Below are 57,671 nucleotides of genomic sequence, written 5' to 3'. Positions count from 1 at the left end.
ACGCACTAGATCGAGCTAACGCTCGTGAAGCGTGGATCAGAAATAGAGCGACTGAAATACTAAAGCAAGACAGCAAAATGACTAGAGACGCTGCAAGAACTGCCGCCGCAAACGATATTAAGACGATGGACGTGATCCATACTCCGGATCTTTCTGCGGGCGGTACTGGGCGAATTTCACCAGACAATGGTGGTATGGGTCCGCGGTCAGCAAATCGCTCGATAGGCTCGCAATGGTCCAAAGCCGCAAAGGGTTCTGATAAAACCCGATTACAACAACTTAAGGACCACGCGAACAAGGCGAAAGAGAAAGGTCAAAAAACCAACGCAGATCTAAAAATATGTGAGGACGAAAAAACGCCCAGCTCAAATAATCAGTCTGGTGGTTCAAAGAGCGACGCCGGTAATGGGCAGGGTAGCCCCGACGGCGTACCGATGTCATAGTATTTCGGCAATTCTTATTATGTGGAGGTTCCGTGAAAGATTATCAGACCAGACTAGCCTCGATTGTGGCTGATTATGGCGCCCCGCAAGGCGGCGAAGCCATTAATGCCGAAGATTATCGCGGGAAAGTCCCAGACGCGATGTTGGAATTCTGGCAACACAACGGAGTAGGCGTCGTTCTAGATGGATATTTCCAGTTTTGTGATCCGAACCGATATCGCGGTGTTTTAAGACTGGTATTCGATAACGACCCTGACATTCGTGCCGACCAAACATATGCTCTTGGTTTTGGCTCTTTTGGGACAATCATTGCCTGGAATGAGACGTACCAAGACGTAATTATCGATCTCGTGAAAAGCCGGGTTTCGTGTCCAGCCCTTGTCAGTGGAAAATTCCATGATCCAGACCTTTCTGTAACTAGCCAACTGATGATGCTCGATGATCCGAGTTTTGACGAATATGATTCAGACGTGAAAAAATTGTTCAAACGAGCACGTTCAAAATTGGGCAAGCTAGGGGTAGACCAAATTTACGGCTTCAGGCCTGTTCTTGCACTAGGCGGCAACCGAGATCTGACTAGCCTTTCAATATATGACGCAGTTCCGCACATGGCGATTTTGGCACAAGCACATGAATTTCAGCTTATGGATGATGCAGCATATCCTCCCCAGCCGGTTCGTTCCATCGGAGGATGATGCTAACATCTTTCAAGTGTCTTTTCAGTGCTCTTAACCTCAGAGCGCGCTGTTGGATTAAGCATTAGGAGAGTTCGATATGGTTTCTCGCCCGGTCACGTTGAAGGGTCAGATGCATGTGTGTCCAATGGTTGATCCTGGACCAAAACCGCATATTGGAGGCCCGGTCACATCGACGCAGCAGAACTTCGTGACCGTCGAGGGCGTGCCGGTAGCTACCGTCGGAGATAGCTTACTCTGCACTGGCGTTCCCACCACCTCTGATAAAATAACAAGTGGGTCTTCCGTGGCCAGCATAGAGGGCAAAAAGGTTGCCCGAATGGGCGATTCCTGTGCGCATGGAGGAAAACTGGTGCAAGGAGTTTCTTGGCTTACCTTTGAGTAACTGTCCTTTAGCGGCAAGCGCGCTCGATCAGCCAGCTCCAGATGAGCGAACCATCGCCCGGCAGGTGATGTTTACACCGCTGAGAGGGGCGGGCGTGTAAAGCCATCGGCTTTTGCCGGATGACGATCCGTTACGAAACCAGGCCAAGGAATTATCATGACCTTCTTAAGCGAATGACGGCGCTGGCGCATGAGCGCCGCCGTTTTGGATATGGACGCCTTCTTGTGCTGCTTAGACGCGAGGGCCACCTTGTGAACCACAAGAAACACTTCGCCCTCTATCGGGAAGAAAAGCTGACGATATGAACCTCGCCGGGTTTGCCGGAGGCCATTTTGTTTAAGTATGCAGCCATGGCTGGTTCGTAGAGCATAGCGTAAAAGCGCTCTTCAGCTTCGGCTGGCGGTATGTTTCCTCTGGGCTCCAGAGACGCCGATGGTTGAACCAGTCGACCCATTCCAGTGTGGCAAATTCTACTGTCTCGAAAGTACTTCATGGTCCGTGCCGATGAATGACCTCAGCCTTGTAAAGCCCGTTGATCGTCTCGGCGACGGAATTGTCATAAATGTCGCCGGCGCTTCAGACAGACGGCTCGATGCCAGCTTCTGACAATCGCTTGGAATACCGAAACGACACGTATTGCACACCTCTGTCCGGGTGATACACGAGGCTGCCGTCATCAGCGCGACGTCGATCATGAAGTGCCTCGGCAAGGGCATCGAGGACGAAGCCTGCATGGGCAGTCCGACTCGCCCGCCAGCCGAAGATGCGACGAGCGAAGACGTCGATGACATCAGCGCAAATGCGCAGCATCTGTCGCGTGGTCACGTAGACGAAGCCCTGCCAGATGGCGACATAGGTGAAGTCCGAAACCCATAACCTGTTTGGTGCTGGGGCTTTGAACTGGTGGTTCACCGGGTAGTGCGGGCTCGGGTCGGACTTATCTTAGAACATCGTGCGGATCGGCTTTCCTCTAATGATACCCTGCTGGCTCATTGACCTCATAAGCCTGGCGACACTGCAGCGGGCGACGCCAAAGCCCTCCCGCTTCAATCGCCGCCAGACCTACGAACGCATAGACGTTGAAGTTCTATTCGAAGACACGCGTATCTCGATCTTCAGACTGATATCGCTGCGGGCGAGGATCGACAGGCGATCCGCGTCCAGTCGCTTGGAGACATTCTCGTCGTAGGTTGACGGGGCGATCGGCAGCAGTCTGCAGATCGGCCCGACCCCGAACACACCACGGTGTTCGTCGATGAACGAAATCATTATTTGAAGGGGGGCGAGCTCCACCATGGCGAAATAGGCTGAAGCTTTGTGCACAATCTCGTTGGCCTGGCGAAGTTCTCGATTCTCCCGCTCAAGAGCCCTCATCTTCTCGGCGACATCACTCGGCAGGCCTTGCTAGGCTTCATGATCCAGCACCATACGAATGCCACGTTGACGGACTTCAGGTGAAAATTTGTCGTCTTGCTCATGATGGCTCCACTTTCTCAGAACTTGGAGCTTCCGGCAAACCCGGTGCGGTTCACTCAGCCTCAGACCCTGATTTTCGAGTTTGATCGCATGAAGGCGGTCCTGCTCTTCCATGACCTAGTCGGTTAAGTCGGTCACCTGCATCGTCTTCATGAGATATTGCACCTCGGCCTGCAGCTTGGCGATGATGATATCTCCCTTGTTTTTGGGCCGTCGTTTTTTCCTCTGGTCCGAGGGTATGACCAAATGGCCGGGCGAGGCGGCTGGCTAGGAGCCGGCAGATTGTCGCAGCCTGTCGAGTGGAGACCCTACCAAGATTTAGACGGATTAAATGCCGAGGATTGAAACGAGGTTCTGGGAAATTCGCCGCTGAAATCTGAAGCCGTTGCCGTGACGTGTGTAATAAGTGGAAAGCCCGGGTACAAAGAAAGGTGCGGACCCAATCCGGAGTTTTTGAAAATTGCATGAAATCAATGGCGCAAATTTTTGGCGGAGAGGGTGGGATTCGAACCCACGATACCCTTGCAGGTATGCCGCATTTCGAGTGCGGTGCATTCGACCACTCTGCCACCTCTCCGCGGGCACGAACTGTGAGGTTCGTGCGGGCGTTCTCTTAACCAGCAATGTGCGGGTGCGCAAGGGGCTAAATGCTGTTTGCTGCTTCTGCACCGAAAGTTTTTAAGAGTTTTGTGACGGCGCGAAGTGGCGGGTTGTTGGTGCTTGCCCGATGTGTCCTCAAAAATGAATGCGGAACCAATTTTCTCGTCGTGTTGTTTGCCTTGGGATGAAAATGCGAGGGCAGGATGCGCGCGGACGCGGAGACTATTGGCAATTCCGGACTTCGGTTCTGGTCCACCAGATATGGAGATTCGCCGGTTATAGGAACGGCCATTCACGACGGGCATGACGTCAGGGGTGATGTAGCCGGTCTTATGGCGCTGTCAGATGGTGAGCGTTTGAGGGAAGAGGATCCATTTACCGCTGAGATGGTTTCCGGACTTTGCAATCAGATCATAGTCCACAGGTCGAGATTTGAAATCGATCTTAACCGCCAGAGCGACAAGGCAATCTACCTGGATCCCGACCAGGCATGGGGCCTTAATGTGTGGCGGGAGCAGCCTTCGGATACAGCTCTGGGCAAATCGCTGAATTTTCACCAAGACTACTATGCGATGCTCGAGCAGACTCTGCGGAACATGGAAAAGCGGCATGGCGCCTTCGTTGTGCTCGACGTCCATAGTTATAATCATCGAAGAGCAGGGCCAGACGGCCCGGCAACGCCACAGGATAAGGCTCCGGACGTTAATATCGGCACGTCTTCAATGGACCGAGAGAGGTGGGGCGATATCATCGATGTCGTCATCGAACATTTTCGAGAAGTTGAGGTAAACGGGCGTCCATTGGATGTGCGGGAGAACGTAGCCTTTCAGGGTAAGGGAGAACAAACGCGCTTCGTACACGAGCGTTTCCCGGAAAACGGATGTGCGGTGGCCATCGAGTTCAAGAAAATTTTCATGGATGAGTGGACAGGTGAACCTGACCAGCTGGTCATAGATCAAAGACGTGACGCCATCACCTCACTGGAACAGGTTCTGACAGATGTCCTGAGGAGGCGGCAATGAAGCTGTCGCCAGTCAGCAGACAAGACGCTGAACAAGACCTTCTGGACATGGTCAAGACTTGTCTCGAATCCGGAAAGGCTGTCCGGCAGGATGTAGGTGCCGATGGCCGGCTGCACATAGACAGGCCATTGCCATTTTTGTGCGTTCATCTGACAAAGGGCGAAAAGAATCTAGCAGCTCGTGACATCGCCGCAGCACACGCATCATACCTGATTGCGGCTGATATCGAAGAAGCGCTACCGATTATCGATGCAGTCGGGCAGGAGATGGTAAAACGCTTCGGTGATTTTATCGTTCTTGATGTGGATGAACTTGAACATGACATCCTTCTCGCGGACGATTCACCTTTCTTGCCGCATTACGAAGTGAAGGTTTCTTCCAGTTCGCACGGGCCCGCGCTCAATGCGAAAAGCGTGTTTATTAAAGCTGTCTGCGATGCCGAGATACGGTTTAGGACCCCTAGGATCACCTCTCCCTCCAGCGAAGGGGAGGTGCTATGGGGAGCGCCGAAAAATGCGCTGTGTTTCCCATGGCTGAGTGTCCGCTTCGCTCCGATCTATCGCCAGCCGGAATCCGGTGCAGATTATCCGGGCTTGCGCGAAACGATGATTGCAGATCTGTTTGATGCCGGGCTCAGGGCTTTCTCTGCCTTTGCCAATGACGCGACATCAATCAAGGTTTCATCTCACCGGGCGCTGGGCCGTAAAGCCTTTGTCGATGCGGTGAAGCGCGCTGACCGCTCTATAGACGACATCGCCGCATCATTTGATTTCCTCCTGTCCGTTACGCCAATCAATGCGCGCCACGCCTTCAAGGAATTTCAGGAGAGTGATTTCCAGCGCGCACCGAATTTCCTTTATCGTCCTCTTGGGGTGGACGTTGAGGAGCAGAAACGCAAGCTTTACTCTGTCGCATTCGAGCATCTCGAAGACCCCGTGCTCTATCACCTCTACCGAGAAAAGCAGCAGGAGATCGATCTTCAACTCACGATGCTTGCCAATCTGCATAATCCAAAATTTCAGGATTTCAGCCGCGCACTTTATGGCGCTGTGGAACCGGAGTTGCTCTCACTTGCCGAGGACGTGCTGGCGAGGTGTCCGCCGCCCGTTCAAGAAGCGGTTGCTACCGCCGACTGTTACCATGTTGCCAACAGAGCGCGCGATATGGTCGCCGCCTACCATGAGCAGAGTGCGGAGTTCGATGCTCGAGTGGAAATCAGAGATGATTTGCCGCCGGGGCTGATGGTCAGCGGGAACAAGCTTTTCGTTTCACGTCACACGGTTATGGAAGAGCGTCGTGTAGACGCGCTTCTCCACCACGAGATAGGTGTTCATCTGCTGACTTACTTCAATGGTTCGGCGCAGGGGCTGCGCCTCTTCCGCTCGGGCCTTTCCGGTTACGAAGGCGTGCAGGAAGGGCTTGCCGTACTGGCCGAGCATCTCGTCGGCGGCATGACGCGTGAACGGTTGAGGCTGGTTGCGGGACGCGTCGTCGGTTGCGCCGCCATGCTTGATGGCGCAAGTTTCGTAGATACCTTCCGCATCATGACTGACAGGTTAGGGTTTGATAAGGCCGGTGCTTTTAACTCGGTACTGCGGATTTTCCGCGGTGGCGGTCTATCGAAAGATGCGATCTATCTGAGAGGACTGAACGAAATCATCCAACATCTGCGCAACGGTGGCGCGCTTGAGCCTTTCTGGATGGGAAAGATTTCTGCCGCGCATTTTCCGGTAATGCAGGAGCTTACCTTAAGGGGACTACTTCGTCCCCCGAGCATCAGCCCAGGTTTTTTGGCGCCAGCAAGCGCCCAGAAGCGGCTTGAAAAAATACGATCAGGATTACCCATAGCCGAAATGGCAACATTGTAAGGGAGGACACATGCGTCTCGCATTTTTCGTCAATTCAATTGAGGGCGAGCAGCCAACCTTTGCGACCGGACTGTTGGCGATGGCTGCGCTTAACCGCGGACATGAGGTGGTCTATTTGACACCGAGCGATTTCACCTTAAGGCCCGACGATAGCCTTGTGGTGCATGGCCTTGTCCTGCCACGTCAAAAATACAAAAAGATCGAAAATTTTCACGCTGTCCTGCAGGAAAAGAAACTCGATAGAGAGACAATCAATATCGAAGACATCGATGCTCTGATGTTGCGAAACGACCCGTCGCTCGACCAGACGGCACGGCCATGGGCGGTGAATTCCGGCATATTGTTCGGGCGGCTTGCAGAACAGCGCGGTGTCGTGGTCCTGAACGATCCCGAAGGCTTGGCCCTTGCACAGAACAAGCTCTATTTCCAAAGTTTTCCAGAAATCGTTCGGCCGACAACGCTCATCTCTCGCAATGTCGATGAAATCCGCGCTTTTGCTGATGCGCATCCCAAGGGCGTCATCGTCAAGCCGCTGCAGGGTTCGGGAGGCAAGAATGTCTTCAAGATCGGCTCAAGCAAGGAAACCAATCTCAACCAGATTTTCGAGGCTGTGAGCGTAGAGGGTTATCTGATTGCGCAGGCGTACCTGCCTGCGGCCAAGGATGGCGATATTCGGTTCTTCATGATGAACGGCGAGCCATTGATGCGCGATGGCAAATACGCCGCGCTTCGTCGTGTGCCAGCGAAAGGTGACTTGAGGTCGAATATTCACGCCAGTGGCACGGCGGAAGCCGTTGACGTAACCGACGATGTCATCGCGCTGGCAGAGATGATGCGGCCAAAACTTGTCGAGGACGGCATGTTCCTCGTCGGTCTGGACATCGTTGGTGACAAGATACTTGAAGTCAATGTATTCTCGCCGGGTGGCCTTTCGCATATCCGCGACCTGACGAAAGTGGACTTTACCGATACGGTCATTGAAGCAATCGAGAAAAAAGTCACCATGCAGGCGGCTTCTTCCGGCATGTTGAACAACCGTTTGTTGGCGACCCTATAAAGGTCGCCAACCATCAAACCTTCATGTGTTTCTGAGCCGCCCCTGCATCAAATCGGTCACTGCGCGGGCGGCTTCAAGCACATTGGTTCCGGGGCCGAAGACGGCGGCAACGCCGCTATCCAACAGGAACTGGTAGTCCTGACGGGGCACGACGCCGCCGACGATGACAATGATGTCGTCCGCTCCCTTATGTTTCAGCGCAGAAACGAGTTGAGGTGCGAGCGTCTTGTGGCCCGCGGCCAGCGATGACATGCCGACCACATGAACCTTGTTTTTGACGGCCAGTTCCGCCGCCTCCTCGGGGGTCTGGAACAGAGGTCCGGCAACGACATCGAAACCAATATCGCCAAATGCCGAAGCAATGATCTTGGCTCCACGGTCATGCCCATCCTGACCCAGCTTGGCGACCAGCATCTTGGGCTGGCCACCCAGGGCCGAAGAAAGCTCTCCCAGCCGTGTGCACAATGTCGCGTATTCCGGATCGTCCTCATAGGCTGCGCCGTAGACATCGTGTACGACCTCAGGCATGGCCTCATGGTCGCCGAAGACTTTCCGCAGCGCATCCGATATCTCTCCGACTGTCGCTCGCGCCCTTGCTGCTTCCACCGCTGTTGCCAGAAGGTTGCCAGTGCCGGATTGCGCGACCTGAGCCAGTTCGGCAAGTCTTTCCTCGACCTTGGCCGGGTCCCGTTGGCGCCGGACCGTTTCAAGCCGCCTGATCTGACCAGCTCGGACGGCACTATTGTCGATATCGAGGATATCGATGGGGTCTTCGTTTTCCAGGCGGAATTTGTTTACGCCCACGATGATTTCCTCGCCACGGTCAACAGCAGCCTGACGGCGGGTTGCAGCTTCCTCGATGAGCCTTTTGGGCAGCCCATCGGCAACAGCTTTTGTCATGCCACCCAGTTTATCGACCTCTTCGATCAACTCCCAGGCTTTCTCCGCCAGCTCGTTGGTAAGGCTTTCGACATAGTAGGAACCCGCCAGCGGGTCGACAACCTTGGTCACACCTGTCTCATGCTGAAGGATGAGCTGCGTGTTCCGCGCAATACGGGCGGAAAAATCGGTGGGTAGCGCCATGGCTTCGTCGAGCGCATTGGTGTGCAGGGACTGCGTGCCACCGAGCGCTGCGGACAATGCCTCGTAAGCGGTGCGAATGACGTTGTTGTAGGGGTCTTGTTCCTGCAGAGAAACGCCGGATGTCTGGCAATGCGTTCGCAACATGAGGGACGAGGCTTTTTTAGGCTCGAATTCTTCCATGATGCGAGACCACAGCAGCCGTGCCGCCCGCAGCTTGGCCGCTTCCATGAAGAAATTCATGCCGATCGCGAAGAAGAAAGACAGCCGCCCGGCAAAATCATCGACATTCAAGCCCTTCTTCAAGGCCGCACGAACGTATTCGCGACCATCGGCCAACGTGAAAGCGAGCTCCTGGACGAGCGTCGCACCGGCTTCCTGCATGTGGTAGCCGGAAATGGAAATCGAGTTGAAGCGAGGCATTTCCTTTGCGGTATATTCGATGATATCGGCAATGATACGCATCGACGGTTCCGGCGGATAGATATAGGTGTTCCGCACCATGAACTCTTTCAGGATGTCGTTCTGAATGGTGCCTGAGAGTTCTGCCTTCGTGCAGCCCTGCTCTTCGCCCGCAACAATGAAGCTCGCGAGAATGGGAATGACCGCCCCGTTCATTGTCATCGAAACGGACATGTCTTTGAGCGGTATGCCATCGAACAGAACCTTCATGTCCTCGACGCTGTCGATGGCCACTCCGGCCTTTCCGACATCGCCAACGACGCGTTCATGATCGCTGTCGTATCCGCGATGGGTGGCAAGGTCGAACGCCACGGACAGGCCCTTTTGACCCGCAGCGAGATTGCGTTTGTAAAAAGCATTGGATTCTTCTGCTGTCGAAAAGCCTGCATATTGGCGGATAGTCCACGGACGACCGGCATACATGGTGGCGCGGGGGCCGCGCACGAAGGGCTGGAAGCCGGGCAAGCTCTCGAGATGCGAAATGCCGTGGAGATCTTCGGCGGTATAAAGCGGTTTGACCGCGATCCCTTCCGGCGTTTGCCAGACCAGGCTATCAGGGGATCGTTTCAATTCTTTCTCAGCGAGCTCGCGCCAGTCATTCACCGTTTTCTTGCCTGACATCCAAGTCTCCTTTTGATCAGCATTGCCATGTTAACCACGGTAACGCTTTACCTCCTGATTTGGACGCATCTGGCTGCGACCGGAATTTGAAAGATACGGAGCATGTGTGCTCCGCACAACCTTTCGGGCAAACAAGTTTCTTGCCGCCTGGATCTTGCTGGAATGCGCGGCGTTGAATGCAGCAATGGCCTGCGGCGATGATATCGTCTTAATGTGTGTAGGTGACGACGAGGAGCAACGGAATGTCCGTTACGATCATTCTTCTGGCGGCAGGAACATCCAGCCGGACCGCGAGCCAGGGCTTTCATAAGCTCTTGGCGGAATTTGAAGGGCTGCCATTGCTTCGAAAGATGGCGCGGGTTGCAAAGTCGAGCAAGGCTTCGGCCGTTGTTGTCGTGCTGGGCCATCAGCATGAGGCGCTGGCAGCTGCGCTCAATGATCTCGATGTCACTGTGACGATCAATGAAAATTACGCGAGCGGCATGGCAAGTTCCATAGCCCAGGGCTTTGCCACGGATCAGGCAAAAAACGCGGATGGCGTTATGGTCATGTTGGCAGATATGCCGGAAATTTCCACCTCTCACTTGGACCGCATGATCGATGTGTTTCATGAAGCTGGAGGCAATTCTGTCGTTCGTGCCGTCTGCGGTGAAAAGCCAGGCAATCCGGTCATTATGCCAAGATCGCTATATGGAAGCGTCTTGCATCTGACAGGTGACAGCGGCGCACGCCGGTTGATTGAAACCTCGGGATTGCCGATCATCGGTGTCGAATTGGGCCTGGCTGCGCGGAATGATGTGGACACCCCCGAAGCTATTGCCGCAGCTGGAGGCATGCCCGCCAAATTCTAGCCGAGTTGATTGAGTCCGAGAGATCATCCTTAGCGCTGAGCCGTTCAACTTTTCGTTCTTGGAGGGCACTTTTGATCGTCAGCTTCGTTTAGCTTTACCTCAAAACAAGTGAAGCGGATCTGGACATGCAGGATAGCATCCAACTGGAACTTTCCCGAAGAAATTTACTTATCACCTCTGCCGCGACGATCGCGGCCACGGGTGTCGCCGGTCAAGCGGTGGCTCAGTCTCCGGGGAGCCAGATGAATTACAGCACAAAAATCCACTTTACGGTCAACGGCAAAAGCCATGATCTCGATGTCGACAACAGGACGACATTGCTCGACGCCTTACGTGAAAACCTTCACCTGACGGGCACGAAAAAAGGCTGTGACCATGGCCAGTGCGGTGCCTGCACGGTCATGGTAGACGGCAAACGCATTAATTCCTGTCTGACGCTGGCGGTCATGCATGATGGTGACGAAGTCACCACAATCGAGGGGCTGGGTCAGCCCGGTAATCTGCATCCGATGCAGGAAGCATTTGCAAAGCATGACGGCTTCCAGTGCGGGTACTGCACACCGGGCCAGATCTGTTCCTCCGTGGCGGTGCTGGAAGAAATCAAAGCAAATATTCCAAGCCACGTCACCGAAGATCTCAACAGTCCCGCTCCACTGACAGCCGATGAAGTTCGCGAACGTATGAGCGGGAACATCTGTCGATGCGGGGCGTACTCCAACATTCTTGATGCGATATCGGAAGTCGGAGGGATCACAGCATGAAGGCCTTTACATTCGAGCGTGCTTCCTCCGTGGAAGCAGCAGCCAAATCTGCGGCATCAAATCCCGGTGCTAAATTCATCGCTGGCGGCACCAACCTCCTCGACCTTATGAAACTGGAAATCGAAACCCCCACGCATCTGATCGACGTCAACGGTCTTCGCCTCGATAAGATCGAGACCACCGAGAACGGCGGGCTGCGGGTGGGGGCGATGGTCAGAAACACTGATCTCGCCTCAGATGCTACGGTTCGGCGTGATTATGGACTGCTCTCGCGTGCGCTTGTTGCAGGCGCATCCGGCCAGCTTCGCAACAAGGCGACCACTGCGGGCAATCTTCTGCAGCGCACACGCTGTCCGTATTTTTACGACACTAACCAACCCTGCAATAAGCGGCAGCCGGGTAGCGGCTGTTCCGCCATTGGCGGTTTCAGCCGCCAACACGCGGTTGTCGGTGTCAGTGACGCCTGCATTGCTACCCATCCAAGCGACATGGCTATCGCAATGCGTGCGCTGGACGCTTCGGTTGAAACTGTTAAGGCTGACGGCGCGAAACGCACCATCCCCATTGACGATTTTTACCGTCTGCCTGGCGATACGCCTCACATCGAAACTTCGCTTGAAAAAGGCGAGTTCATCACTGCCGTTACACTTCCGCCACCGGTTGGAGGCAAGCACATATACCGCAAGGTCAGAGATCGCGCGTCCTATGCTTTCGCGTTGATTTCGGTCGGCGCCGTCATTCAGCAGGATGGGACCGGGCGTGTCGCTGTCGGCGGTGTCGCTCACAAGCCTTGGCGTGTAGAAGCAGCGGAGGCGGAGCTGCCGAACGGCGCGAAAGCCACTGCGAGCCGCATTCTTGAGAATGCCAAGCCCACTGAAGAAAATCGTTTCAAGGTCGAGTTGGTCGAGCGCACGCTCGGTGCTGTCCTGTCTGAAGCAAGGGGTTAAGCCATGAAATTCGACACACCAGCAACGACAAATCCGATCGATCGCCTCAAAGTCGTCGGCAAGCCAATTCACCGTATCGATGGCGAACTGAAGACGACAGGCCGTGCGATGTATGCCTATGAGTGGCATGACCCGTCCATGAAATATGCCTACGGCTATCCGGTGGGCGCTGCCATTGCCAAGGGGCGGATAAATTCGATGGATGTGACAGAGGCGAAAAAAGCGCCCGGTGTCATCTCCGTTGTAACGACCCTTGATGTTGGCAAGCTTGAGAAAGGCGAATACAACACCGCCAATCTCTTCGGTGGCGACGAGGTCCAGCATTATCATCAGGCGATTGCTGTTGTCGTAGCCGAGACTTTCGAACAGGCGCGATCAGCCGCATCCCTAATCAAGGTCGACTATACCGAAGAGAAAGGCGCGTTCGATCTGAGTGCTGAAAAGGGCGCAGCCAAGAAGCCGGACGATTCACAGAAGCCAGATACGGCAGTAGGCGATTTCGACCAGGCATTTTCCGCTGCTCAGATCACGCTCGACCAGACCTACAAAACACCGGACCAGTCCCATGCGATGATGGAACCCCACGCATCCATCGCAGCATGGCACGATGGTGAGTTGACCATATGGACTTCGAGCCAGATGATCGATTGGTGGAGGTCTGACCTCGCGACGACCTTGGGCGTCGACAAGGAAAAGATTCACCTGATGTCGCCGTTCATCGGCGGCGGTTTCGGCGGCAAATTGTTCCTGCGAGCAGACGCGTTGCTGGCTGCACTTGGCGCCAAGGAAGCTGGTCGGCCAGTAAAGCTGGCACTGCCGCGACCTATGATCATGAACAACACGACGCACCGGCCTGCGACAATCCAGCGTATTCGCATCGGCGCTGGACCGGATGGCAAGATCACCGCAATTGGCCATGAAAGCTGGTCAGGCGATTTGCCTGGCGGCGTGCCGGAAACGGCCGTCAATCAGACGAGGCTCCTTTATGCTGGTGCCAACCGCCAGACGTCAATGCGCCTTGCCACTCTCAATCTTCCTGAGGGGAATGCCATGCGCGCGCCGGGCGAAGCGCCGGGCCTGATGGCGCTTGAAATAGCGATTGATGAAATGGCTGAGAAGGTCGGTATGGACCCTATCGCGTTCCGCATCGTCAATGACACGCAGGTTGATCCTGAAAACCCGGAACGTCCATTCTCCCACCGCGATCTCATCGGTTGTCTCAAGCTGGGTGCGGAAAAATTCGGCTGGAGCAACCGTCCAAAGGTTGCGTCGAAGAAGGAAAGGAACTGGCTGATCGGCATGGGCGTTGCTGCTGCCTTCCGTGACAATCTGGTGCTTCCTTCGGCAGCCCGCGTCAAACTGGGGAGAGACGGTATCATCACGGTTGAAACCGACATGACGGATATCGGGACGGGCAGCTATACGATCATCGCCCAGACAGCTGCTGAGATGATGGGCGTTACTGTCGATAAGGTGGCGGTGCAGCTTGGCGATTCCCGCTTCCCGATTTCAGCCGGATCCGGCGGTCAGTTTGGGGCAAACTCGTCGACGTCAGGCGTTTATGCTGCCTGCATCAAGCTGCGTGAGGCAATCGCGCAGAAGCTGGGCTTCAACTCCGAAGATGCCGTGTTCGAAGACGGTTCTGTAAAATCCGGCAACAGGACGGTTCCGCTTGCCGAAGCCGCTGGCGCAGAAGGGCTTGTCGGTGAAGACACGATGGAGTGGGGCGATCTGACCAAGACCCACCAGCAGTCTACTTTCGGCGCTCACTTCGTAGAGGTCGGCGTTGACGCCGCAACGGGCGAGACCCGGATTCGCCGAATGCTGGCTGTCTGTGCAGCAGGACGAATCCTGAACCCGATCACGGCGCGCAGCCAGGTCATTGGCGCCATGACGATGGGGGCAGGTGGCGCACTCTCGGAAGAGCTGGCTGTCGATACAAGCCGAGGCTTCTTCGTCAATCATGACCTTGCTGGATATGAAGTGCCCGTTCATGCCGACATCCCGCATCAGGATGTCATTTTCCTCGACGAAACGGATCCGATGTCATCGCCGATGAAGGCGAAGGGCGTTGGAGAGCTTGGTCTTTGCGGCGTCTCGGCCGCAATCGCAAATGCGATCTACAATGCGACCGGCGTTCGGGTACGGGATTATCCCATGACACTGGATAAGATCATCAGCGGTCTGCCAGAGGTCGCTTAGGCAGGATACCGTCAAATCGAACCCGCTGCCATCGTACGGCAGCGGGTTATTCGCGTACTAGAATGCCGCAAATTTCGTATAGCTTTTCGTAACCATCATAAAAGGTCCGATGGAACGATTAACATCTGATGGGCTTATTGTGTCGTAAAACGCTCCATCAAGAACTTGAAATAAGCTTGGGCATGATGCCCCGACACTGTCCGGCCTCCACATTTGCCTCCGAATGCCGCCCCCCGACATCGCCTCATCAAAAATGTACCGAACCACAACTTGAGGGCCCGCTCGTATGAACATACGAGGGCGTTGCCACGGATTTGAGCATGCAGGACGAAATCGCGCGACTGGCCAGTCTGAAAAACTTGCGTCTTCTCGACACTTTGCCAAGTGAGAATTTTGATCGAATTACACGGCTTGCGGCCAACATATTTGGCCTTCCAATCGCCGCCGTCTCGCTAACGGATATGAACCGCCAATGGTTCAAGTCGAAGGTCGGGGTCGAGCATAATGAAATTCCGCGCGAAAAAGCGCCTTGTGCCGAGGTGGCCGAAACCTGCCGCCCCTTTGTCATCCGTGATTTTCAGTCAGATTCCTGTTTTGCGGATAGTACCCTAGGCGCCGCGGGCATACGGTTTTACGCCGGGGCTCCGCTGGTAACGGTAGACGGCTTTGGTTTAGGTGCACTTTGCGTGCTCGGCACGGAGCCGAGAGATGTTACTGACGAAGAAATGGCGACGCTCTGTGACCTGGCGGCCATGGTCATGGATCAGGTGGAGTTGACCCATGCTCTGGGCAGAATCGAGCCCATCAGCGGACTACCAAACAGGTTTCAGCTTCTGAATGACCTCTCCGACATGGCCTTGAACCACCCGCGCGAGGAGTGGATCATCAGCCTGTTGAACCTTGCGCAGACGGAACAGTTCGAGCGCCTGTCACGCGTTCTGGGGCCATCCTATTTCGATACGGTGATACAAAAAGTCGCGAAGCTTCTTCGCGACCATGTGGGAGACGATAGAGTCCCATATCATATTGGTCCGACACAGTTCGCATTCTTTGCCCCCGCCGGTATCGCAGTGGATGCCTATGTCGATCTTCTGGCCGGCAAACTTCGCGAGATCGAGCTGGACGGCGACTTGCAGATGTCGATGACGCCGTCGATCGGCATCGTCGCGTTCCAGCCTGCGTCTCTATCGCCTGAAGATGTACTGCGCTCCTTGCAAAGTGCGGTGCAGGACGCCAGTGAGAGCTGCAACAAGATCGGCCTTTTCTCCCCGGCCATGGATCTTCGACACCGGCGCAATTTCAGAATACTACAGGACTTCAAAGGCGCGCTGACTGCAACAGACCAGCTTTCCCTGGTATTTCAGCCCCGTATGGACCTGCGGACTGGTGAGATTGGTAGTGCTGAGGCGTTGCTGAGATGGGACCATCCCGTGCTTGGGCCGATATCACCAGTGGAATTCATACCGGTAATCGAAGCGTCCTCCTTTGCCCGTCAACTGACGGACTGGGTGGTTGACGAGGCCTTGTCGAATTTGGCTTCCTGGGGTGCTCATGGTCTGCATTTCAAGCTGTCGATCAACCTTTCTGCGGCCAATCTGGATGAGCAGGATTTCTTCGAAAGAATCATGTCAAAGCTTTCCACCCACATGGTTCGCCCAGACCAGATTGAACTGGAATTGACTGAAACCGTGATGATGAAGGAAACTGAGGGCGCCTTCGGTTTGCTGGACAAGCTGAAATCTGCTGGATTCCAGTTGGCGATCGACGATTTCGGCACCGGCTACAGCAGCATAGCCTACCTTCAGAAACTACCGGCGGATGTTGTCAAGATTGACCGTTCATTCGTATCGGAAATGGAAAATGGCAATCGCGAGCGCACACTTGTGCGTTCGATGATCGATCTTGCCCACAGTCTTGCATATCGGGTGGTTGCTGAGGGGGTGGAAACGGTCGAGGCCGTCAATCTGCTTCGAGCGATGGGTTGTGACGAATTACAGGGATATTGGCTGTCCCGACCCATCCGGGGCGATGATCTGTTCAACTGGCTTGTGGAACGAGACCAGCCGGCTGCTTTGCTCTCGGCGTAAGCCGCCAGAAGGCAGCATCCGTTTCAAGAGCGTTGCATCCGTCACCAGAGAGGCATCCCGATATGAAAGACATATTTGCGCGAATGGCCAGCGGTACGATCAGGTTTGATGACGACTTGATATTCATCCTTGATGCGCTTCCGGTGCCTTTGACCTGGGCGTCACTGCCGGACGGCAACATGCGCTTCGTCAACAGGGCTTTCACGAAGACATTCGGATACCAGAACGGTCATTTCGCCACAATCGATCAATGGGTCAGCCAGACCTATGCTGATGAGGCCGAAAAGGCCCAGGCCCGGCAAAGATGGGACGAATTCTGGAATTGTGGACGTCGCGGCATAACCGAGGTGCAGCCGCTCGAATTGCACATCAATGATATCAACGACAAGACCATCGTCGTGCTCCACAGAGGTATCGTCCTCCACGACTTCAATCTTTGGATGGCGACCTACGAGGACCTGTCCACTCAGAAGCTTGCTGAAAGCGCCCTGAAGCGGATTGCCTATGAGGACCCGTTGACCGGTCTGGGCAATCGAAGGGCGTTGCAGGAGCATTGGGACAGCGAGATGGCGAGAAGTCTTGCGACGGCGTCGCAGCGGATGATTGCCATCCTGATGATCGACCTCGACAACTTCAAACCGATCAACGACTATTTCGGACATGCCGCCGGAGATGATATCTTGCGGATGGTGGCCATTCGTCTGCGGCAATCGGTCCGCCAGGATGACACGGTGGTGCGGATGGGTGGTGACGAGTTTGCGATCCTTCTCACCGATCTCGAAGATCAGGATGACGCAGAGAAGATCTGTCAGCGCATCTCAGATGCGTTTGCCAAACCTTTTATCATCCAGGGCGAAGAGATTGACGTTGGGGCGACTGTCGGGGCCAGCCTCTACCCCCATCATGCTGGAAATCTCGAAACGCTACTCCACGCAGCGGATCAGGCCCTCTATCGCTTGAAGCGAAACCACACCCATGACTGGGAATGGTTCAATCGCTCTTTTGAGCCACTCCAGTCCACGCAGACAGCCGTCGCCTGATCTGGTCAATTGAGCTTCTGCAAGGGATATATGATGCCGGAATAAATCGCCGGGGTGCCGTCTGGGCCATGGAAACACCGGCCGGACGACATCACGAATTCGAATTCACCATGTGCGTTTCGAACCCTGTATTCAGCATTATGTGGTCGACCATCCCTGACCGCTTTCGCTATTAGCGCAGCCAGACCGGGCCTGTCGTCCAAATGGACACGTTCCATGTACGACGCCAAGGGCAGACCCCTGACGGTCTGCAAGGGGTCCAGCCCAAACAGAGCGGCAACCGCGGTGTCCCCATACAGCCGATCGTCTTCCATCGACCACGTGTAAATCCCGGCTTCAATTTCGGAGCTTTCCAGCCTCTCCATATACACCAATTCACTCCCCAACCCACGAAACGCAACGGTAATCCTAGTGACCGACGAGATGTGCTACCGCACGGCGTTTCGTTTCTCCAGTGGTCTGTTAACGCCGGATGACGCCGTACACGATCTTTCTATCGCCGCCTCGGTATCCGCCGCGATTGTCGCGCCAGTCACGGTCGCGGTCTCGTCGGAAGTCTCTGTCGCGGAAGTAGCGGTTGTCATCGTAACCACGGCTATGGACGGACGAAGAATAATAGCCGCCGCCTCGGTAGCCTCTGTCATCGACGCAGCCGCTGAGCACGCCAGCGGATACAACGCAGATCGCCAAGCTCAAGATCTTCATGGGGTTCTCCTTGCCTTTGACAACCCCTAACCCTGTCAGTCGCGATTGGTTCCCCTGTAAAAACAAGGTTGCGTGGCTGTTGAGCGCACGCATTTTCATGTTGCATCGCACACGATATCCTTTATTAGGAGCTTACTCACCACGGACCCGGTGAAACTCCGGGTGGCTCTTCTGGCCGCCGATCCGCCAGACAACGCAAAACCTGCATGACAAATACCACCGACGCCCAATGCGTCCGTTTCATGCTTTGCGAGATTTCATCACATGCTACTCACATCTCTCCGTCGGGATTGGTCTGCCAATCCTATTCGCGAAATGCTCGCGGGAGCCGTCGCGACATTCGCGCTGATCCCCGAAGTCATCGCCTTTTCGTTCGTGGCCGGCGTTGACCCTCAAGTGGGTCTCTTCGCTTCTTTTGTTATCGGTATCGTGATCGCCTTCACCGGTGGTCGTCCGGCCATGATTTCTGCTGCCGCAGGCTCGGTCGCCTTGGTTGCTGCCCCTCTGGTGCATACGCATGGCTTGCCGTACCTTTTTGCTGCAGGCCTTCTGGCCGGCATGATACAAATTCTGTTCGGCATCCTTCGCCTTGGCGTCCTGATGCGCTTTGTGTCCAAGTCGGTACGCACTGGCTTCGTCAACGCGCTTGCGATGCTCATCTTCGCTGCCCAGCTTCCGCACATTCTTGGCGGCGATTTGCTGGCTTACGGCATGTTGGCTGCAGGACTGGCGGTGATTTACATCGTCCCAAGAGTGACGGACGCGATACCGTCACCCCTGATTTGCATTCTGGTTCTGACCGGTGCTGCAATCCTGTTTGATCTTCCTGTCATGACGGTTGCAGAACTGGGCAAATTACCGGATTCTCTTCCCATTTTCAGTTGGCCTGCCGTTCCGCTGACCCTTGAGACACTTGGCATTATTGCAGGGCCTGCGCTGGCCATCGCAATGGTCGGCTTGCTCGAATCCATGATGACAGCAAGTGTTGTGGACGATCTGACGGGAACGCCGAGTTCGAAAAACCGGGAATGTACCGGCCTCGGCATAGCCAACACCGCAGCAAGCCTTTTTGGCGGAATTGCAGGGTGCGGCATGATCGGGCAGACGGTCAGCAACCTCAAATACGGCGCCCGGGGCCGGTTTTCCACGCTTTTCGCGGGCGTTTTCCTGCTTGTCCTCATGGTGCTGCTGAAGCCTTGGGTTTCGCAGATTCCTGTCGCAGCGCTCGTCGCGATCATGATCATGGTTTCCATAGACACGTTTGACTGGTCGTCGGTGAAGACCCTTGTCGTGCATCCGAAAATGTCGAGCGCCGTCATGGGCGTAACTGTTATCGTGACTGTTCTCAGCGAGAACCTCGCTCTTGGTGTTGCCGTTGGCGTGTTGCTGAGCGGCGTCTTCTTCACATTCAAGGTCGCGCGCCTTTTGCGTGTGGAAACCCAAACCGATGAAGAAGCGCGCCGTGTGACTTACACGGTTTCCGGTCAGGTGTTCTTCGCCTCCGCAGATGTGTTTGTGGATGCTTTCGACACGGAAGCGGCCGAGGGTATGTCTGTCCTCATCGATGTCTCAAAGGCACATTTCTGGGATATCACCGCGGTCGCTGCGCTCGAAAGGGTGACAGAGCGTTTTGAAAAGCACGGCGTTGCGGTCAAGGTGATCGGTTTGAACGCTGCAAGTTCAACACTGATCGAGCAACTGAACGGTCCGGTCAAACTCAAAGAAGTCTGACAGCACCCTGCAATGCTTCTGGAGGACGCGAAGGCTCGCGTCCTCCGAACCGCCTAAATTGGATTTGCTTCCAGTTCGGACGCGATCGCGTCATCGATAGGTGTTTCATACGTCATCAGGATGCCGCCTAGTGTGATGTAGAAGCCAACCGTGGCGATCAGATCAAAAATGGCTTCACGGCCAATGCTGTCTGCGAGTTCGCGCTCCAGCGCAGCAGGAATGTGACGCAGGTCAAAAAGAGCGTCGACCGCCTGCACGATCAAGCCGTCCTCTCCTTCAGGCATCGCAGCAACAGCTCGAATGCGCTCATCGCTAAGGCCAAGAGACCGCGCCCTGCTCACATGATGAGCCCACTCATAGCTTGATCCAAGCCGGTGGCCAGTTCTCAAAATCACGATTTCGGATCTGATCGGCCCCAGTGCATTGTCAACGACGATATGCTGGCGAAGCGGTGCCCAACTTCTCAAGAGGGAGGGGTGGTGCGCCATGGTGCGATAGACGTTCAGCTTGCCCGCGAATCCTTCTCGCATGTCGGCGACGGAGCTTGGCCAATCAGAATCTTCAATAGGCGGGCAGGGCGATATTGGCATGTTTTCCTCCGTCGATGGTGGGTTCGTTGCTCAATTCATCAGCATTTTAGCCAAGGGTTGCAGGCATTTGCACAGACAGAAAGCGACTCCTAAAAGAAGATGGCGAGAGGTCGGAAATGAGCTTTACAAATGATATAAAGTGATAACAATAGAAATAATAGAGCATCCTTCCTGCTGAGGAAGTGGTCTGTGTAATGGACCGCGCGGGGAGGCTGCAGTGCATAGGAGGTCGTCATGGAAATCTCATCGCTAACCGCCCGTCAATTGTACGAGAAGGCCAAGGCAAACCCAACCCGCAGACGATTTGGGTTCGGGCGCAAGCCAATGCTGATCAATATCGATCTGCAATGTGCCTACACCTCTGTCGGTGAGTTTATCTCTGCCTATGAGACCGATCCGCAGCAGCTCGAATACGTCAATACACTTTCGAACCTTGCTCGCGCCAAGGGTCTCCCCATCACCTGGACCTATGTGGCCTATATGGAATCTGGCGAGGACTGCGGCGTCTGGGGAACGCGTACCGATACGCCGGACTCCCTGCAGAACATCAAGGTTGGTTCGCGCCGTGCCGAGTTCGATCCGCGCCTGCAGATCGATCACGTCAAGGACATCATTATCAACAAGCGCATGGCTTCGCCCTTCCATGAGACCAATCTCCAGTCGCTGATGGTCTGGCATCAGTGTGATACGGTCATTCTCACGGGTGGCTCCACATCCGGCTGTGTGCGTGCCTGTGTGGTGGATGCGATCTCGCGCGGATATCGCGTCATCGTTCCCGAGGAATGCGTGGCGGATAAGCACGAGAGCCCGCATTTCGCCAATCTCTATGACATTTCGGTCAAATACGGCGATGTGATCCCGGTATCGGACGCCATTGCCTGGTATGAAAACTATCAGCCGGAGGTCCGCTAAGATGGCCGCCGAAAAAACCGACATGAAGTCGGATCTGGGTCTTTACGATTATCTGCCGTGGCCCAACCGCCCGAAGATCGTCTGGCCCGATAACAAGAAGATCGCCGTCTGGATCGCTCCGAATATCGAATTCTATGAGTATGATCCTCCAAACAATCCTACCCGCACGCCGTGGGCTCGTCCCAATCCGGATGTTCTTCAATACTCCCACCGGGATTACGGGAACCGGGCCGGTTGGCAGCGCATGATGGCTGCGATGGATAATGCCGGATTTCGCGGCTCTGTTTCCCTCAATGTCGCCCTTTGCGATCACCATCCGGAAATCATCAAGGCCTGTGCGGACCGTGGCTGGGAGTTCTTCTCCCACGGCATCTACAACACGCGCTATGTCTATAATCTCGACATCGAGCAGGAGCGGGCGATCATTCGCGATGCCTTCGATACGGTGCGCAAACACACCGGTCAGGAACTGGCTGGATGGCTGTCTCCGGCTCTGTCCAACAATTTCTGGACGATGGATATCCTGTCTGAAGCGGGCATTCAGTATACCTGCGACATGTTCCACGACGACCAGCCCATGCCGGTCAAGGTCAAATCCGGCAAGCTGATTTCGATGCCTTATTCGCTCGAGATGAACGATGTGATCGTTTACAACAGCCAGAAGGTTACGCCGCGCCATTACGGCGAAATCATCAAGCGTCAGTTCGATCAGCTTTACAAGGAAGGTAGCGAGAGCGGCACGGTCATGTGCATTCCCTTGCATCCCTATCTGGTCGGACAGCCACACCGCATCGATGCCTTCGCCGAAGCCATCGACTACATCGCAGGGCATGAGGGCGTATGGCAGACGACAGGTCGCGAAATCGCCGCAGCCTACCATTCCAGCGGTGCCTATGACGCGATGAATGCCGCCATGGCTGCCCACAATTCAGGGAAAGGTGCGCGCTGATGTCTATGCCTGAAGACTATCTCAACTATCCCGCCCGCCGCTATGGCATGGATCATGATCGTTACGAGTGGAGCGATTTATTCGCCCGCAAGCCGGTTGTCTGGCCAGATGGCGCTCGCATCGCGCTTTCGATTGTAACGCATGTCCAGCATTTTCCGCTTGATATGCCGTCCAAGCCATTCAAGGCGCCAGGGGCATTGTCCATGCCCTATCCGGATTTCCGCTATTACACCAACCGGGATTACGGAAACAGGATCGGAATTTTCCGCATTCTCAAGCTGCTTGCTGAAAAAGACCTTGAAACCAGCTTTGCAATAAACGGCGTGATCGCACAGCGATACCCGGCTCTCATCGATGCCGTGGTCAGAGGCGGGCATGAAATCATCGCGCACGGTCTTGATATGGGCAAGGTCCACCACTCGGGGCTTGGCGAGGAGGAGGAAAACGCAATCATCGCCGAGGCGCTCTCCCTTTTGCGCGAGGCGAGCGGGCAGAAGGTGGAAGGCTGGCTGTCGCCCGGCCGCGCGCAGGGTTTCAAGACGCCCGATCTCTTGGCTCGTAATGGCGTTGCTTACAGCCTGGACTGGGCCAATGACGATCTTCCTTACGAGATGCAGACAAGCAATGGCACTCTGCTTGCCATGCCGATGGCTTATGAGACCGATGACCGCGTGGTTGCCGACGAATATTTTCAGTCGGAAGCCGAATGGGTGCAGCAGGTTAAGGACCGCTTCGACGTGCTCTACCGCGAAAGCGGCCAATATGGCGGTCGCGTCATGAGCCTGCCGCTGCATAGCTGGGTGTCCGGAATGCCTTACCGCGTCGAATATCTGCGTGAAGCGCTGGATTACATCCTGTCCCACGAGGGCGTCTGGAATGCCCCTGTGGGAGACATCTGTGCGGCTTTCCGCGCGGGCAAGTGATGCGTTGACACATCCGGAGGCGGCGAAAGCCGCTTTCTGGAAAGCCTTTGAATAAAGAAAGATCAGCTTATGGCGCAAGCATCCGCACCGCGCACAATGTTGGGCAAGATATGGGATGAGCATGAGATATTGCGACATCCGGCTGGCCCGTCGCTTCTGTATATCGACCGTGACATGATTCACGAGGGCAGCTTTCATGCCTTCGCTGATCTGAGAAGACGCGGGTTGAAGCCTCGCCGTCCGCAGCAGATCTTTGGCGTTGCAGACCATTACGTACCGACGCTCGGGAGAACGTCTGGCGATGCCGCAAGTCCTGCAATCGCGCATATGATCGACACATTCGATGAGAATATGGAATGGGGCGGAATGCGGCACTTCGGGCTTTCCAGCCGGGAGCAGGGCATTGTGCACGTCGTTGCACCTGAACAGGGGATTACGCTGCCGGGTCTGACCATCGTCTGTTCGGATAGCCATACGTCAACGCAAGGCGCGCTCGGCGCAATCGCTTTCGGCATCGGCCAGTCCGAAAATGCTCATGTGCTCGCCACTCAAACGCTGTGGCAGTCTCGCCCGAAAACCATGCGCGTGACGATTGACGGTGTGCTGGGCCAGGGCGTGACGGCAAAGGACGTTATGCTGGCGCTGATTGCAAAAATCGGTGCGGCAGGCGCCGGTGGACATGCCATTGAATTCGCCGGGCAGGTCGTTCGGGATCTCTCGATAGAGGGTCGATTGACCCTCTGCAACATGTCGATTGAAGCTGCTGCCCGCTTTGGCATGGTGGCCGCGGACGAAACAACCTTTGCCTATGTGAAGGGGCGTCGCTTTGCGCCGTCCGAACAGGAATGGGATCGTGCAACCGCGCACTGGCGAACGCTTTCAAGCGATGACGAAGCGTTTTTCGATGCCGAAGTCAGTCTCAATGGCGCAGATATCGCACCGATGGTGACATGGGGAACCAGTCCAGAAGATGCCGTTTCCATCATGGGTCGGGTACCCGATCCAACATGCTTCGATAACGCTGACAAGCGCAAGGCAGCAACGAAGTCGCTCGAATATATGGAGCTTTCGCCGGGCACGCCGCTCGACGGCCTGAAGCTGGACAAGGTCTTTATCGGCTCTTGCACCAACAGCCGGATCGAGGACCTTCGCGCGGCTGCAGCCATTCTGAAGGGACGCAAGGCGGTTATTCCCTCCATCGTGGTGCCAGGCTCAACCCAGGTTAAAGCTCAGGCCGAAGCCGAAGGCATTGCCAGCATGTTTCGTGATGCCGGTTTCGAATGGCGGGAGTCCGGCTGTTCCATGTGCGCGGCCATGAATGGTGACGTGGTCGGTCCCGGCGAGCGGTGCGCCTCAACCTCGAACCGCAATTTCGTCGGGCGTCAGGGGCCGGGGGCTCGTACCCATCTGGTCAGCCCTGCCATGGCGGCCGCTGCCGCTATCAGCGGCTGTCTGACCGACGTTAGAAGGATGTGAGGGCAATATGATGAAGGCATTCACACGCGAAACGTCCAAAGCAATCGCTATCCCTGGCGTCAATTGCGATACGGACCAGATCATTCCGGGACGCTTCCTGAAGGCGGACCGTGCGGAGGGCTACGGCCAGTTCCTGTTTCATGACATCCGTCGTACTGAAGAGAAAGAGCTCGATCCCGCATTTCCATTGAACCGACCCGGTGCGGATGCTGCCACAATACTGGTCGTCGAGGATAACTTCGGCTGTGGCTCTTCGCGCGAAGGTGCGGTCTATGCCCTCGTGGATCACGGGATAAGATCCGTCATCGGGCCAAGCTTCGGTGATATCTTCTTCAACAACGCGCTGAAGAACGGGCTGGTACCCGTCCGCTTGTCGGCGGAGACCTGCGACGCGCTTGCCGAGCACATCTCTCGCTTTCCCGATGCACAGGTCACAGTCGATCTGGAGGCGGGAGAGGTGGTTCTGCCGGGCAATCTCGGCACTCACCCCGTCATTATCGATCCCTTTGCACGCGACTGCATTTTGCGCGGTCTCGATGAGATCGAGATGACCCTGACGTTTATGGAGCAGATTTCGGCATTCGAAACCGATCGAATGGCGTCGCATTCCTGGCTGGGCCGTTGACGGGCGGACCAGCGAGTTTCTTTCGCCGTCTCACAAAAAAACTGGGAGCACAAAAATGACATTCAAAATTGAACGACGTAATCTTTTAAAAGTCTCCGGCGCACTTGCGGTCGGTCTGGCAGCGCCATCCATCCTGCGCGCGCAGGCGGCTACCGTAAAGGTGGGCGTCATCGAACCGCTGACCGGCAATCTTGCCTATAATGGTACGCAGAGCGCGGCGGGCGCCAAATTTGCGGCTGATGCCATCAATGCTGCAGGCGGCATCAAGAGCATGGGCGGCGCAAAGATCGAGCTCGTGGTGGTGGATGCGCAAAGCCGTCCGGAAGCCGCTGCTTCTGCTGTCGACACCCTTGTGCAGGCCGAAGCCTGTGCCTTTACCGGTGCAACGGCATCGGCGCTTGGTCTTGCATCCTCTCAGGCGGCTGCGAAGTACAATCTCGCGCAGGTCTTCTCCATCGGTACCGCAGAAACGGTCGTCCAGCGCGGCCTGCCGAATGTTTTCCGCTTCACGCCGGGCGTCAACAAGTGCACCAGCGTCGCTCTGGAAAACCTCCAGCTGCTTAATTCCAGCGCGGGCAACACCGTCAAGACGGCTGCGATTGTTCACGAAGATGGCCCTTTTGGCTCCAATATGGCGAAGATCCTTGCTGAGCAGCTTCCCAAGCAGGGCATTGAAGTCGTTGAAACCATCTCGCATCCGACACCCCAGCGCGATTTCTCCAATATTGCGCTGCGCGTCAAGGCATCCAAGGCGGACATCCTTATTCCGTCCAATTACATCAATGAATACACCTTGATGGCAAGGGCGCTGAACCAGCAGCGTGTTGAGTTGAAGGCGATCTATTCGATCCTTGGTGGGGCTGCGTCGAACATCAAGTTCGTGCGCGAAAACAAGGAAGTCGCTCAATATGTAATGGACTGCAATCACTGGTACGACCCATCGAAGGACGAGTCTAAGGCGCTTGCGGCAAGCGTTGCCGCTGCAAAGCTCGATCTGACCTATGATGTCATGGTGTCCTACGCGACAATCCAGGTCATTGCCGATGCTCTGGAGCGCAGCGCCTCGGCTGATCGCCAGAAAGTCATGGAAGCGCTGGCGGCATCGACCTTCGACAAGTCGATCATGCCCTATGGCCCGACCAAGTTCGTCAACGGCGACAACGTCAACTCGCGGCCGGTCAACACGCAGATCCGTGGCGACAAGATCGAACTGGTCTTCCCGAAGGAATATGCGACGACCGAAGCGGTATTCCCCATTCCTGCCAAGAACTGACACGGTCTCGCCCCCAAGGACGGCTTCGTCCCTGGGGGCGCTCTTCAAACGACAGAGAGGCGAGCCCTGATGTCAAGTCTGATATTTCCCGCCGTGTTGAGCGGCCTTATGATGGGAGCAGTCTATGCGCTAGTGGCGCTGGGGCTGACGCTCATCTACGGCGTGCTCCACATCATTAATTTTGCCCATGGCAGCCTGTTGATGCTGGCGCTCTATTCCGTGTATTTCCTGTACACCTATTTCGGCGTCGATCCTTATCTTGCCATTCCAATCGTGCTGCCAGCCTTCTTTGCGCTCGGTTATGTGCTGCAACGTGGCCTGATAGCGCCGATGAGCAGCGGTTCGGAGCAGAACGTGCTGCTCATAACGCTCGCGGCATCGATGATCATCGACAATCTCGCGCTTTACTTCTGGACGTCGAATACCCGCACCGCCGACATCGCCTACGCATATGACACGGTCGAAATTCTGGGCGCTTATCTGCCGCTTGGTCGCGTGATAGCGTTTGGCGCCGCCCTCGCCGTCGCACCGCTGTTATGGTGTTTCATGGCCTATACCCGCACAGGCTCGGCCATCCGGGCTGTCGCTATCGAAAAGCGTGGCGCGGAACTGGTCGGCATTGACGTCAACCATACCTATGCCGTCTGTTTTGGTATCGGCACCGCCTGTGTCGCTCTGGCTGCGTGTCTTCTGCTGCCGACATTCTACATCACGCCTCAGGTTGGCTACACCTTCGTCCTCGTTGCCTTCACCACAGTCGTTCTAGGGGGCATGGGAAGCTTGCTGGGCGCACTGGTGGCCGGTCTTCTTCTCGGTGTCATCGAGTCGCTCTGCGGTCTTTTCCTTGGCGAAAGCCTTGGCCAGATCGGCATCTTCCTCGCTTTCATCCTCATCCTGCTCTTCAAACCGTCAGGGCTTCTTGGGAGGGCAAGAACATGAGACCTCAATCAATCGGGCAGATCGCCCTCATTGCGGCAGCCCTTGCCTATCTCTTCGGGGTCTATTTCGCATCCTCGCCCGTGTGGATGGGCTTTACCATCAACGCGTTGATCGTCGCGGTCGTCGCGCTCTCGTGGAACATCACCGGCGGTTTCGGGGGACTGTCATCCTTTGGCCATGCCGCGCTTTACGGCACCGGCGCCTATGCTTCGGCTATCCTGCAAGTCAAATATGGTGTCAATGCCTGGGTGGGCTTCGGCGCTGGCATTCTTGCCGGTGCGCTCATGGGAGTGTTCATTGGCGCGCTCGCCTTTCGCTATGGTTTGCGCGGATCCTACTTCGCGCTGGTGACGCTGGCCTTTGCCGAAGTGCTGCGTATCTGTGCCTCATCATTTGACTTTACCGGTGGCGGCAGCGGCCTTCAGCTGACGCTTGCACCCGGCGTGGCAAATCTCCAGTTCAATGATCGGACCATCGCCTATACGGCTCTGCTGGTTGTCGTTGCTGTCGTTATGGGGCTGACCGCATTCATCAAGTACTCCCGCTTCGGAGCCTATCTCATCGCGGTGAGAGAAAACGAAGATGCAGCCCGCGCGCTTGGCATCGACACCTACAAGATCAAGGTGCAGGCGATGGCGATATCAGGTGCCTTCGGCGGTCTGGCCGGTGTGCTCTATCTCCAGCTCTGGCTCTTCATCGATAGCAACGTGGTCTATGGCAGCGCCGTTTCGATCGAAGCGCTGATCGGGCCGATCATCGGCGGTGCCGGAACGATCTGGGGGCCGCTCCTGGGAACGCTCGGTCTGCATCTTCTCGGCGAAGGTGCCAAGCATCTCTTGCCCAATGCACCGGGATTGAACTTCGTGCTTTATGCGATCGTGCTGATCTGCGCGCTGCGCTTCCTGCCAAATGGCCTTGTCGGCCTCGCTGGCAAGCTCGGTACCTTCAAGAAGAAGGAGGACGACAATGCTTGAGGTTCGCAATCTTTCCAAACGCTTCGGCGGATTGAAGGCGGTGACTGACGCATCGCTCGATGTTCCCGAGGGCTCCATCGTCGGGCTGTTAGGGCCGAACGGTGCCGGTAAGACAACATGTTTCACGATGATTGCCGGCTTTACCAAAGCCGACGAAGGCACGGTGCGATTTCAGGGCAAGGATATCACTGGTCTTGCGCCGCATAGCATTTGCGCCCTTGGCATGATCCGCACTTTCCAGATCGTCCAGCCCTTCGCGGGCCTGACGGTTCAGGAAAACATCGCGGTCGGTGCCTATCTCCATCACCATGATCGCCGGGAGGCGATGTCTGTAGCGCGTGAGGTCGGCAAGCGGCTGGGTATGGGCGCCATGCTCGACCGTCCTGCTTCCTCCCTGACCATCGCGGGACGAAAGCGCCTAGAACTTGCGCGTGCACTTGCGACCGGCGCGAAGCTTCTGCTGCTTGATGAAGTGATGGCAGGGTTGATCCCGTCCGAAATCACCGAAATCGTTGGTATTATCAGGAAGATCCGCGACGAGGGGCATACGTTCCTGATGATCGAACACGTCATGCAGGCGGTGATGCAACTTGCCGAAACGGCCTATGTGCTGAACCAGGGCAAGATGATCGCCCATGGAACACCTCGCGAACTCGTCAAGGACCCGTCCGTGGTGGAAGCCTATCTCGGCCACGGCGCCGCCGCCCGCCTGCAGGAGGAAAATCATGCTTGATATCTCAGGTATCCGCGCAGGCTACGGCTCGATGAGTGTCTTGCAGGGAATAGATATGCGTGTCGAGGCAGGAGAGATCGTTGCTCTGCTCGGCTCCAACGGTGTTGGCAAGACCACCCTGAACAACGTCATATCCGGCTTCATCAAGGCAAGTGCAGGATCGATCACCTTTAAGGGTGAAACGATTACGGGCAAGAAGCCGAAGGACATCGTGGCATTGGGCATCGCCCATGTTCCGGAAGGTCGGAAAGTGTTTCCGAACCTGTCGGTCGGCGAAAATCTCAAGCTGGGCGCCTTTCGCCGCGCACGAAACAACACGAAACAGAATTTTGAGCGGATCTGCGAGATTTTCCCGCGTCTACGGGAGCGTCTAAACCAGCTGGCCGGGACGCTATCCGGCGGTGAACAGCAGATGCTGGCAATCGGGCGCGGTATGATGTCTGAGCCCGAACTTCTCATTCTGGATGAGCCGTCGCTCGGCCTTTCACCCATCATGGTCGAGGAAATGTTCGGCCTGATTACCAAGATCAACACCGATGGTGTCGCCGTGCTGCTGGTCGAGCAAAACGTCATGCAGTCGCTGAGCGTCGCCAAGCGCGCCTATGTCATCGAGCAGGGCCGCTTTGTGATGCAGGGAGACGCAGCCACGCTGCTTGCCGATCCTCAGTTGCGCCAGGCCTACCTCGGAATGTGACAAGTCGCCCCGGACGGATTTTGCCGGGGCGCATATAATTTACGGAGAAACGGAGAATACAATGTCCCTTACACGTACCCAACGTCTGCGGCAGCTGCTTGCAGGCGAACGAGCCCTCATGGCTCCAGGCGTCGTCGATGCCATGTATGCTCGCCTCGTCACCGAAGCCGGTTTTGACGCAATGTACATGACCGGTGCTGGCACTTCGGCAACCCGGCTGGGCTATCCGGATGTTGGCCTGTTGACCATGACGGAAATGGTCGACAACGCCACGCGCATCGCCGATGCCTCTGACATTCCGCTGATTGCCGATGCGGATAATGGTTTTGGAGGTCCGCTTAATGTGCGCCGTGCCATCCAGCTTTACGAGCGCGGCGGAGTGGCTGCGGTCCATCTTGAAGATCAGGTCCTGCCGAAGCGTTGCGGCCACCTCGCGGGCAAGCAACTCATTCCGGCAGAGGACATGGTCGCGAAGGTCAAGGCGGCCGTTGACGCGCGTATCGATGAGAACTTCGTCGTTATCGCCCGCACGGATGCTCTGGCGCTGCATGGACGCAACGCCGCATTCGACCGTGCGGAAATGTACCGCGAGGCTGGCGCGGACGTGATCTTCATCGAAAGTCCCGGACCGGATGATTTGCCGTATATCGCGCCGCGCTTTGAGGGTATTCCGCTTCTCTACAACATGGCCACATCAGGCAAGACACCGTTTCTGACACGCTCGGAAATTGAGGCGCTGGGCTTCAAACTCATCATCTATCCCAACTGGCTCCTGCTTTCGGCCTGCGAAGCGGCACGCCAAACGCTTCAGGTTCTGAAAACCGAGGAAACTATCGCATCGGTTGCTGCCAACGTCATGAATTTCAAGGAATTCTTCGACATGGCGCGGATGCCGGAGATTCAGGAACTGGAAGCACGTTACGGCACGCCCGAAGCAAATCGTACGACGTATTGAGCAGCAAGCATTTGACGGAGGGCAGGCAGTCTCGCCCTCCCGTCATCAAGGGAGATTGAACGATGGCAGTGCTGAATGCCGAGGGCGTGACATTCGATTTCGAAATGCCGGTCGTGGTTGTGGGGGCAGGGGCCTGTGGTCTGGTTGCGGCGCTTGCAGCGCATGATGCCGGGCAGGAGGTGATGATCCTCGAACGTGACGAAACTCCGACCGGATCCACCTCCCTGTCCGCAGGGCTTATTCCAGCGCCGTGCACGCGTCTGCAAAAGGAAGCTGGCATCGAAGATAGCCCGGAAATATTTGCTAGTGACCTCGTCGCCAAGACGCACGATCACACGCCCTTTGATATGGCGCTGGTTGCCGCGCAGACAGCTGGTCCAATGATCGACTGGCTTATGGATAAGCATCACGTCGAATTCGAACTGGTAACGGGCTTCATTTATCCCGGCCACTCGCGGCTTCGTATGCATGGTCCGAAAAGCAGAACAGGTGCCGATCTCGAACAGTCGCTTCTGGCAGCCGTTTCCGAGGCGGGGATTGACCTTGTCACCGAAGCATCGGTTGAGGACCTCTATGTGGACCAAAGTGGCCGCGTGAAGGGTGTGCGCTTCCGCAGACCCGATGGTGCGCTTGAAATGCTCGGCTGCAAGGCTCTGGTTCTTGCTTCCTGCGGATTTGCTGGCGATGTCGCGCTGGTGCAGAAATACATTCCCGAAATCGCCGAGGCCGAATGTTGCGGCCATCTTTCCAATACCGGCGACGCGGTAAAATGGGGGCTCGAGATCGGTGCGGCAGTTGCCGATATGGGATCCTATCAGGGCCATGGGTCCGTTGCCCATCCGCACGCGCTGCCATTGACGTGGGCGGTCATCACAAAAGGCGGCATTCTCCTTAATGAGGAAGGTCGCCGTTTCTCAAACGAGATGCGAGGCTATTCAGAACACGCTGCCGAAGTGGCTGCGCAGCCCGGTCACACCGCCTGGGATATCTATGATGCCAAGGGTGACGAGGCCGGGATGGGCTTTTACGATTACCGTGAAATCCGCAAGCTCGGAGCAGTCAAGGCGGCAGGCAGCCTGGAAGAGCTCAGTGCCGTAACGGGTCTCTCACTTGACGCCATTCGTGATGAATTCCAGGCTATCGAAGCCTCCGTGCGCGCTGGCGTGCCGGACAGGTTTGGCCGGGTTTTCACGCAGGATCAGGTGCTTGCTGCTCCCTATTATGCGGTGAAGGTCAATGGCGCGCTGTTTCATACACAGGGCGGGCTGGTCATCGATGCGGAAGCCCGGGTGCTGCGCGAAGATGGCACCGCTCTGCCCAATCTTCTTGCAGGCGGCGGCGCAGCCCGAGGCGTGTCCGGGGATGCCAATTACGGATATTTGTCGGGCAACGGTCTTTTGACTGCAACGAGCTTCGGTCGTCTGGCAGGCGCTACGGCTGCCCGCATCGCGGCTGAAACTCAGGGCTGAGGCGGCATAAACAATTTACGAGGAGGACGTGATGAAAAAAGTTATGGTCATCGTACCGTTTCCCATGGGGCAGGAGGATCTGGCCCGCAGACAGGCGCAAATGAAGGCCGTCAACCTCGGCCCTGGCATCGAATTCCATTATCGATCCGTGCGGGTCGGGCCGAAGAATTATTCGAGCCAGCACGATATGGCGCTCGCCGATTTCTCGATCCTCGATGCGGGGCTCGATGCGGAGAAAGAGGGGTTTGACGCCGTTTGCATCGATACGATGTCCGATAGCGGCATGTCGATGCTGCGCTCCGTCCTGACGATACCTGTTATTGCGCCGGGTCGCCACTCCATGCTTCTGGCGCAGATGCTGGGCGAGAAGTTCTCGATCCTGATGATGTGGGATCGCTGGAAAATGCTCTACACCAAGACACTCGGCGAACTGGGCATGGAGCACAAATGCGCCTCCATGCGCTCGATTGGCGTGACGCCTGATAACAAAAGTCTGCTTGCAGGCAAGGAAGATGAGGTTTTTCCGCTTCTGCTGCAGGCTGCAGAGAAATGTGTGGAAGAGGATGGCGCGCAGGTGCTGATCCTCGGCTCCACGACCATGCATGAGGCGCATTCCTGGCTCTCTGAGAGGATCGGCGTTCCCGTCATCAATCCCGGTCCGCTGACTTACAAGCTGGCATCGATTGCGCTCGACCTGAACCTCACCCACAGCAAGGCGACTTGGCCGACACCGCTTTCGCCCAAGCATGACATGATCCGCGCCATCGGCGCGGCAGGCGCAGCCTATCTGGAGGGCAAGCAATGACCCGCATTCTCGTCATCGTTCCATTCGCTCTGGACGCTGAAGGTATTCGCAACCGCGAGGCTCAGTCAGGCTATGTGCCATTGCCCGCGGATTGGCAGCTGACCTACAGGCCCGTCACCTGCGGGCCGACCTCCTTCATGTCTCCGCATGATTGGGGACTGATGGACCTTGCTATATTTGAGGCCGGATGCCGGGCTCAAGACGAAGGTTTCGATGCGGTTTGCATCGACACGATGTCCGACAGCGGAATGGTCATGCTCCGCTCGGTGCTTTCAATTCCGGTCATCGGCGCAGGCAAGGCATCGATGCTCTATGCCTTGACGCTTGGCGGGAAATTTTCAGTGCTTGCCCAGTGGGCGCCAGCACTGCCGCGATACCGAAAGGCAATCCGTGAATATGGCTTCGACCGGCAATGCGCCTCGGTGCGTAGTTTCGATCAGCCGCCGGACTTCTCCAACCTGCTCGGCGGGAAGGAAGACAGCGTTTTCCCCCGGATGCGTGATGTCGCGATGCGGTGCATCGAAGAGGATGGAGCGGAAGTCATCTGCCTTGGTTCAACGACGATGCATCAGGCGGGAGAATACCTTGCAGCCAACCTGCCCGTGCCGGTCGTTAATCCCGGTCCTTTGACCTACAAGCTGGTAGAAACCTTCCTCGCCTTGGGCCTAAGCCATGGCAGGCAAGTCTATCCGCCACCGGTCGAACCCAGGCTCGATATGTTGAGCGAGATGATGAAAGCGGGCGCGCAAGCCGAGCGCGCTGCGAAAGGCTGACATGGTGCAGAGTGCCGCCACAGCGCTTGCGCAAGCCGCCGCATCGAGCAATTTCGGTACTACCGACAGCTCGGTGCGGGCTGCCTATCGCAACTTCATACTAGACACATTAGCCGTAATGGTGGCTGGAGCGGCGCATCCTTCCATCTCCGCAGCCCGGGCCGCACTGTTTCAGACTGGCGGTAGCGGCAAATCATCTGCTGTTGGATTTTCATCGTCCGGGCCTGCCGGAACGGCGGCGCTCGTCAATGGTATGGCGCTGACCGTGTTGCAGTTGCAGGACGGACATCGCCGTGCTCGCGGTCATCCCATGAGCCATGTCCTGCCATCTGCTCTGGCTATAAGCGAGGAGACCGGCGCCTCGGCATCATCTTTCCTCAATGCGATTATCGCCGGCTACGAAGTTTCAGCGCGGATAGGCTCGGCTTTGGGTGGTATGCAGCCCCTGCTGCACGACACCGGGACATTCGGCTGCATCGGTGCGGCCGTGTCCGCTGCCTATCTACTGGGGGAGGGACGTGATAGCTCTTCTCGCGCGTCGCTTATCGAGAATGCCATTGGCAATGCCGCTGCGGTCGCTCTCTTTCCGTTTCGAGATACCTGTATGGAAGGCGCCAGTGCACATCACCTGTTCGTAGGTCTCGGCGTGCAGAACGGCATTGTGGCTGCCAAGGCCGCAAAGGCGGGATTGTTGCCGTCCAATGCAACGCTTGAACGCTTCTTCGGTCCACGCGCGGGCGAGGCATTCGTCCCTGCGGTGATGCTCGAAGGAATTGGCGAAGACGGCAGTTGGTCTCACTACGAAATTACCAATGCCTATCTCAAATGGCACCCGGTCTGCGCGCATCTTGGTCCCATGCTGGATTGTATCGAGCTTTTGAGGGTGCGGTTGGGTATTTTCGATCCGAGCGAGGTGGCTGAGATACGCGTCGAAACCTATGCAACCGCACTCCAATACGACTCTTCCAACCCTTCAAGTGATCTCGCAGCAAGATTCAGCTTTCGCCACGCTGCGGCATTGGCCATTTGTTTTGGCCCGCTAAAGCATGATGGTTTCGGACAAGAGAGACTGGAGCATCCTGACGTTTTGGCACTTGTCGGAAAAATCAAACTTCAGGTCGATGAGCAGTTTGACGCACTCTATCCCGCCAATCGCCCGGCGCGTGTGCGCCTCATCCTCATTGATGGAAAGACCGAAAGTGCCGAGGTTCTTGTGCCGAAGGGGGATGGAAACCAGTCGCTCTCACGTTCGGACGTTGATCTGAAGGCTCAGCGTCTCGTTGATTCTGTCTGGGACAAAAGCCAGCGCGCCCAGCTGTTTGCCCTTGTTGACAGTGTCGAAGGAAATGTTCGCAACGATCTGGTGACGCAGTTGGGCGGCTTGCTCAGGCATCCATTGCGATTGGACGCGTCAATTGCCGAGTGAGAAATCCTTGCCGTCTTCCCGCTTGAGGGAGACGCGGTATTCGTAGCGATCCGCGCGATAGAATATCTCGGCTGCATAGAAGGGTTTGAGTTCCGCGTTGAAGAACAGCCGGTTCACCAGCATCAGTGGCGCACCGATGGGTATTTCCAGATGTTTTGCGGCATAGTCGTCTGCGAGGGTCGCGGTCAAAGTCTGCTCGACCTGTTCGACAACGGTCCCGGTCTTTTGAACGAGATCGATCATATTCGTCGTGGCGAGATCGTTACGCTCCAGCGTTTTCCCAATTTCCGGCAGCAGGTAGGCTGTTGAGAGGGAGTACGGGCGGCGGTCGAGCGAGCGCACGCGCACAGCACGGACCAGCTCGGTCGTTGGAGCAACGCCCATTTGCTCACAAATGCGGGGAGGCGCCTCTCCCATGTCGAGGCTTACAACCTTCAACCGTGTGCTTTTTCCAACGGCGTTCAGATAGCTGAACAGGCTGTTGATGTTGGAAACGACGACGCGGTTAAGCTTGTTGTCCTTCGTGCGGTCCGTGACATAAGTTCCCCGTCCACGCGTGCGTGTTACGAGTCCTTCCGCCGTCAACATTTCCATGGCTTTGCGGATGGTAATGCGGCTGACTGAAAAGCTCTCGGAGAGTTCCGCCTCACTCGGCACCGGAACGTCAGCGGGATAGTAACCCTTGACGATTCGTTCACGCATCACTGCGTAAACCCGATGATAGAGTGGTGTGGGAGAATGTCGGTCAGGCATCAGGCAAGTCCACAGAAGTGAGCATTCGGCAACGATATAGGGTGAGAAACTTCGGTTAGTTCAAACACGCCTTCCGTGCAATACGCGTTGCGCAGCAATCAAAGCGTCGTCCCGTATGGCTTCAAGCTGCGCAACGTCCCTGCCTCTGGCTTCCTGTTCAATGCCTTCGACAAGTTTGCCTCGTGTGGCTTCATCAAGGGTCGGCGTGCCCAAGTCTTTCCACCGCTTCTCCTGGCTCGGACCCAGATGAGAAAGGTAATGGGCAATTCCTCCCTCTCCGCCACCAAGATGGTAAGCCATGTGAGCGCCCACAACTGACCATCGCAGGCCGGGGCCGTACACAAGCGCCGCATCGATATCGTCCACATCAGCAATATCCTCGGCCACCATGTTGACGGCTTCCCGCCAAAGGGCAGAGGAGAGGCGGTTGGCAATGTGGCCGATGGCTTCGCGCTTCAGTTTCACCGGGTAGCGTTCAACCGTTCGATAAAAAGCCGCCGCGCGTTCGACGCGGTTTTTATCGCTGCCGAAAAGCTCTACGAGCGGCATCAGATGCGGCGGATTGAACGGGTGCGCGGTGATCAATCGTGACGGATCATCCATGTCTGCGCTCAGTTCTGACCAGACAAGCGATGAGGTGCTTGAAGCAATCGTTACGCCGGGCGGTGCGTCCTTTTCAATGGCGGAATAGAGCTCGCGCTTAAGGGGAACGTTCTCAGGAGCATTCTCCTGAACCCAGATTGCGCCAGCGACCGTCTCTGCCAACGTTTCGGTCACGGTCAGCTTGCCAGGAAGTGGCAGGCTGGTCGCAATCTCCGCAACTTGGCCCATGGCCAAACTGATGCGATCTGCAATTTGCGCACGTCCCGCGACCGAAGGTTCAAACAGCGCTACGTCATATCCATGGGCAAGAAAGAGAGCCGACCAGCTCACGCCAATCAGCCCACCACCGACTACAGCAACGGTTTTGTCGTTTCGTGTCACGTCGTCCATTCGCCTTGCCCTGCCATCTTTCGTCTCAACGGCGACAGTCGCACAGCACCGGACAAGGTGCAAATCAAAAGATTATAAGGTTATGCCATTTATACCATTTGTTTGAGTTTGGAGAGATTATCAAAGGTTGATTTAAATATTCTGGAATCATCCTAATGTTGCAAGTTCGCTGTAGTCTTAGCCAAGTTCGCTCACATCCAAGCATCTGAAAATTTCCTGAAATAAACATGACTTTAACACTCCTGTTTGAACTACCGGGATGCGTCGGCGTGGAAAGGCTAGGGCCTTGACAACGCCAGATGCGTCCGCGGCCCAACATTCGGTTGCTTCATGGCCCATATCGATAACATCGCCAGCGGCTCTATCTTGACGTCGCCATGGGAGCGGCGGCTTATGGGCGTGCTGGGCGGACTTTATCTTGCGCAGGGTATTCCGACCTATCTGCTGCTTGTCGCCTTACCGCCTATAATGCGTGAAAGCGGTGCATCGAGAACGGCAATCGGTTTGTTTTCGCTGTTGATGCTGCCGTTGATTCTAAAGTTTCTCGTGGCGCCGTTGGTGGATCGTTGGTCGCCATGGCCAGGACTTGGACATCGTCGCGGCTGGATTGTGCCGACCCAGTTGCTTGTTAGCGCTGGTATCGCCTCCATGGCGCTGGTCGAGCCTAGCAATGTCGCCGTCCTGTTTGCGATCTGCATTTCGATCACCGTGGTCTCGTCGGTTCAGGACATTGCAACGGATGGCTATGCCGTACGTCAATTGACCGATAGGAGCCGCTCCATGGGCAATGCCGTGCAGGCGGGTGCGGTGGCACTGGGTGTCATCATCGGTGGTACTGCGGCGCTTGTCATATTTCATGTGGCGGGCTGGCAAACGATGATCCTGCTCGTCGCATCTCTGTCCTTGCTGCCGCTGCTGGCAGCCTTGGCGATGCCGCCAGAACCGCAGGCAACCGCCCATGATCGCATTAAGCCAGCAAGCCTTCTTGCCTTCTTTCGACGCCCAAATGCCTGGTTGATCCTCGGCTTTGCGTTGACCTACCGCGCAAGCGAAGGCTTGGTCAGGGGCATGGAGGGAACATATCTGGTGGACAGCAAGGTGCCAACGGACTGGATCGGCTATCTGTCCGGAGGGGCGGCAGCCACAGCTGGTCTTGTGGGTGTAGCGATTGCCGCGCTCCTGATCCGGAAGGCCGGACTGACCGCAACGCTTGTCCTGCTCGGTGGTCTCAGAAGCCTGTGCTTCCTTGCCTTCGCGCTCAATGCGCTGGGCATTATGCCGGGAATATGGGTGGCGCTGTCGGCATCGGCCTTCCAGACGCTGATCCGCTATATGGAACTGGTGGCGATCTATTCCTTCTTCATGCAATCCTCATCGAATGACCAGCCGGGGACCGATTTCACCATTCTCGCCTGTGCCGAACTGATCATCTACATGGCGGGCGCATCTATAGCCGGGCTCCTCGCCGACAAGTTGGGCTACCCGGCACTGTTTTCCACGGCAACGGTCATCTCGCTGGCTGGCATGGCCCTGTCTGTCTGGTTTCTGCGACGGATCGGGCACTGTTCGAAGGCACCTGTTACGGCAGGTGTCTGAAGCGAACGCGAATTCCACGAAAAATTCCACTGGAGTTGATCTCATGGACACGTTCCAACGCCACGATAACGAATTCTATCTCAAGCGGCAGACCCGCCGGGAATCCAATGCCCGCAGCTATCCGAGGCGCTTTCCCCTCGCGCTCAAATCGGCATCGGGTTGCGTGGTGACGGATGTCGAGGGACGGACCTATCTGGACTGCCTGGCCGGAGCCGGAACACTGGCGCTCGGGCACAACCATCCCGAAATTATCGCATCACTGCAGGACGTCCTTGCCTCGGGGCTTCCGTTGCATACACTCGACCTTGCAACGCCCGTGAAAGACCAGTTCACCTCCGACATCTACGATACGCTTCCCGCCGGCCTGCGGGAGGAAGCGAAAATTCAATTCTGCTCACCGAGCGGCACCGATGCTGTCGAAGCGGCAATTAAGCTCGCCAAAACGGCGACCGGGCGAACCGATGTCATCGCCTTCCGGGGCGCCTATCACGGCATGTCGCAGGGCTCGTTATCTCTCATGGGTTCACTTGCGCCCAAGGCGGCAGTCGGGCAGCTGGTGCCGGGCACCCATTTCTTCCCATACCCCTATGCTTATCGTTGCCCATTCGGCAGGGGCGGGGAAGAGACGGCGACGCTTGCAGCTGACTATTTCGAAACCGCCCTGCGCGACCCGGAAGGCGGGATGAACCTTCCTGCCGCCGTTATTCTGGAGGCGGTTCAAGGCGAGGGTGGCGTCATACCTGCACCAGTCGAATGGTTGCGCAGGGTGCGCGAGGTCACGCGCGAGCTCAATATTCCCCTGATCCTTGACGAAGTGCAAAGTGGTGTCGGCCGCACGGGAACGTTCTATGCATTCCAGAAGGCGGGCATCGTTCCTGACATCATCGTGCTTTCGAAAGCGATTGGCGGTGGGTTGCCAATGGCCGTGATGATCTACCGGGAAAATCTTGATCTCTGGAAGCCGGGTGCCCATGCCGGAACGTTCCGGGGCAACCAGCTTGCCATGGCAGCGGGGTCCAAGACGCTTGAAATCATCAAGCGAGACGGTCTGGTAGAACGGGCCGCAATAGCCGGACGCAGGCTCCGGGCAAATCTTGAACGCATTCAGGCCCATACATCCCATATCGGCGACGTGCGCGGCGAGGGGCTGATGCTTGGTGTCGAAATGATCGATCCCGGTGGCAGGCCGGACAAATCCGGACACCCAGCCCACGGTGGCGAAATGGCCCGTTTCGTGCAGGCAGAAGCGTTCCGGGCCGGGCTTATTCTCGAAACCGGTGGAAGACATGGCAGCGTCCTGCGATTCCTGCCGCCCCTTACCATCACGGATGCGGAGATCGACCAGGTGTCGAACATTCTTTCCGACACATTTTCGCGCCTCGGACGCAACGCTGCATGAATATTCCGTTGTGGAAAAACAACCAGACGCTGGTTGCGGAGAGGAAGCCGGTAAGTGTGCTCCTTGGTCCCGGTGTCCAGGCACAGGCGGCATACAGGCAAGCCATGCAGGCTGCGGTCGATATCGTGATCGAGAACTCCTGCATTGAAAAGGTGCATGGGGGCGCAGATGTCGAGGCTTTGCGCGACATGCTGTCTTCAATGGACGTGTTTCCTGAAATGGGAACCGGCGTTTCAAAAGCGCTTGTCGACATAGGCGTGCCTGCGGTCAGGCATGCGCTTGATGTCGGCAATGCCAATACGATGGCGCATCTGCATTGCCCGGTGGCATTGCCGGCGCTTGCGGCGGAAGTGTTGATTTCCGCCACGAACCAATCACTTGACTCCTGGGACCAGTCGCCCTTTGCCACCCTTGTGGAGGAGCGTGTTCTGGCATGGCTTACCGCTTTCGCGGGCTTGCCGGAAACGGCGAGCGGCAGTTTTACCAGTGGTGGAAGCCAGTCAAACATGACTGCACTCTATCTGGCGAGCGAGCAGCACAGTCAGGCCGCGAGACGAAAGGGCGTGATTTTTACATCCGCGCAGGCGCATTTCAGCATTCGAAAAAGTGCGGCTGTTCTTGGATTTTCATCCGAGGCCGTCGTAACCGTTGCGACGGATCAGGAGGGGCGGATGTCGGCATCCGCGCTCAGACAGGCAATCGACCATGCCGAGGCGCAGGGATTGTTTCCCTTGGCTGTGGTCGCGACGGCTGGAACAACCGACCTTGGTGCAATTGACCCTTTGAACGAGATCGCCGACCTGACCTTGTCACGCGGGCTGTGGCTGCATGTGGATGCGGCCTATGGCGGCGGGCTGCTTTTCTCCCGGCATCGTCATCTTTTGCTAGGCATTGAGAGAGCGGATTCCATCGCGCTCGATTTTCACAAGATGCTGTTCCAACCCATCAGTTGCGGCGCGCTTTTGCTGCGTGATGGCGTCAGGTTTGCGCCATTGGCAATGAAGGCCGATTATCTCAACCCCGAAGTTTCGGTCTTCGGGAATGTTCCGAATTACGTGGAATCCTCGCTGCAGACCACCCGGCGAAGCGATGCGCTGAAGGTGCTGATGACGCTGCGCTCGATTGGTCGCGATGGCCTGGACGCTCTTATTTGCAAGACGCTGGAAAATGCAGTTGCCGCTGCCGCCTCTGTGCAGTCACGAGACTATCTTCAGCTGGCGCAGCAGCCGTCGCTGTCGACGGTCCTGTTCCGTTACGTCTCAAAACAGGGGCCAAAGCGCTCCGATGACATTACGCTGGCTGTCCGTGCGGAGCTTTTTCGCAGTGGAACTGCAGCACTTGCAACAACCGTCCACGAAGGACGGGTTCATTTCAAATTGACGCTTCTCAACCCGAATTCCACCCCCGACGTCATCGACCGCGTTCTGGATGCGGTTGCAACAATGGCGCGCGAACTGGAGAACGAAGATGTACGCCCATAAAGCCGCAACACTCGCCATTCGATCCCTTCTGAACTGCGTCACCCGGGAATATGCAAATCGCATCGTTTGGACGACGGACAGTGGCGGACAAAAGCTGACCCTGAATTTCCCCGAAAAAGGCGGCAGCCTGAAAATCCCCGTTTCCTATCGCTCGGTCACCGGGCACCACCTGTTCGGCGAACCAATGGTGCTGACGGACGATAGCGGTGTCCAGAACCTGAGCGCTTCAGCCGCGATGAGCGTCATTATTGACCGCCTTGAACCCGATGCTTCGCAGGAAGGTCGCGCTGACCTTCACCAGCGCGCGCAATCCAGTCGCCATTTGATCGAAACCTCGCTCTCAGAGCGGCAATCGGACCTCAAAAAGTTGGTCGGCCCAGAACTAAGCTTTATCGAGGCGGAACAGGGCCTGCTTGCAGGACACGGCGTTCATCCTTGCCCGAAAAGTCGCGATGGCATGACGGAGGGGGAGAGCAGACGCTACTCACCCGAGTTTGGAGCGAGCTTTCCGCTACGCTGGTTTGCCATTTCGCGTGATCTCTACCACACCGGCCATTCCGATGGATCGCCCTCCGCAGAAGAATGGCTGGAGGCCGTGGAGGCCGATACGCTTTCTGCATTGCGGGGTCGGCTTCCGCATGCGGATTTCGCCTTTCTGCCGGTCCACCCCTGGCAGGCGGATGCGATGCTAAAAGATGCGCAGATCGCGGCTCTTGTCGCTACAGGACAGATCGTTGATTGTGGCGAAGCGGGGCGCCCGTGGTTTCCAACATCGTCCGTACGCACACTTTACCGACCCGACGCGCCATTCATGCTGAAACTCTCACTCGGCATCGGCATCACCAATTCTGTGCGCATAAATCTTGCACGCGAGCTTTTGCGCGGTGACGACATGTATCGTTTCAGGGCAAATAGACTATGGAAAGATCTTGCTGCGGATTATCCGGGGCTGAACTGGATCGCTGATCCGGCCTACATGGGTGTAGCGGTCGATGGGCATGTTATCGACGGTCTTTCCGTATCGATGCGGGAAAATCCTTTCCACGACGAAAATGCAGACAGAAATGTTACGCTTTTGGCATCCTTATGCGAGCATCTGCCGGAACGAGGCAGCCGCATAGGCGCCCTGATCCGCACCTCTGCCAAGACTGAAAATCGCTCTGTCGAGATGGTTTCGGAAGATTGGTTTTCGCGTTTCCTTTCGGTCTTCGTCACACCGGTCTTTGCGCTGTATCTGCGGCACGGCATCGCGATAGAAGCGCACCAGCAGAACATGGTGCTGGAAATCGAAAACGGGTACCCAGTCGCAGCCTTCTACCGGGATAATCAGGGGTTCTTCCATCATGAGCGTGCTCATGCTGCGCTGCATGAGGCCCTGCCTGAGTTTGGTGTACGCAGCGAGTCGGTTTTCGGCGAAGACGCGGTCGACGAGCGCATTCTTTATTACGGCTTCATCAATTCCACCTTGGGCATGATCGGTGCGCTGGGCCGCGAGGGGCTGATCGATGAGCAGCGGCTGATCGACATGCTGCGCGACACGCTTGTTGATCTCGACCGAAGGGAGGGTAGCCAGTCCCGTTTGGTGAGCAAGATGCTGGCCACTATTCTGCAATGCAAGGCGAACCTGAAAACACGGCTTGCGCAGATGGATGAACTGGTTGGCCCGTTGGAAACGCAGTCCGTCTATCTCGAAATAGACAATCCTCTGTTTCAGAATGTGCAGGCGCAGGCCCATGGCTGATCTTACCGCAGCAGGTACCGAATTTGCCTATTCCAGATATGATCCGGAGATTGGCCGCACGGTCAGTTTCCGGCTGCTGGATAAGAACCGTGATCTGGACCTTCTCTGGCGCTGGATGAACCAGCCGCATGTGGTCCCGCAATGGAAGATGGCAAAGCCCAAGGAGGAGATCGCCGCCTACATTGATAGCAATCTCGCTGACCCCCATCAGGACCCCTATATCGGCTTCATTGATGGCGCGCCCATGAGCTACTGGGAAGCCTATTGGGCGAAGGACGACATTCTAGGTCGCTATTATGATGCGGATGAGAAGGATCGAGGCTGGCACATGCTGGTGGGTGAGCCTTCCTTTCTTGGCCGCGGTATTGCGCCCGCCGTTATCAGGGCCTTCACCCGTTTTCTGTTTCTGGATGACCTCGCCACCGAAAAAATCGTTGGCGAACCGAGTGTTGGGGCCCGCCGCCTGCTTCGCTACGCGCCGATTTGCGCCTTTGAAGAGCAGGGTGAAATCGACCTTCCGGACAAGCGCGCAAAACTGATGTTTTGCCACAGACAGCGCTTCACCGAACAATTTGGACTTTGATCATGACCATACTCGACCTGACCGGCATCGGCATCGGCCCGTTCAACCTCGGCCTTGCCTCACTGCTCTCATCCCATCGGGAAGTTTCGGCGACATTCCTTGAACGCAAGCCCGGCTTTCGATGGCACGAAGGGCTGATCCTTCCGGGGACAACCCTTCAGGTACCATTCCTGGCGGACCTCGTCTCGATGGCCGACCCCACCCACCCCCTGAGTTTTCTCAATTATCTTGCCGTCCATGACCGTCTCTACAAGTTCTATTTCTATGAGAAATTTCAGATTCCCCGGCAGGAATATGACGATTATTGCCGCTGGGCATCGCAGCAGCTTGAAAGCTGCCGCTTCGGCGAAACTGTTGTCGATGTCCAGTATAATGCACAGTCGGACGCCTTCCTGACGGAGACACGCAGCCAGACCGGCGCATCCCGCAGCTATCTCAGCCGTAATCTGGCGCTGGGGATTGGGACGACCCCTCATTTGCCCGCATGGGCGGCCATTCAGGGCAGCGCGCCCATCTTCCACTCTGCCGAATTTGCGAAGAAGAAGGCAGAGTTGGTCAAGGCACGCCGCGTAACCGTTATCGGCTCCGGCCAGAGCGCTGCTGAATGCGTGCTGGCGCTGTTCAACGAGTTGACACCGGAAAGAATTGCCGCCGGTGCTTCGATTCTCTGGATTACCCGTTCGGCGGGCTTCTTCCCCATGGAGTATTCGAAGCTCGGGCTGGAATATTTCACGCCCGACTATATGCGCGCTTTCCACACGCTACCGCGATCAAAGCGGCGAGACGTGGTGGCCGATCAGGGCCTCCTTTACAAGGGCATCAGCTTTTCCACGATTTCCGAAATATTCGACCTTCTCTATGAACGCTCCATCGGCGGCCGTGAGCCGGGGCTTGCGCTGGCATCGAACTGCGAGGTTACGAATGTGGAAGCTAGCGGCTTTTCCGGCGGAATGAACGTTCGCGTCCGGCACAACCTCTCAGGTGAAGGAAATACGGTCGAGGCTGATGCGATCGTGGCGGCAACGGGATACCGCCATGCCTGGCCTCAGTGGCTGGAGAAGTTGAAGGGCGAAGTTCTCGAGACCTGCGAACGCGGCGACCTCATCGTCGATGACCATTTCAGGGCGCAGCGCAAGGACGGCGGCAAAGGTGCCATTTTCGTCCAAAACGCGGAAACCTTCCAGCACGGAGTCGGCGCGCCGGATCTTGGTCTCGGGCCGTTCCGCAATGCGGTCATCATCAATCAACTGCTGCAACGAGAGCAGTACCGCGTCGATGCAAGGTCGGCGTTCCAGACTTTCGGAACACCGCAGAACCTGTCCCGAGCCACGAAGATTTCAGGAGATGTCTATGCCCGCGCAATTTGAGCCACCATTCCAGCCCGCCTTCGCTCCGGGATTGTGGAAAGAAACCTCGCTTCGGTTGCTCGCCAAACTTATCGAGGAATTTGCCTATGAGCGCGTTTTCCCGGTCACCGAGGAAAAGCCGGGCCATTACCGGATCATTTTTGCCGATGCCTCCTACGGCTTTCGCGCCAAGCGTTATGTGTTCGACAATCTTTCTGTCGAGCCCTCCAGCATCGTCAAGCGATCGGGCGGGGTAGAGACACCGATTCACGATCCGCTCGCCTTCTGTGCCGAAGTGTTGCCTGAACTCGGGGTCAAACCCATGACTGTCGCGCATTTCATCCGCGAACTCGGCAATACCCTGGTTGCGGACGCCCATATTGCGGCTCGCGCCACCAAGACCGGTGCCGAGCTGGCTGAACTCGATGATCTCAGCATGGAAGGTGAAACCACGGGGCATCCGTGGGTCACGGTCAGCAAGGGTCGTATTGGTCTGGGTTATGACGATTACCTGGCCTACACCCCAGAGAATCGCCACGCTTCAAAGGTCGTGTGGATCGGTGTCAGCATGGAGCGCGCCACTTTTGTGGCCGAACATGGTGTGACCAATGAGCATCTCGTTACGGAAGCTCTTGGTGATGCCACCTTCCAGGCGTTCATCGCAAAGCTTCAGGCCTCAGGCGCGTCCTTGGCGACGCACCACATGATGCCAGTCCATCCGTGGCAGTGGGACCATATGATCCTGCCGCATTTTGCCGCAGATTTGGCGTCCGGGCACATCGTTCTTCTGGGCGAGGGAGATGATCTCTATCTGCCGCAGCAGTCAGTCAGAACGATGTCGAATGTGACAAACCCCGCAAAATCAACTCTGAAGCTGTGCATGACGATCCTCAATACCGCAGTCTATCGCGGCATTCCTGGCAAGCGAGCGTTGACGGCTGCGCCGTTTACCACCTGGCTGGATGAACTGCTGAAGAATGACACGTTTCTTTCCCAGGATTGCCGCCTTGTCTTTCTCGGCGAAAGAGCCGGAATGCACTATGTCCACCCTCAGTTTTCCCGGATCGCCGGTGCGCCCTATCAATTCAACGAGATGCTGGGTTGCCTCTGGCGAGATAGCCTTGCCAACTATCTGGAAGCGGATGAAACCGGACTACCGCTGGCTGCCTTCATGCATTCCGGCAGCGATGGCGAACCCGTCGTTCAGGCGCTTGCCAGAAAGGCCGGCGCGAGCGTTGATCACTGGATGTCGTGCTTCTTCGACGTGGTGATCCCGCCCGTTTATCACCTGCTTGCACGCCACGGCCTTGCATTTTCCGCCCACGGTCAGAATGCAACGCTCATCCTGAAGAACGGACTGCCGGAACGGCTGGCGCTGAGGGATTTCATCGATGATGTCATCGTTTGCGACAAGGACTTTCCAGAAACAGCGACACTTCCTCCCAAGGTACAGGACGTGCTCCTACGGCTGCCGCCGGACTTCCTGATCCACTTCATCCAGACGACCCTTTTCATTTGCGTCTTCCGCTACATGTCCGTCTTGCTGGACCGGAGGGCGGGGCTTTCGGAGGAGACTTTCTGGAGTCTGGCCGGAGAGAGTGTGCGCCGTTATCAGGCACGGTTCCCTGATATGGCAGATCGCTTCGACATATTCGGTCTGTTCGATGACGAGTATCCCCGCCTGTGCCTGAACCGCGTCCGGCTGTTTACGCATGGCTATGCTGACGATGATGAGCGCCCGGTGCCGGACTTTCAAGGCATGGTCAGCAATCCGCTGGTTTACTTCGAGCGGAAAAAAGCGGCGGCCTGACTGCCGATACGGGGGCTAAAAGGCCCCCAACGGCCGCAGATCATGCGTCCCCCGTCTGCCCGCTCATGCGCCGCAGATCGGTGGGACGTATGCCGTACCGGCTGCGGAATGTGCGGTTGAAGTAGGACAGATCGTTGAAGCCGACGCTGTAGACAATTTGGCTGATGGGGCGTGATGCCGTGTCTGAGAGGATCATCGTCTTTGCCAGAACGAGGCGTCTTTCCAGCACGTAGCGCGAGAAGGTTGTGCCAGTACGGCTGAATATTTTCTGGATGGCCCGAGGCGTGATACCTTCTACCTTCGCAACGTCGGCAATCGAGAAAGAGCCATCGGCAAGATTTGCCTCAATCAGCGCCTTTATCGACTCGACACGATTTTGCGGCAAGTCCGGGACAGACGGGTTTTCAGCCACCTCCTGAGCCAGAACAGGAAGCAAGGAATAGAAATGCGCCACCATCATGCTGGCGTGGTCCTTGTCCTGATGGTCCTGTCGCAGAAGATACCCGGCATAGTTGGTCAATAGCTGCAGCGGCAGGCATTCGGCGTGGAATTTTCGCAGTAACAGACGATCGAGAGATTTTTGCAGCGGCGCGATGGCGGAATGCGGTAGATGGGCGCAATCGAACCTGCCGCCATCAGGGAGCACAATTTCCGACGATGTATCGGCGGGAAGCAGGATGACATCGCGCGATGCCAAGGTAAACACCTGCTGGCGGTGGTGCACGATCATCGGTCCGTCGGTGGCGCGCAGAATGACAATACCCGGCGTGCCGATGCCATTGGCCGTGAGACGCAGGGGTGTTTTTGGCAGGTAGAGTGTGGCGAGCGACAGATCGACGTGTTTCCAGAACAGGCCGGTTACGCCTCCCAGATCACCTTCGTCCACCGTAATGGTCGCTTCACCCAGCATGTCCAGCAAGATCGTGCGGCAGACAAGCCTGCTTTCCGCATCGGGAAGCGAAATTGTTCCGAGTTTGAGAGGACGAATTATTTCCATCGGAATGAACCTGTCTTTTCTGTTGATGTTCGCAATTGTCCAAAACCTGTTCGTGCACATCCAAGCGCATCTCATTCTTAGCTCATAAAACATGATGAAAATAGTAGGGTATTACCGTAGTTGGACGGCTGCGAAAATTTTTTAGTGGGTTGGGGACGGAATGATCAGGAAGTGGAATTTTAGCGTAAGCCTGTTGGCGGTTGCCGTTGCGACGGGCGTCAACGTTTCGGCGCAGGCGCAGGATGCATCTCAAAATTCGGATGCGACCGAGGGGACGACGGTCCTCGAGACAGTCGTGGTGACAGGTGGGCGGTCGCCACAACAGATATCAGAGACCGCCAAAACTGTCTATGTTGTTGAAAGCGAAGAGATTACGTCACAGGCGAATGCCGGAAAATCCGTGCAGCAGATCCTTGCCGACAGCATTCCGAGTTTCGATGCGGCAAGCGACGGGGCCCGAACATCCTATGGCCAGAACCTTCGCGGACGTACCGCCCTTGTGCTGATCGACGGCGTTTCCATGAACTCAGCACGTGGATTGAGCAGACAGTTCGACTCGATTGATCCCTTCAATATCGCGCGCATCGAAGTCCTTTCGGGCGCAACATCAATCTATGGCGGCAATGCCACGGGCGGGATCATCAATATCATCACAAAGAAGGGCAAGGACGCCCCGGAAGGCCTTCACAGTGAAGTGACCACGGGCGCCGAAACCGGATTTGCCGGCACTGAGGATTTTGATCGCTTTGCCAAGGGCGCGGTGACCTACAACGCCGAAAACTGGGACGCGCGTTTGTCCATTTCAGGTGATCGTAGCGGCGCCTATTATGATGGCAGCGGCACGATGGTAACGCCTGACATCGTCCAGACGTCGACCGCTTTCAACAAGCGGGTGGACTTCATGGGCTCGGTCGGTTTCCAGATCGATGATACCAGACGTCTGGAGCTGTCCGGTCAATATTACGACAGCAAGCAGGATTCGGATTTCGGGCTTTATTACGGTGCTGGTCTGAGTGGCCTTTCGACTGGCAATCCGGCCCTTTTTCAAACGCGCGACGGTTACAATTCGGACTTTAATCCCCGTACGCAGCGCACAATGTTTAATGCGACCTACACGGACGAGGATTTCCTGGGGCAGCAACTTTTGCTGCAAGGTGCCTTCCGTAAAGAGCGCATTTCCTTCGCCCCATTCCCGGCATCCAACGCGCTGCTGCCCAGTCGATTGTATTTTGGGGGCAGCCACCAGGAAACCGATTATTTTTCCGGCAAGGCTGCCCTTGTCGCGGAGCCCACCGACAGGCTGAAGATCACCTATGGTATCGATGCGGATCACGACGCACTGTCTTCGCATCAAAATGTCTTTGATTTCACAACGGCGGCTACCAGCGGCGGGATGAATTTCAGCACGCTTGGCATAACCGGCCTTTATCCGGAAATAAAGGTATCGACAGTCGCAGGATTTGCAGAGGCGTCCTATGAGGCTACCGATCGGCTGACCCTCAACGGCGGCGTGCGGTACCAGTTCGTTCACACCGATGTTGGCGATTTTATCGGTGCTTCGCAGCAAGTTGCCATATTGCAGGGTCGTGGGACATCCGCCGATACGATTTCTGGAGGCAGTGTCAATTATGACGACTTCCTGTTCAATGCGGGTGCGACCTACGAGATCGACAACACGCAGCAGGTTTACGCAAACTTCAGCCAAGGCTTCGAACTTCCGGATCCTGCAAAATACTACGGCATCGGAAGCTACACCCTCGTTGGTGGCAGATACGTGCTTGGCAACAGCGTCAATGTCGCCGAGTCCGCACTGCAGGCCATCAAGACGAATTCGGTTGAAGCCGGATATCGTTTCGACGACGGCACTTACACGGTAGAGACAGCAGCATTTTATTCACTGTCCGATAAGTCGATCACGTTGGATCGTACATCGTTGGCTGTGAACGTACTGAACGAAGACAAGCGCGTCTATGGTCTGGAAGGAAAGATCGGAGCCAAACTCGACCATGGTTTCGACGTCGGCCTTCTGGGCCAATGGATAAGGACGGACGTTAAGAGCAATGGCGGCTGGAAAACGGCCACGATCCAGAATGCCAGCGTTTCCAAGCTTGGCAGCTATGTCGGCTGGACCAATGATGCATTGAGCGTCAGGCTGTCCGGCCAACATATCTTCGATCTGACCGATGCCGATAACTTCAAGATTGACGGGTATACGCTGTTTGATCTGACAGGCGGATACAAGTTCGAGACTGCCAGCACGACGCTTAATTTCGGCATTCAGAACCTCTTCGATACGGATTACACCACCATCTGGGGCTCTCGCGCCAAAGCTCTGTACGGCGCTTCAGTCGGACAGGCAGTTGGCAACGAAATTTTCGACTACAGAGGACGCGGCCGCACCTTCGCCGTTTCGCTGACGAAAGTTTTCTGATGAACCATCAGGGTGACATACGGCACGGTATCGTCAATCCCGCCGGGCGCCCGCTTTCGGGCTGGGCGTCCGATCCCCTCGTGTATCGCGCTTTCTGTAACGAAGGCGAAAATGCAGTCGTGTTGCGCAAGCGAGGTTCAACCTTGCTTGCCGACGCAGGCCAGGGTTTGAATGCCGTTTTTCGGCTCGTGCCGGATGATATTCACGCGCAAATCGAGCTTCTGGACATATCAAACGTACCAGATCGTGCCTGGCGTCTGACGAGTGCCGCATTCGAGTATCTGTTTGCAACATTGCCTTCCTTGCAGTCGCTTTCGCTCAGCGGTCAGGCGTGGTCGCCTTTACTGGGCGAGTTGAACCTTAATGGCATCTGGTTCACGCAGGCCAGGGAAATGCAGCACGTCCTGATGGGTGAGATGTTCTGGCAGACCTCACGATTATGGTCGCCATCTCTAACATCCGTCTTTCCTCACTATGGCGTCTTCGACGGAAAAATCGCACACCCGCTGCGCCCGCCAAAACCATCTGGAACCGTCTATGCGCGTCAAATTCCATGGCTAGATGGCGTAATTTCCCTGGATGTCGCTACGCTTGATGACCTGCCTCTTGTGCATCGCTGGATGAATGATCCGCGCGTCAACGAATTCTGGCACGAGGCAGGGGATGAAGATCGTCATAGGCAGTACCTCGAAGGCATGTTTGCCGATCCTCACATCATGCCTCTGATCGGCCGCTTCGATAACCGGGCATTTGCCTATTTCGAGGTCTATTGGGCCAAGGAAGACATTGTCGGTACCTTCTGTGATGCGGGTGATTACGATCGGGGCTGCCATGTAATCGTCGGCGAAGAAAACTGCCGCGGGCGAGACTGGTTCACCGCATGGCTTCCCTCGCTCCTGCATTTCATGTTTCTCGACGATCCGCGCACGCAACGGATCGTGCAGGAACCAAGCAGCGGGCATCACCGGCAGCTGCGCAACTTACAGAAATCCGGTTTTTCGCATATCAGAAGCGTGGATTTACCCACGAAACATGCCGCGATAATGGCGATCAGTCGGCAAAGATTCTTCGCCGACCGACTGTGGCATCCCGCAGCATAAATCTCGCCTTGAGCATTGGTTTAACTGTCTCGAACGGTGGACGGCAACTTCGTCGCGGCGATCAAGCCACTTTAGTCCGGGATTGTCACGCTAACCGGTTTCACCAAATCGTAAAGAACCGTGTCATCGCCCCGTCCTGTCTGGCGCATGGTCATGGCAAACAGGCCCTTTGCGCCAATGGGCGTGAGGAGATGGTGCAGCGCGCCTTGGCGATGGGTGACGATCTGGTTCGGCTGGGCAATGAACGCCTTGATGGATGAAACATCTGGCGTTCCATCAGGTGCTTTTTCGCAAACCACGATCATCGATGGCGTTGAGTCCAACGGCAAAAATGTCTGGTTTGAGTAGGGGTGGATCTCCAGCTGCGAGACTTGTGCACGTTCTGCGACACCCTTCATGCGGACGATGTTCAAGACAGGGAGTGTGGCTTCCTGCGCACCTTCGTAGGCTTGGGTCACAGACAGCTGGGAGCTGATATCTCCCGTTTCTGAAACATATCCGAAAGGGGCAAAAGCCTCTGCTGTGAGTTGTTGGGCGACGATGTCGGTCATGCGTGGGTATCCTGAAACTGAAGCTGAACCTTCATGCTTTGTGAACGGTCGCTTGCGAGCTCGAAGGCGTCGCGAGCGTTTTCGAACGGCACTGTTGCGCTGATCAGCGGTTTGACGTCGATCAGGCCGCGTCCCATCAGGTCAACTGCTTGGGCGAACTCCTCGTGGAAGCGGAATGTGCCCTTCAGCTGCAGTTCCTTTGCAACAAGCAGATTGATGGGGAGTGTCATCTCTCCACCCAGGCCCAATTGAACGATGGTGCCGACGGGCCGCAGGACATCGAGGGCAGACACAAGTGCGGACTGATTGCCGGATGCTTCGAACACGACGTCGAATACGCCCTTTTCCACTTTGTATGGCTCAAGTCCTGCTGGATCGCGCAGGACGTTGACCGCTTCATCCGCTCCGATATGGGCGGCAAGTTTCAAGGGTGCATCGGCAACATCAGTAACGACGATGTGCGATGCCCCCGCGAGCCTTGCTACGAGGACGCCCAGCATTCCGATCGGCCCCGCACCGGTAATAAGGATCTTTTTTCCAAGCAGAGAACCGGCCTGACGTGCGGCGTGCAGACAAACAGCCAAGGGTTCCGCCATCGCGGCTTCGCCCATGGTCAGGCGATCTGAGATCGGCACTGCCTGCGACGCATTAACGGCGACGGTCTCTCGAAATCCGCCCTGAATATGGGGCGTGCGCATTGCACTTCCCATGAAACGCATGTCGATGCACTGGTTTTGCATTCCCGAAAGGCAATAGCGGCACGTGTTGCAGGGGCGTGATGGATTGACGGCAACCCGCATTCCCGGAACAAGGTGAGAAACGTCACCACCCGTTTCCACGATCACGCCGGCAAATTCGTGGCCCAAGGCCATTGGCTCGCGCACACGGACCGTGCCGAAGCCGCCGTGATGGTAGTAGTGGAGGTCTGAACCGCAGATTCCCCCGGTCACGACTGCCACTTGCACTTCGTCTGCCAGGATCGGCTGCTCCTTGACGTCTTCAATGCGCAGGTCTTTTGGTGCGTGGATGATGACACCTCGCATGGTCTTATCCTCCCGATAAGTTTGGCAATGGGGCTCAGAGAACCGCCAACATTCCGCCGTCGACATAGATGATCTGGCCATTGACGTAGTCAGACGCAGATGAGGCGAGGAACACGGCTGTTCCAATCAACTCCTCAGGTCGCCCCCACCGCCGGGATGGTGTGCGTCCCTTTACCCAGGCATCGAATTCCGGATTGTCGATCAGTGCCTGATTCATGTCGGTCAGCATGTATCCGGGGCCGATGGCATTGGATTGAATGCCATGCTGCGCCCATTCCGCCGCCATGGCCCGGGTCAGCATCTTCACGCCGCCCTTGGCCACCGTGTAGGGTGCGACCGTGGCGCGGGCCAGTTCACTTGTCAGGGACCCGATGTTGATGATTTTTCCGTAGCCGCGTGGAATCATCCGCTTGGCTGCTTCTCGGCCAATCATGAAGGCGCTGGTCAGGTTGGTGTCGATCACCCTTTGCCAATCAGCGGTCTCAAGTTCGACCATCGGCTTGCGGAATTGGATACCGGCGTTGTTGATGACGATGTCTATCTCAATGCCCGCCGCATCGAAACGGCTGAAAGCCTCCAGTATCGAGCTTTCTGATGTCACGTCGAAAGGCGCGGCTTCGGCGGAGTGGCCGTTATCCGAAAACTCCTTCACCGTTTGTGCAACGCGCGAAGCATCAGTTCCATTGATGAGAATGCGAGCCCCTGCATTGGCCAGACCCTCTGCCATCGCGCGCCCAAGTCCGCGCGACGATCCCGTTACGAGAGCGGTGCGCCCGGACAGATCGAAAATCCCAGATTTTGTCATATTCATCTCCTCAAAGGGCACTGCGCCGAACAGTCAGGTCCGGCCGTTCGAAAACCTGTGGCAACAGCTCGGTGCCAAGTCCTGGTCCTTCCATCGGCAGAACGTAACCGTTCTCAATCACCGGAACATTGGTCACCAGTTCGCTGTACCAGCCGGTGTAAAAGGCGCGCACCGACTCCTGGATCATTGTATTTGTTTGTGAAAACGAGGAGTGAACGGCTGCCGCATAGGCAACGGGGCCGGTGCAATCATGCGGTGCGTAGGGGCGGTGATACGTGTCGGCGAGGGAAGCGATCTTCCGACCTTCGGTCAGTCCGCCCGTCCAGACGAGATCGGTCATGACGATTCCGATGGCGCCAGATTCCAGCATGTCCTTGTAGGGAAAGCGGGAGCCCAGTGTTTCGGATGCGCAAATTGGCACGCTTGTTGATGCTGCAAGCTCCGAGAGTGCCGATACGGAGTTCATTCTGATCGGGTCTTCGTACCAGGTTGGATCGAACGCCTCCAGTTCTCGCGCAATTCTCTTGATGGTCGGGAGGTTCCACAGGCTGTGGAATTCGACCATGATACGCATCTGGTCTCCGACGCGCTTGCGAATCTGCTCGAATGGCTTGATGGCCGTGCGCAGCTGTTCACTTGTGATATAGCGACCGTCATTCTCGATGGCGGCGGGGTCGAAGGGCCAGATTTTCATGGCCGAAATACCCTGCTCCAGCAGGTTTTCCGCCAAAGCACCTGCGTCCGTCATGAAGCCCTTAAGGTCCTCATACGGGCCTTCCGAATTGTCACGGAAATTCCATGTATCGACAGGCTTGATCTTATTGGAGCGGACATAACCATAGCCCGCACAGGTGTTGTAAACGGGAATGCGATCATGACACAGGCCACCCAGCATCTGATGGACGGGCTGGTCGCAGACCTTTCCGAAAATATCCCAGAGTGCCAGATCGATAGCCGATGCCGCCCGGTATTCGGCACCCGTGGACGCTTGTGCCATTGGTAGATTGACAAGTTCTCTCGCATGGGCCTCGATGCGTAACGGGTCCTTGCCAAGCAGTCGACCGGCGAGAACGTCATGGATATGCGCTTCCACCGAGCCCGCACCATAAAATGTCTCGCCAAGACCAATGTGTCCCGCATCCGTGTGGACGCGCACCCATAAAACATTGGCGAACTCTTCCGTCCGCAAGGTTTCTATTGCGGTTATCTTCATTTGAAATTCCTCCCATCCGGCTGAAGCCAGACCGATCCCACCCGTGGGCCGCGCTTCAGGCCGCCTTCGCCGCGACAATAATATCGCTTGTAATATTTCACAACATATTTTATGAGTTTTCTCAAGATGGAGGAATGAGCGTACGGGGAGGTCGTTCATGACACAGAGACAAATCAGGTTTAGGCACGTCTTCAACCTCACCGCGCTGCGGTTTGCAGGCGAGGCAAACTTTGCCGGCACCTACCTTCGCCACATGGTGAGCGAGACGGATAGGTCGGGCCTCCGGTCGTTTGCGGCCTGTGCTGCATCAAATTTAAGGTTCTAGAATTCCAATTGGGGGGTGCTTATGTCGCCACGGATCATATTCCATGGAGAGAATGCTGCCAGTTTCAGCAGCGATTTCGCCAGTCTTGTTCAAGGTGGAGCGGAGATTGTTCTGCTTCCAGACGTCCTTCAAACCGAGGATCAGCGTCAGGCTTACCAGCAGGCAGGTGTGATTGTTGGCGTCAAGTTCGACGCATCTCTGCCCACGCCGGAAAGGCTTCAGCTGTTTCACGTGCCGGGTGCGGGCTACGATCCCGTTAATCTGGAAATGATGCCTAAAACCGCTACGGTCTGCAATTGCTTCGGCCACGATCCGGCCATTGCGGAATATGTTTTTGCGGCCATTTTGAACAGGCACGTGCCGCTTGTCGATGCGGACCGCAGATTGCGTCAGGGCGACTGGGCCTACTGGTCTGGCTCTCCAGACAGGCTACATGACGAAATGTCTGGAAAGACAATTGGTCTTCTGGGTCTTGGACATATCGGCAAGGCCATTGCGCGGCGGGCAAAAGCCTTTGATATGCGTGTCAGCGTGGCAAACCGCACCCGTGTTGATGTTTCTGAGCTGTTGGATGAATCCTATTCGCTGGACCAACTCGAAAACTTCTGGCCGTCAGCAGATTTTATCATTGTTTCAGTGCCATTCACCGCTTCTACGCAGGGAATTGTCGGCCAGAGCGCCTTTGCCGCGATGAAGCCGAGCGCCGTTGTGATGAATGTGGGTCGTGGTCCGACCATCGATGAAAAGGCTCTGTTCGATGCGTTGAGCGAGCGTCGCATTGCAGGTGCAGTCATCGACACCTGGTACGCCTATCCAGGCCCGGGCGAACCGAACCGACTGCCCTCGGCACTACCGTTTCACGAACTGAACAATGTCGTGATGACACCGCACATGTCCGGCTGGACAAGCGGCACGGTTCGCCGTCGCCAGCAGACAATTGCGGACAATATCAACCGGCGGCTGGAGGGCCGTGAATGCGTCAACATCATTCAGAGGGCGCAATCGGAACGTTGATGACTTGATCAATAGCTCAATCAAAAGGGAGAGAGTGATGAGCTTCTTTAGAAATTTGAAAACAGCAGCAGCCTTGGTAGCCGTGTGTGCAGGCGTTTTGACCAGCGGGTTTGCAAATGCGCAGACCGTTGACGAAATCGTCAAGCGCGGTTCGGTCAAGATTGGTGTGCTTGTTGGTGCGCCTCCATTCGGCTCCGTAGATGCGCAGGGCAATGCCGTTGGCTATGATGCTGATGTGGCTGCGTTGGTGGGCAAGTACATGGGCGTTCCTGTGACAATGGTTCAGCTGACGCCGCCTTCGCGTATTCCAGCGCTGGAATCCGGCAAGGTCGATTTTCTGGTTGCGACGCTGGCGCCTACGCCCGAACGCGCCAAGGTGGTGATGTTTACCAACCCTTACAGCGCATTCCAGGTCGGCATCTACGCCCATAAGGATACGGCCATTTCCAAGTGGGAAGACCTCAAGGGCATGACTGTCGGCGTCAATCGCGGATCAAGCGTCGAGAGGGAGTTCGTCAATCGTGAGAAAGAGCTGGGCCTGACGATCCTTCGGTTTGACGATGACGCCACCACCATGCAGGCGCTTTTCTCCGGTCAGGTCCAGGCAATCGCAGGACCTGACGCGCAGGCAAATGCTGCCATGCGTCTGCGCGGCGATACGACCAGTGAAGTCAAGTTCATCTTCCAGGTCCAGCCCAACTCCATGACGGTCCGCAAGGACGCCTATGACCTGCATCAGTGGCTGAACAACACGATCTACTACATCAAGCAGAACGGCGAACTGGATGCCATCGCCCGCAAATGGGTCGGATCGCCATTGCCGGTACTCCCGACTTTCTAAGTCGGCCTGACGAACGTCCTCGCGCGCCTGGTAGGCCGCGAGGACGGGATTACCGGGAGGAAGTAATTTCATGAATTTCTCACTGCATTTCGAATCCGTC

At 56.3% G+C, this 57,671-nt stretch carries 51 protein-coding genes, 1 tRNA gene, 2 pseudogenes and 2 other annotated features (2 of these 56 only partly in view); of the genes and pseudogenes, 41 read left to right on the top strand and 13 right to left on the bottom strand.

What is annotated here, in order from left to right:
• The 4 genes and pseudogenes from QRN85_RS04240 to QRN85_RS04225 form a co-directional block, all read left to right on the top strand.
• Window positions 1–443, top strand: partial view of a polymorphic toxin type 15 domain-containing protein gene (locus tag QRN85_RS04240; protein WP_284757130.1) — the 3' portion only. The gene continues 412 nt to the left of window position 1, outside the view; the window shows 443 of its 855 coding nt (coding positions 413–855); its start codon lies off the left edge, out of view; its stop codon occupies window positions 441–443.
• A 32-nt stretch (window positions 444–475) separates the two neighbouring features.
• Window positions 476–1,138, top strand: a complete 663-nt coding sequence (locus tag QRN85_RS04235) for a GAD-like domain-containing protein (protein ID WP_284757131.1) — start codon at window positions 476–478, stop codon at window positions 1,136–1,138.
• Between the two features lie 79 nt (window positions 1,139–1,217).
• A complete protein-coding gene (locus QRN85_RS04230) occupies window positions 1,218–1,523 on the top strand; it encodes a PAAR domain-containing protein (RefSeq protein WP_284757132.1) in 306 nt (101 codons plus the stop codon).
• A gap of 83 nt (window positions 1,524–1,606) precedes the next feature.
• Window positions 1,607–1,825: pseudogene (locus QRN85_RS04225) on the top strand (IS3 family transposase); the annotation flags it as partial.
• A gap of 41 nt (window positions 1,826–1,866) precedes the next feature.
• On the opposite strand, the pseudogene QRN85_RS04220 reads toward QRN85_RS04225, so the two are convergent.
• A pseudogene (locus QRN85_RS04220) lies at window positions 1,867–2,951 on the bottom strand (IS3 family transposase); the annotation flags it as partial.
• Window positions 2,718–2,832, bottom strand: a sequence feature (AL1L pseudoknot). (Overlaps the previous pseudogene by 115 nt.)
• Window positions 2,952–3,486: 535 nt before the next feature.
• Window positions 3,487–3,576, bottom strand: a tRNA-Ser gene (locus QRN85_RS04215).
• A gap of 226 nt (window positions 3,577–3,802) precedes the next feature.
• On the opposite strand from QRN85_RS04215, the gene QRN85_RS04210 reads away from it, so the two are divergent.
• From QRN85_RS04210 to QRN85_RS04200, 3 genes are read left to right on the top strand one after another with little or no spacing between them, the layout of a single operon-like run.
• Window positions 3,803–4,621, top strand: a complete 819-nt coding sequence (locus QRN85_RS04210) for an N-formylglutamate amidohydrolase (protein WP_284757133.1) — start codon at window positions 3,803–3,805, stop codon at window positions 4,619–4,621.
• Window positions 4,618–6,489: a flavohemoglobin expression-modulating QEGLA motif protein gene (locus QRN85_RS04205; protein ID WP_284757134.1), complete on the top strand. Its 1,872-nt coding sequence runs from the start codon at window positions 4,618–4,620 to the stop codon at window positions 6,487–6,489. The genes QRN85_RS04210 and QRN85_RS04205 overlap by 4 nt, the downstream gene beginning before the upstream one ends.
• A gap of 10 nt (window positions 6,490–6,499) precedes the next feature.
• Window positions 6,500–7,546: a glutathione synthase gene (locus tag QRN85_RS04200; RefSeq protein ID WP_112962246.1), complete on the top strand. Its 1,047-nt coding sequence runs from the start codon at window positions 6,500–6,502 to the stop codon at window positions 7,544–7,546.
• A gap of 21 nt (window positions 7,547–7,567) precedes the next feature.
• Here the strand turns inward: QRN85_RS04200 and scpA are convergent, their stop codons facing one another.
• Complete coding sequence (gene scpA, locus QRN85_RS04195) at window positions 7,568–9,709, bottom strand: methylmalonyl-CoA mutase (RefSeq protein ID WP_284757135.1); 2,142 nt, start codon at window positions 9,707–9,709, stop codon at window positions 7,568–7,570.
• A 242-nt stretch (window positions 9,710–9,951) separates the two neighbouring features.
• On the opposite strand from scpA, the gene QRN85_RS04190 reads away from it, so the two are divergent.
• The 6 genes from QRN85_RS04190 (at window position 9,952) to QRN85_RS04165 (ending at window position 17,597) form a co-directional block, all read left to right on the top strand.
• Window positions 9,952–10,560 (top strand): nucleotidyltransferase family protein, encoded by a 609-nt coding sequence (locus tag QRN85_RS04190; RefSeq protein ID WP_284757136.1) that lies wholly within the window; start codon window positions 9,952–9,954, stop codon window positions 10,558–10,560.
• A 125-nt stretch (window positions 10,561–10,685) separates the two neighbouring features.
• Window positions 10,686–11,321: an aldehyde dehydrogenase iron-sulfur subunit PaoA gene (paoA, locus tag QRN85_RS04185; RefSeq protein WP_062588008.1), complete on the top strand. Its 636-nt coding sequence runs from the start codon at window positions 10,686–10,688 to the stop codon at window positions 11,319–11,321.
• Complete coding sequence (locus QRN85_RS04180; RefSeq protein WP_284757137.1) at window positions 11,318–12,268, top strand: FAD binding domain-containing protein; 951 nt, start codon at window positions 11,318–11,320, stop codon at window positions 12,266–12,268. Before paoA ends, QRN85_RS04180 begins: the two co-directional genes overlap by 4 nt.
• A 3-nt stretch (window positions 12,269–12,271) precedes the next feature.
• Window positions 12,272–14,470 (top strand): aldehyde oxidoreductase molybdenum-binding subunit PaoC, encoded by a 2,199-nt coding sequence (paoC, locus tag QRN85_RS04175; protein ID WP_284757138.1) that lies wholly within the window; start codon window positions 12,272–12,274, stop codon window positions 14,468–14,470.
• 320 nt (window positions 14,471–14,790) lie between these two features.
• A complete protein-coding gene (locus QRN85_RS04170) occupies window positions 14,791–16,557 on the top strand; it encodes a sensor domain-containing phosphodiesterase (RefSeq protein WP_284757139.1) in 1,767 nt (588 codons plus the stop codon).
• 62 nt (window positions 16,558–16,619) lie between these two features.
• Window positions 16,620–17,597, top strand: coding sequence for a GGDEF domain-containing protein (locus QRN85_RS04165; RefSeq protein WP_112962252.1), 978 nt, complete (start codon window positions 16,620–16,622; stop codon window positions 17,595–17,597).
• A gap of 5 nt (window positions 17,598–17,602) precedes the next feature.
• Here QRN85_RS04165 and QRN85_RS04160 read toward each other — a convergent pair whose 3' ends face one another.
• Window positions 17,603–17,962 (bottom strand): PAS domain-containing protein, encoded by a 360-nt coding sequence (locus tag QRN85_RS04160; RefSeq protein WP_113091807.1) that lies wholly within the window; start codon window positions 17,960–17,962, stop codon window positions 17,603–17,605.
• A 97-nt stretch (window positions 17,963–18,059) separates the two neighbouring features.
• Window positions 18,060–18,302 (bottom strand): hypothetical protein, encoded by a 243-nt coding sequence (locus QRN85_RS04155; protein ID WP_112962254.1) that lies wholly within the window; start codon window positions 18,300–18,302, stop codon window positions 18,060–18,062.
• A gap of 140 nt (window positions 18,303–18,442) precedes the next feature.
• Window positions 18,443–18,498, top strand: a sequence feature (sul1 is cis-regulatory element that is thought to sense ions involved in sulfur or methionine metabolism; They are found in Alphaproteobacteria).
• Between the two features lie 68 nt (window positions 18,499–18,566).
• Here QRN85_RS04155 and QRN85_RS04150 point away from each other — a divergent pair.
• On the top strand, window positions 18,567–20,033 hold the full coding sequence (locus QRN85_RS04150; protein ID WP_284757140.1) for a SulP family inorganic anion transporter: 1,467 nt from the start codon (window positions 18,567–18,569) through the stop codon (window positions 20,031–20,033).
• 53 nt (window positions 20,034–20,086) lie between these two features.
• Here the strand turns inward: QRN85_RS04150 and QRN85_RS04145 are convergent, their stop codons facing one another.
• A complete protein-coding gene (locus QRN85_RS04145) occupies window positions 20,087–20,623 on the bottom strand; it encodes a carboxymuconolactone decarboxylase family protein (RefSeq protein ID WP_284757141.1) in 537 nt (178 codons plus the stop codon).
• Window positions 20,624–20,857: 234 nt separating this feature from the next.
• Between QRN85_RS04145 and QRN85_RS04140 the strand changes: the two genes are divergently transcribed.
• The 15 genes from QRN85_RS04140 (at window position 20,858) to QRN85_RS04070 (ending at window position 35,549) form a co-directional block, all read left to right on the top strand.
• A complete protein-coding gene (locus QRN85_RS04140) occupies window positions 20,858–21,535 on the top strand; it encodes an isochorismatase family protein (RefSeq protein WP_062587989.1) in 678 nt (225 codons plus the stop codon).
• 1 nt (window position 21,536) lies between these two features.
• The gene (locus QRN85_RS04135; protein ID WP_200939077.1) at window positions 21,537–22,484 is read left to right on the top strand and encodes a polysaccharide deacetylase family protein; all 948 of its coding nucleotides are present in this window, start codon (window positions 21,537–21,539) and stop codon (window positions 22,482–22,484) included.
• Complete coding sequence (locus QRN85_RS04130) at window positions 22,484–23,407, top strand: polysaccharide deacetylase family protein (RefSeq protein WP_284757142.1); 924 nt, start codon at window positions 22,484–22,486, stop codon at window positions 23,405–23,407. The genes QRN85_RS04135 and QRN85_RS04130 overlap by 1 nt, the downstream gene beginning before the upstream one ends.
• A 69-nt stretch (window positions 23,408–23,476) precedes the next feature.
• Window positions 23,477–24,883 carry a 3-isopropylmalate dehydratase large subunit gene (gene leuC / locus QRN85_RS04125; protein ID WP_284757143.1) on the top strand — a complete coding sequence of 469 codons (1,407 nt, stop codon included), beginning with the start codon at window positions 23,477–23,479 and terminating at the stop codon, window positions 24,881–24,883.
• Window positions 24,884–24,890: 7 nt separating this feature from the next.
• Window positions 24,891–25,508 carry a 3-isopropylmalate dehydratase small subunit gene (gene leuD / locus QRN85_RS04120; protein WP_284757144.1) on the top strand — a complete coding sequence of 206 codons (618 nt, stop codon included), beginning with the start codon at window positions 24,891–24,893 and terminating at the stop codon, window positions 25,506–25,508.
• A gap of 55 nt (window positions 25,509–25,563) precedes the next feature.
• Window positions 25,564–26,781: an ABC transporter substrate-binding protein gene (locus tag QRN85_RS04115; protein WP_284757145.1), complete on the top strand. Its 1,218-nt coding sequence runs from the start codon at window positions 25,564–25,566 to the stop codon at window positions 26,779–26,781.
• Window positions 26,782–26,850: 69 nt separating this feature from the next.
• On the top strand, window positions 26,851–27,720 hold the full coding sequence (locus tag QRN85_RS04110) for a branched-chain amino acid ABC transporter permease (protein WP_062587980.1): 870 nt from the start codon (window positions 26,851–26,853) through the stop codon (window positions 27,718–27,720).
• Complete coding sequence (locus QRN85_RS04105; protein ID WP_062587979.1) at window positions 27,717–28,694, top strand: branched-chain amino acid ABC transporter permease; 978 nt, start codon at window positions 27,717–27,719, stop codon at window positions 28,692–28,694. Before QRN85_RS04110 ends, QRN85_RS04105 begins: the two co-directional genes overlap by 4 nt.
• Window positions 28,687–29,427, top strand: coding sequence for an ABC transporter ATP-binding protein (locus QRN85_RS04100; RefSeq protein WP_113091802.1), 741 nt, complete (start codon window positions 28,687–28,689; stop codon window positions 29,425–29,427). The genes QRN85_RS04105 and QRN85_RS04100 overlap by 8 nt, the downstream gene beginning before the upstream one ends.
• Entirely contained in the window at window positions 29,420–30,121 is a 702-nt protein-coding gene (locus QRN85_RS04095; protein ID WP_062587975.1) for an ABC transporter ATP-binding protein, read from the top strand. Before QRN85_RS04100 ends, QRN85_RS04095 begins: the two co-directional genes overlap by 8 nt.
• A 61-nt stretch (window positions 30,122–30,182) precedes the next feature.
• A complete protein-coding gene (locus tag QRN85_RS04090; RefSeq protein WP_284757146.1) occupies window positions 30,183–31,076 on the top strand; it encodes an isocitrate lyase/PEP mutase family protein in 894 nt (297 codons plus the stop codon).
• A gap of 62 nt (window positions 31,077–31,138) precedes the next feature.
• A complete protein-coding gene (locus QRN85_RS04085) occupies window positions 31,139–32,545 on the top strand; it encodes an FAD-dependent oxidoreductase (protein WP_284757147.1) in 1,407 nt (468 codons plus the stop codon).
• Window positions 32,546–32,576: 31 nt separating this feature from the next.
• On the top strand, window positions 32,577–33,350 hold the full coding sequence (locus QRN85_RS04080; RefSeq protein ID WP_284757148.1) for an aspartate/glutamate racemase family protein: 774 nt from the start codon (window positions 32,577–32,579) through the stop codon (window positions 33,348–33,350).
• The gene (locus tag QRN85_RS04075) at window positions 33,347–34,123 is read left to right on the top strand and encodes an aspartate/glutamate racemase family protein (protein WP_113091797.1); all 777 of its coding nucleotides are present in this window, start codon (window positions 33,347–33,349) and stop codon (window positions 34,121–34,123) included. Before QRN85_RS04080 ends, QRN85_RS04075 begins: the two co-directional genes overlap by 4 nt.
• 1 nt (window position 34,124) lies before the next feature.
• Complete coding sequence (locus QRN85_RS04070) at window positions 34,125–35,549, top strand: MmgE/PrpD family protein (RefSeq protein WP_284757149.1); 1,425 nt, start codon at window positions 34,125–34,127, stop codon at window positions 35,547–35,549.
• Here QRN85_RS04070 and QRN85_RS04065 read toward each other — a convergent pair.
• Window positions 35,535–36,302 carry a GntR family transcriptional regulator gene (locus tag QRN85_RS04065; protein WP_082469713.1) on the bottom strand — a complete coding sequence of 256 codons (768 nt, stop codon included), beginning with the start codon at window positions 36,300–36,302 and terminating at the stop codon, window positions 35,535–35,537. The genes QRN85_RS04070 and QRN85_RS04065 overlap by 15 nt on opposite strands.
• A 60-nt stretch (window positions 36,303–36,362) precedes the next feature.
• Complete coding sequence (locus QRN85_RS04060) at window positions 36,363–37,295, bottom strand: 3-hydroxyacyl-CoA dehydrogenase NAD-binding domain-containing protein (RefSeq protein ID WP_113221021.1); 933 nt, start codon at window positions 37,293–37,295, stop codon at window positions 36,363–36,365.
• Between the two features lie 330 nt (window positions 37,296–37,625).
• On the opposite strand from QRN85_RS04060, the gene QRN85_RS04055 reads away from it, so the two are divergent.
• Genes QRN85_RS04055 through QRN85_RS04025 form a run of 7 tightly spaced genes read left to right on the top strand, consistent with a single transcriptional unit; the run spans window position 37,626 to window position 47,251 of the window.
• Complete coding sequence (locus QRN85_RS04055) at window positions 37,626–38,891, top strand: RhtX/FptX family siderophore transporter (RefSeq protein ID WP_502870747.1); 1,266 nt, start codon at window positions 37,626–37,628, stop codon at window positions 38,889–38,891.
• Window positions 38,884–40,290, top strand: a complete 1,407-nt coding sequence (gene rhbA / locus QRN85_RS04050) for a diaminobutyrate--2-oxoglutarate transaminase (protein ID WP_284757150.1) — start codon at window positions 38,884–38,886, stop codon at window positions 40,288–40,290. Before QRN85_RS04055 ends, rhbA begins: the two co-directional genes overlap by 8 nt.
• On the top strand, window positions 40,287–41,771 hold the full coding sequence (locus QRN85_RS04045; RefSeq protein ID WP_284757151.1) for a pyridoxal phosphate-dependent decarboxylase family protein: 1,485 nt from the start codon (window positions 40,287–40,289) through the stop codon (window positions 41,769–41,771). Before rhbA ends, QRN85_RS04045 begins: the two co-directional genes overlap by 4 nt.
• Complete coding sequence (locus QRN85_RS04040) at window positions 41,758–43,512, top strand: IucA/IucC family protein (protein WP_284757152.1); 1,755 nt, start codon at window positions 41,758–41,760, stop codon at window positions 43,510–43,512. Before QRN85_RS04045 ends, QRN85_RS04040 begins: the two co-directional genes overlap by 14 nt.
• Window positions 43,505–44,095 (top strand): rhizobactin siderophore biosynthesis protein RhbD, encoded by a 591-nt coding sequence (rhbD, locus tag QRN85_RS04035; RefSeq protein WP_284757153.1) that lies wholly within the window; start codon window positions 43,505–43,507, stop codon window positions 44,093–44,095. Before QRN85_RS04040 ends, rhbD begins: the two co-directional genes overlap by 8 nt.
• A 2-nt stretch (window positions 44,096–44,097) precedes the next feature.
• Window positions 44,098–45,462, top strand: a complete 1,365-nt coding sequence (gene rhbE, locus QRN85_RS04030) for a rhizobactin siderophore biosynthesis protein RhbE (RefSeq protein ID WP_284757154.1) — start codon at window positions 44,098–44,100, stop codon at window positions 45,460–45,462.
• Entirely contained in the window at window positions 45,446–47,251 is a 1,806-nt protein-coding gene (locus QRN85_RS04025) for an IucA/IucC family protein (RefSeq protein WP_284757155.1), read from the top strand. The genes rhbE and QRN85_RS04025 overlap by 17 nt, the downstream gene beginning before the upstream one ends.
• Before the next feature lie 40 nt (window positions 47,252–47,291).
• On the opposite strand, the gene rhrA is transcribed toward QRN85_RS04025, so the two are convergent.
• Window positions 47,292–48,248, bottom strand: a complete 957-nt coding sequence (gene rhrA / locus QRN85_RS04020) for a rhizobactin biosynthesis transcriptional regulator RhrA (RefSeq protein WP_162723345.1) — start codon at window positions 48,246–48,248, stop codon at window positions 47,292–47,294.
• A gap of 160 nt (window positions 48,249–48,408) precedes the next feature.
• Here rhrA and rhtA point away from each other — a divergent pair, with 160 nt between their 5' ends.
• A complete protein-coding gene (rhtA, locus tag QRN85_RS04015; RefSeq protein ID WP_284757156.1) occupies window positions 48,409–50,679 on the top strand; it encodes a TonB-dependent siderophore receptor RhtA in 2,271 nt (756 codons plus the stop codon).
• Entirely contained in the window at window positions 50,679–51,779 is a 1,101-nt protein-coding gene (locus tag QRN85_RS04010; RefSeq protein ID WP_284757157.1) for a GNAT family N-acetyltransferase, read from the top strand. Before rhtA ends, QRN85_RS04010 begins: the two co-directional genes overlap by 1 nt.
• A gap of 71 nt (window positions 51,780–51,850) precedes the next feature.
• On the opposite strand, the gene QRN85_RS04005 is transcribed toward QRN85_RS04010, so the two are convergent.
• The 4 genes from QRN85_RS04005 to QRN85_RS03990 are packed head-to-tail and all read right to left on the bottom strand — an operon-like array spanning window position 51,851 to window position 55,391.
• Complete coding sequence (locus tag QRN85_RS04005) at window positions 51,851–52,330, bottom strand: ureidoglycolate lyase (protein ID WP_284757158.1); 480 nt, start codon at window positions 52,328–52,330, stop codon at window positions 51,851–51,853.
• Window positions 52,327–53,373 carry an L-idonate 5-dehydrogenase gene (locus QRN85_RS04000; protein ID WP_284757159.1) on the bottom strand — a complete coding sequence of 349 codons (1,047 nt, stop codon included), beginning with the start codon at window positions 53,371–53,373 and terminating at the stop codon, window positions 52,327–52,329. Before QRN85_RS04000 ends, QRN85_RS04005 begins: the two co-directional genes overlap by 4 nt.
• Before the next feature lie 34 nt (window positions 53,374–53,407).
• Window positions 53,408–54,178, bottom strand: a complete 771-nt coding sequence (locus QRN85_RS03995; protein ID WP_284757160.1) for an SDR family oxidoreductase — start codon at window positions 54,176–54,178, stop codon at window positions 53,408–53,410.
• A gap of 10 nt (window positions 54,179–54,188) precedes the next feature.
• Window positions 54,189–55,391: a mandelate racemase/muconate lactonizing enzyme family protein gene (locus tag QRN85_RS03990; RefSeq protein WP_113098032.1), complete on the bottom strand. Its 1,203-nt coding sequence runs from the start codon at window positions 55,389–55,391 to the stop codon at window positions 54,189–54,191.
• A gap of 346 nt (window positions 55,392–55,737) precedes the next feature.
• Between QRN85_RS03990 and QRN85_RS03985 the strand changes: the two genes are divergently transcribed.
• From QRN85_RS03985 to QRN85_RS03975, 3 genes are all read left to right on the top strand, one after another.
• Window positions 55,738–56,730, top strand: coding sequence for a 2-hydroxyacid dehydrogenase (locus tag QRN85_RS03985; protein ID WP_284757161.1), 993 nt, complete (start codon window positions 55,738–55,740; stop codon window positions 56,728–56,730).
• A gap of 37 nt (window positions 56,731–56,767) precedes the next feature.
• Complete coding sequence (locus QRN85_RS03980; protein ID WP_113098034.1) at window positions 56,768–57,571, top strand: transporter substrate-binding domain-containing protein; 804 nt, start codon at window positions 56,768–56,770, stop codon at window positions 57,569–57,571.
• Window positions 57,572–57,641: 70 nt separating this feature from the next.
• Window positions 57,642–57,671: the start of an amino acid ABC transporter permease gene (locus QRN85_RS03975; RefSeq protein WP_113098035.1), read on the top strand. 675 nt of this gene lie beyond the right edge of the window; the window shows 30 of its 705 coding nt (coding positions 1–30); it begins with the start codon at window positions 57,642–57,644; its stop codon lies off the right edge, out of view.

It is taken from the genome of Agrobacterium sp. fls2-241-TYG-188a (assembly GCF_030209845.1).
Note: the sequence above shows the minus strand (reverse complement) of the source record. Positions and strands in the feature narration are given on the sequence as shown.

Coding starts and splice junctions, on each gene's coding strand:
- QRN85_RS04230 (WP_284757132.1), top strand. CDS start 1,218: ATGGTTTCTCGCCCGGTCACGTTGAAGGGTCAGATGCATGTGTGTCCA.
- QRN85_RS04210 (WP_284757133.1), top strand. CDS start 3,803: ATGCGCGCGGACGCGGAGACTATTGGCAATTCCGGACTTCGGTTCTGG.
- QRN85_RS04205 (WP_284757134.1), top strand. CDS start 4,618: ATGAAGCTGTCGCCAGTCAGCAGACAAGACGCTGAACAAGACCTTCTG.
- QRN85_RS04200 (WP_112962246.1), top strand. CDS start 6,500: ATGCGTCTCGCATTTTTCGTCAATTCAATTGAGGGCGAGCAGCCAACC.
- scpA (WP_284757135.1), bottom strand. CDS start 9,709: ATGTCAGGCAAGAAAACGGTGAATGACTGGCGCGAGCTCGCTGAGAAA.
- QRN85_RS04190 (WP_284757136.1), top strand. CDS start 9,952: ATGTCCGTTACGATCATTCTTCTGGCGGCAGGAACATCCAGCCGGACC.
- paoA (WP_062588008.1), top strand. CDS start 10,686: ATGCAGGATAGCATCCAACTGGAACTTTCCCGAAGAAATTTACTTATC.
- QRN85_RS04180 (WP_284757137.1), top strand. CDS start 11,318: ATGAAGGCCTTTACATTCGAGCGTGCTTCCTCCGTGGAAGCAGCAGCC.
- paoC (WP_284757138.1), top strand. CDS start 12,272: ATGAAATTCGACACACCAGCAACGACAAATCCGATCGATCGCCTCAAA.
- QRN85_RS04170 (WP_284757139.1), top strand. CDS start 14,791: ATGCAGGACGAAATCGCGCGACTGGCCAGTCTGAAAAACTTGCGTCTT.
- QRN85_RS04165 (WP_112962252.1), top strand. CDS start 16,620: ATGAAAGACATATTTGCGCGAATGGCCAGCGGTACGATCAGGTTTGAT.
- QRN85_RS04160 (WP_113091807.1), bottom strand. CDS start 17,962: ATGGAGAGGCTGGAAAGCTCCGAAATTGAAGCCGGGATTTACACGTGG.
- QRN85_RS04155 (WP_112962254.1), bottom strand. CDS start 18,302: ATGAAGATCTTGAGCTTGGCGATCTGCGTTGTATCCGCTGGCGTGCTC.
- QRN85_RS04150 (WP_284757140.1), top strand. CDS start 18,567: ATGCTACTCACATCTCTCCGTCGGGATTGGTCTGCCAATCCTATTCGC.
- QRN85_RS04145 (WP_284757141.1), bottom strand. CDS start 20,623: ATGCCAATATCGCCCTGCCCGCCTATTGAAGATTCTGATTGGCCAAGC.
- QRN85_RS04140 (WP_062587989.1), top strand. CDS start 20,858: ATGGAAATCTCATCGCTAACCGCCCGTCAATTGTACGAGAAGGCCAAG.
- QRN85_RS04135 (WP_200939077.1), top strand. CDS start 21,537: ATGGCCGCCGAAAAAACCGACATGAAGTCGGATCTGGGTCTTTACGAT.
- QRN85_RS04130 (WP_284757142.1), top strand. CDS start 22,484: ATGTCTATGCCTGAAGACTATCTCAACTATCCCGCCCGCCGCTATGGC.
- leuC (WP_284757143.1), top strand. CDS start 23,477: ATGGCGCAAGCATCCGCACCGCGCACAATGTTGGGCAAGATATGGGAT.
- leuD (WP_284757144.1), top strand. CDS start 24,891: ATGATGAAGGCATTCACACGCGAAACGTCCAAAGCAATCGCTATCCCT.
- QRN85_RS04115 (WP_284757145.1), top strand. CDS start 25,564: ATGACATTCAAAATTGAACGACGTAATCTTTTAAAAGTCTCCGGCGCA.
- QRN85_RS04110 (WP_062587980.1), top strand. CDS start 26,851: ATGTCAAGTCTGATATTTCCCGCCGTGTTGAGCGGCCTTATGATGGGA.
- QRN85_RS04105 (WP_062587979.1), top strand. CDS start 27,717: ATGAGACCTCAATCAATCGGGCAGATCGCCCTCATTGCGGCAGCCCTT.
- QRN85_RS04100 (WP_113091802.1), top strand. CDS start 28,687: ATGCTTGAGGTTCGCAATCTTTCCAAACGCTTCGGCGGATTGAAGGCG.
- QRN85_RS04095 (WP_062587975.1), top strand. CDS start 29,420: ATGCTTGATATCTCAGGTATCCGCGCAGGCTACGGCTCGATGAGTGTC.
- QRN85_RS04090 (WP_284757146.1), top strand. CDS start 30,183: ATGTCCCTTACACGTACCCAACGTCTGCGGCAGCTGCTTGCAGGCGAA.
- QRN85_RS04085 (WP_284757147.1), top strand. CDS start 31,139: ATGGCAGTGCTGAATGCCGAGGGCGTGACATTCGATTTCGAAATGCCG.
- QRN85_RS04080 (WP_284757148.1), top strand. CDS start 32,577: ATGAAAAAAGTTATGGTCATCGTACCGTTTCCCATGGGGCAGGAGGAT.
- QRN85_RS04075 (WP_113091797.1), top strand. CDS start 33,347: ATGACCCGCATTCTCGTCATCGTTCCATTCGCTCTGGACGCTGAAGGT.
- QRN85_RS04070 (WP_284757149.1), top strand. CDS start 34,125: ATGGTGCAGAGTGCCGCCACAGCGCTTGCGCAAGCCGCCGCATCGAGC.
- QRN85_RS04065 (WP_082469713.1), bottom strand. CDS start 36,302: ATGCCTGACCGACATTCTCCCACACCACTCTATCATCGGGTTTACGCA.
- QRN85_RS04060 (WP_113221021.1), bottom strand. CDS start 37,295: ATGGACGACGTGACACGAAACGACAAAACCGTTGCTGTAGTCGGTGGT.
- QRN85_RS04055 (WP_502870747.1), top strand. CDS start 37,626: ATGGCCCATATCGATAACATCGCCAGCGGCTCTATCTTGACGTCGCCA.
- QRN85_RS04045 (WP_284757151.1), top strand. CDS start 40,287: ATGAATATTCCGTTGTGGAAAAACAACCAGACGCTGGTTGCGGAGAGG.
- QRN85_RS04040 (WP_284757152.1), top strand. CDS start 41,758: ATGTACGCCCATAAAGCCGCAACACTCGCCATTCGATCCCTTCTGAAC.
- rhbD (WP_284757153.1), top strand. CDS start 43,505: ATGGCTGATCTTACCGCAGCAGGTACCGAATTTGCCTATTCCAGATAT.
- rhbE (WP_284757154.1), top strand. CDS start 44,098: ATGACCATACTCGACCTGACCGGCATCGGCATCGGCCCGTTCAACCTC.
- QRN85_RS04025 (WP_284757155.1), top strand. CDS start 45,446: ATGCCCGCGCAATTTGAGCCACCATTCCAGCCCGCCTTCGCTCCGGGA.
- rhrA (WP_162723345.1), bottom strand. CDS start 48,248: ATGGAAATAATTCGTCCTCTCAAACTCGGAACAATTTCGCTTCCCGAT.
- rhtA (WP_284757156.1), top strand. CDS start 48,409: ATGATCAGGAAGTGGAATTTTAGCGTAAGCCTGTTGGCGGTTGCCGTT.
- QRN85_RS04010 (WP_284757157.1), top strand. CDS start 50,679: ATGAACCATCAGGGTGACATACGGCACGGTATCGTCAATCCCGCCGGG.
- QRN85_RS04005 (WP_284757158.1), bottom strand. CDS start 52,330: ATGACCGACATCGTCGCCCAACAACTCACAGCAGAGGCTTTTGCCCCT.
- QRN85_RS04000 (WP_284757159.1), bottom strand. CDS start 53,373: ATGCGAGGTGTCATCATCCACGCACCAAAAGACCTGCGCATTGAAGAC.
- QRN85_RS03995 (WP_284757160.1), bottom strand. CDS start 54,178: ATGACAAAATCTGGGATTTTCGATCTGTCCGGGCGCACCGCTCTCGTA.
- QRN85_RS03990 (WP_113098032.1), bottom strand. CDS start 55,391: ATGAAGATAACCGCAATAGAAACCTTGCGGACGGAAGAGTTCGCCAAT.
- QRN85_RS03985 (WP_284757161.1), top strand. CDS start 55,738: ATGTCGCCACGGATCATATTCCATGGAGAGAATGCTGCCAGTTTCAGC.
- QRN85_RS03980 (WP_113098034.1), top strand. CDS start 56,768: ATGAGCTTCTTTAGAAATTTGAAAACAGCAGCAGCCTTGGTAGCCGTG.